The sequence below is a fragment of the Nocardiopsis sp. NPDC049922 genome (assembly GCF_040660275.1).
GTDB lineage: Bacteria > Actinomycetota > Actinomycetes > Streptosporangiales > Streptosporangiaceae > Nocardiopsis.
Genome location: NZ_JBFAME010000016.1, coordinates 1 through 56,895, shown reverse-complemented (window position 1 = coordinate 56,895; position 56,895 = coordinate 1). Strand labels below are relative to the sequence as shown.

Annotated in this window: 52 protein-coding genes and 1 riboswitch; of the genes, 16 read left to right on the top strand and 36 right to left on the bottom strand. The window is 72.8% G+C overall.

The window, feature by feature from the left end:
• Positions 1-43: 43 nt before the first annotated feature.
• Both AB0I72_RS23920 and AB0I72_RS23915 read left to right on the top strand, forming a co-directional pair.
• Positions 44-775 carry a DUF2306 domain-containing protein gene (locus tag AB0I72_RS23920; protein ID WP_358572391.1) on the top strand — a complete coding sequence of 244 codons (732 nt, stop codon included), beginning with the start codon at positions 44-46 and terminating at the stop codon, positions 773-775.
• Between the two features lie 199 nt (positions 776-974).
• Complete coding sequence (locus tag AB0I72_RS23915) at positions 975-1,835, top strand: (2Fe-2S)-binding protein (protein ID WP_358572389.1); 861 nt, start codon at positions 975-977, stop codon at positions 1,833-1,835.
• 29 nt (positions 1,836-1,864) lie between these two features.
• Here AB0I72_RS23915 and AB0I72_RS23910 read toward each other — a convergent pair whose 3' ends face one another.
• The 8 genes from AB0I72_RS23910 to AB0I72_RS23875 form a co-directional block, all read right to left on the bottom strand.
• Positions 1,865-2,707, bottom strand: a complete 843-nt coding sequence (locus AB0I72_RS23910) for a DUF4352 domain-containing protein (RefSeq protein ID WP_358572388.1) — start codon at positions 2,705-2,707, stop codon at positions 1,865-1,867.
• Between the two features lie 146 nt (positions 2,708-2,853).
• Entirely contained in the window at positions 2,854-4,155 is a 1,302-nt protein-coding gene (locus tag AB0I72_RS23905) for an MFS transporter (protein ID WP_358572386.1), read from the bottom strand.
• 50 nt (positions 4,156-4,205) lie between these two features.
• Positions 4,206-4,445, bottom strand: a complete 240-nt coding sequence (locus AB0I72_RS23900; protein ID WP_358572384.1) for a hypothetical protein — start codon at positions 4,443-4,445, stop codon at positions 4,206-4,208.
• A gap of 180 nt (positions 4,446-4,625) precedes the next feature.
• The gene (gene panD / locus AB0I72_RS23895) at positions 4,626-5,030 is read right to left on the bottom strand and encodes an aspartate 1-decarboxylase (protein ID WP_358572382.1); all 405 of its coding nucleotides are present in this window, start codon (positions 5,028-5,030) and stop codon (positions 4,626-4,628) included.
• A 31-nt stretch (positions 5,031-5,061) separates the two neighbouring features.
• Complete coding sequence (locus AB0I72_RS23890) at positions 5,062-6,111, bottom strand: carbohydrate kinase (RefSeq protein WP_358572380.1); 1,050 nt, start codon at positions 6,109-6,111, stop codon at positions 5,062-5,064.
• Entirely contained in the window at positions 6,108-6,968 is an 861-nt protein-coding gene (locus AB0I72_RS23885) for an ATP-binding cassette domain-containing protein (RefSeq protein WP_358572378.1), read from the bottom strand. The genes AB0I72_RS23890 and AB0I72_RS23885 overlap by 4 nt, the downstream gene beginning before the upstream one ends.
• Positions 6,965-8,014: an ABC transporter permease gene (locus tag AB0I72_RS23880; RefSeq protein WP_358572376.1), complete on the bottom strand. Its 1,050-nt coding sequence runs from the start codon at positions 8,012-8,014 to the stop codon at positions 6,965-6,967. Before AB0I72_RS23880 ends, AB0I72_RS23885 begins: the two co-directional genes overlap by 4 nt.
• A 39-nt stretch (positions 8,015-8,053) precedes the next feature.
• The gene (locus tag AB0I72_RS23875) at positions 8,054-9,103 is read right to left on the bottom strand and encodes a substrate-binding domain-containing protein (protein WP_358572374.1); all 1,050 of its coding nucleotides are present in this window, start codon (positions 9,101-9,103) and stop codon (positions 8,054-8,056) included.
• A gap of 426 nt (positions 9,104-9,529) precedes the next feature.
• Here AB0I72_RS23875 and AB0I72_RS23870 point away from each other — a divergent pair, with 426 nt between their 5' ends.
• Entirely contained in the window at positions 9,530-10,600 is a 1,071-nt protein-coding gene (locus AB0I72_RS23870; RefSeq protein ID WP_358572373.1) for a LacI family DNA-binding transcriptional regulator, read from the top strand.
• Positions 10,601-10,627: 27 nt separating this feature from the next.
• Here the strand turns inward: AB0I72_RS23870 and AB0I72_RS23865 are convergent, their stop codons facing one another.
• The 7 genes from AB0I72_RS23865 to AB0I72_RS23835 form a co-directional block, all read right to left on the bottom strand.
• The gene (locus AB0I72_RS23865; RefSeq protein ID WP_358572371.1) at positions 10,628-13,468 is read right to left on the bottom strand and encodes a DEAD/DEAH box helicase; all 2,841 of its coding nucleotides are present in this window, start codon (positions 13,466-13,468) and stop codon (positions 10,628-10,630) included.
• Positions 13,469-13,480: 12 nt separating this feature from the next.
• Positions 13,481-14,377, bottom strand: coding sequence for a YegS/Rv2252/BmrU family lipid kinase (locus AB0I72_RS23860; protein WP_358572369.1), 897 nt, complete (start codon positions 14,375-14,377; stop codon positions 13,481-13,483).
• Between the two features lie 85 nt (positions 14,378-14,462).
• A complete protein-coding gene (locus AB0I72_RS23855) occupies positions 14,463-14,885 on the bottom strand; it encodes a DUF397 domain-containing protein (protein ID WP_358572367.1) in 423 nt (140 codons plus the stop codon).
• A 101-nt stretch (positions 14,886-14,986) separates the two neighbouring features.
• Entirely contained in the window at positions 14,987-15,817 is an 831-nt protein-coding gene (gene tatC / locus AB0I72_RS23850; protein ID WP_358572536.1) for a twin-arginine translocase subunit TatC, read from the bottom strand.
• A 170-nt stretch (positions 15,818-15,987) separates the two neighbouring features.
• Positions 15,988-16,320 (bottom strand): Sec-independent protein translocase subunit TatA, encoded by a 333-nt coding sequence (tatA, locus tag AB0I72_RS23845; protein ID WP_358572365.1) that lies wholly within the window; start codon positions 16,318-16,320, stop codon positions 15,988-15,990.
• A gap of 66 nt (positions 16,321-16,386) precedes the next feature.
• Positions 16,387-16,569 (bottom strand): hypothetical protein, encoded by a 183-nt coding sequence (locus tag AB0I72_RS23840; RefSeq protein ID WP_358572363.1) that lies wholly within the window; start codon positions 16,567-16,569, stop codon positions 16,387-16,389.
• 84 nt (positions 16,570-16,653) lie between these two features.
• Positions 16,654-18,672 (bottom strand): WYL domain-containing protein, encoded by a 2,019-nt coding sequence (locus AB0I72_RS23835; RefSeq protein ID WP_358572361.1) that lies wholly within the window; start codon positions 18,670-18,672, stop codon positions 16,654-16,656.
• Positions 18,673-18,776: 104 nt separating this feature from the next.
• On the opposite strand from AB0I72_RS23835, the gene AB0I72_RS23830 reads away from it, so the two are divergent.
• Positions 18,777-19,865: a DUF3866 family protein gene (locus AB0I72_RS23830; protein ID WP_358572359.1), complete on the top strand. Its 1,089-nt coding sequence runs from the start codon at positions 18,777-18,779 to the stop codon at positions 19,863-19,865.
• Positions 19,866-19,871: 6 nt separating this feature from the next.
• On the opposite strand, the gene AB0I72_RS23825 is transcribed toward AB0I72_RS23830, so the two are convergent.
• The 6 genes from AB0I72_RS23825 to AB0I72_RS23800 all read right to left on the bottom strand — a co-directional run bounded on the left by AB0I72_RS23825 (position 19,872) and on the right by AB0I72_RS23800 (position 25,837).
• Positions 19,872-20,882 carry a formyltransferase family protein gene (locus AB0I72_RS23825; RefSeq protein ID WP_358572357.1) on the bottom strand — a complete coding sequence of 337 codons (1,011 nt, stop codon included), beginning with the start codon at positions 20,880-20,882 and terminating at the stop codon, positions 19,872-19,874.
• Between the two features lie 177 nt (positions 20,883-21,059).
• Positions 21,060-22,172, bottom strand: coding sequence for an FKBP-type peptidyl-prolyl cis-trans isomerase (locus AB0I72_RS23820; protein ID WP_358572355.1), 1,113 nt, complete (start codon positions 22,170-22,172; stop codon positions 21,060-21,062).
• 113 nt (positions 22,173-22,285) lie between these two features.
• On the bottom strand, positions 22,286-23,644 hold the full coding sequence (gene pafA / locus AB0I72_RS23815) for a Pup--protein ligase (RefSeq protein WP_358572353.1): 1,359 nt from the start codon (positions 23,642-23,644) through the stop codon (positions 22,286-22,288).
• Positions 23,645-23,755: 111 nt separating this feature from the next.
• Positions 23,756-24,568 (bottom strand): proteasome subunit alpha, encoded by an 813-nt coding sequence (gene prcA, locus AB0I72_RS23810; protein ID WP_358572351.1) that lies wholly within the window; start codon positions 24,566-24,568, stop codon positions 23,756-23,758.
• A gap of 54 nt (positions 24,569-24,622) precedes the next feature.
• Positions 24,623-25,465, bottom strand: coding sequence for a proteasome subunit beta (prcB, locus tag AB0I72_RS23805; RefSeq protein WP_358572349.1), 843 nt, complete (start codon positions 25,463-25,465; stop codon positions 24,623-24,625).
• 168 nt (positions 25,466-25,633) lie between these two features.
• Positions 25,634-25,837, bottom strand: coding sequence for a ubiquitin-like protein Pup (locus tag AB0I72_RS23800; protein ID WP_358572347.1), 204 nt, complete (start codon positions 25,835-25,837; stop codon positions 25,634-25,636).
• A 671-nt stretch (positions 25,838-26,508) separates the two neighbouring features.
• On the opposite strand from AB0I72_RS23800, the gene AB0I72_RS23795 reads away from it, so the two are divergent.
• Positions 26,509-27,678 (top strand): S1 family peptidase, encoded by a 1,170-nt coding sequence (locus tag AB0I72_RS23795; RefSeq protein WP_358572345.1) that lies wholly within the window; start codon positions 26,509-26,511, stop codon positions 27,676-27,678.
• A gap of 114 nt (positions 27,679-27,792) precedes the next feature.
• Here the strand turns inward: AB0I72_RS23795 and AB0I72_RS23790 are convergent, their stop codons facing one another.
• Complete coding sequence (locus AB0I72_RS23790; RefSeq protein ID WP_358572343.1) at positions 27,793-29,421, bottom strand: amidohydrolase; 1,629 nt, start codon at positions 29,419-29,421, stop codon at positions 27,793-27,795.
• Positions 29,422-29,492: 71 nt separating this feature from the next.
• Positions 29,493-30,794 (bottom strand): MFS transporter, encoded by a 1,302-nt coding sequence (locus tag AB0I72_RS23785; RefSeq protein WP_358572341.1) that lies wholly within the window; start codon positions 30,792-30,794, stop codon positions 29,493-29,495.
• A gap of 171 nt (positions 30,795-30,965) precedes the next feature.
• Between AB0I72_RS23785 and AB0I72_RS23780 the strand changes: the two genes are divergently transcribed.
• Both AB0I72_RS23780 and AB0I72_RS23775 read left to right on the top strand, forming a co-directional pair.
• Positions 30,966-32,480, top strand: coding sequence for a PucR family transcriptional regulator ligand-binding domain-containing protein (locus tag AB0I72_RS23780; protein ID WP_358572339.1), 1,515 nt, complete (start codon positions 30,966-30,968; stop codon positions 32,478-32,480).
• Positions 32,481-32,517: 37 nt separating this feature from the next.
• Positions 32,518-32,718, top strand: coding sequence for a hypothetical protein (locus tag AB0I72_RS23775; protein WP_358572337.1), 201 nt, complete (start codon positions 32,518-32,520; stop codon positions 32,716-32,718).
• Here AB0I72_RS23775 and AB0I72_RS23770 read toward each other — a convergent pair.
• Positions 32,649-33,689 (bottom strand): helix-turn-helix domain-containing protein, encoded by a 1,041-nt coding sequence (locus AB0I72_RS23770; protein ID WP_358572335.1) that lies wholly within the window; start codon positions 33,687-33,689, stop codon positions 32,649-32,651. The genes AB0I72_RS23775 and AB0I72_RS23770 overlap by 70 nt on opposite strands.
• 51 nt (positions 33,690-33,740) lie before the next feature.
• Here AB0I72_RS23770 and AB0I72_RS23765 point away from each other — a divergent pair, with 51 nt between their 5' ends.
• Positions 33,741-34,136 carry a cupin domain-containing protein gene (locus AB0I72_RS23765; RefSeq protein ID WP_358572333.1) on the top strand — a complete coding sequence of 132 codons (396 nt, stop codon included), beginning with the start codon at positions 33,741-33,743 and terminating at the stop codon, positions 34,134-34,136.
• Between the two features lie 251 nt (positions 34,137-34,387).
• On the opposite strand, the gene dop is transcribed toward AB0I72_RS23765, so the two are convergent.
• The 3 genes from dop to AB0I72_RS23750 all read right to left on the bottom strand — a co-directional run bounded on the left by dop (position 34,388) and on the right by AB0I72_RS23750 (position 39,233).
• Positions 34,388-35,908 carry a depupylase/deamidase Dop gene (gene dop / locus AB0I72_RS23760; protein ID WP_358572331.1) on the bottom strand — a complete coding sequence of 507 codons (1,521 nt, stop codon included), beginning with the start codon at positions 35,906-35,908 and terminating at the stop codon, positions 34,388-34,390.
• A gap of 253 nt (positions 35,909-36,161) precedes the next feature.
• Positions 36,162-37,931, bottom strand: coding sequence for a proteasome ATPase (gene arc / locus AB0I72_RS23755; protein ID WP_358572329.1), 1,770 nt, complete (start codon positions 37,929-37,931; stop codon positions 36,162-36,164).
• 357 nt (positions 37,932-38,288) lie between these two features.
• Positions 38,289-39,233 (bottom strand): tRNA (adenine-N1)-methyltransferase, encoded by a 945-nt coding sequence (locus AB0I72_RS23750; RefSeq protein WP_358572327.1) that lies wholly within the window; start codon positions 39,231-39,233, stop codon positions 38,289-38,291.
• A 197-nt stretch (positions 39,234-39,430) separates the two neighbouring features.
• On the opposite strand from AB0I72_RS23750, the gene ppgK reads away from it, so the two are divergent.
• Positions 39,431-40,195 (top strand): polyphosphate--glucose phosphotransferase, encoded by a 765-nt coding sequence (ppgK, locus tag AB0I72_RS23745; RefSeq protein ID WP_358572325.1) that lies wholly within the window; start codon positions 39,431-39,433, stop codon positions 40,193-40,195.
• Positions 40,196-40,272: 77 nt separating this feature from the next.
• On the opposite strand, the gene AB0I72_RS23740 is transcribed toward ppgK, so the two are convergent.
• A complete protein-coding gene (locus AB0I72_RS23740; RefSeq protein WP_358572323.1) occupies positions 40,273-40,683 on the bottom strand; it encodes a DUF2000 domain-containing protein in 411 nt (136 codons plus the stop codon).
• A 64-nt stretch (positions 40,684-40,747) separates the two neighbouring features.
• Between AB0I72_RS23740 and AB0I72_RS23735 the strand changes: the two genes are divergently transcribed.
• Positions 40,748-41,668, top strand: a complete 921-nt coding sequence (locus AB0I72_RS23735; protein ID WP_358572321.1) for an AraC family transcriptional regulator — start codon at positions 40,748-40,750, stop codon at positions 41,666-41,668.
• A 172-nt stretch (positions 41,669-41,840) separates the two neighbouring features.
• On the opposite strand, the gene AB0I72_RS23730 is transcribed toward AB0I72_RS23735, so the two are convergent.
• Positions 41,841-42,131, bottom strand: a complete 291-nt coding sequence (locus AB0I72_RS23730; protein ID WP_358572534.1) for a hypothetical protein — start codon at positions 42,129-42,131, stop codon at positions 41,841-41,843.
• A gap of 283 nt (positions 42,132-42,414) precedes the next feature.
• Between AB0I72_RS23730 and AB0I72_RS23725 the strand changes: the two genes are divergently transcribed.
• Together AB0I72_RS23725 and AB0I72_RS23720 are read left to right on the top strand one after the other, a co-directional pair.
• Positions 42,415-43,734, top strand: a complete 1,320-nt coding sequence (locus AB0I72_RS23725; protein WP_358572319.1) for a helix-turn-helix domain-containing protein — start codon at positions 42,415-42,417, stop codon at positions 43,732-43,734.
• Positions 43,735-43,766: 32 nt separating this feature from the next.
• Complete coding sequence (locus tag AB0I72_RS23720) at positions 43,767-44,240, top strand: hypothetical protein (protein WP_358572317.1); 474 nt, start codon at positions 43,767-43,769, stop codon at positions 44,238-44,240.
• On the opposite strand, the gene AB0I72_RS23715 is transcribed toward AB0I72_RS23720, so the two are convergent.
• On the bottom strand, positions 44,237-45,331 hold the full coding sequence (locus tag AB0I72_RS23715) for a site-2 protease family protein (RefSeq protein WP_358572532.1): 1,095 nt from the start codon (positions 45,329-45,331) through the stop codon (positions 44,237-44,239). The genes AB0I72_RS23720 and AB0I72_RS23715 overlap by 4 nt on opposite strands.
• A 165-nt stretch (positions 45,332-45,496) precedes the next feature.
• On the opposite strand from AB0I72_RS23715, the gene AB0I72_RS23710 reads away from it, so the two are divergent.
• The 4 genes from AB0I72_RS23710 (at position 45,497) to AB0I72_RS23695 (ending at position 49,057) form a co-directional block, all read left to right on the top strand.
• Entirely contained in the window at positions 45,497-46,300 is an 804-nt protein-coding gene (locus AB0I72_RS23710; RefSeq protein WP_358572315.1) for a RecB family exonuclease, read from the top strand.
• Between the two features lie 44 nt (positions 46,301-46,344).
• The gene (locus AB0I72_RS23705; protein WP_358572313.1) at positions 46,345-47,019 is read left to right on the top strand and encodes a response regulator transcription factor; all 675 of its coding nucleotides are present in this window, start codon (positions 46,345-46,347) and stop codon (positions 47,017-47,019) included.
• A gap of 243 nt (positions 47,020-47,262) precedes the next feature.
• On the top strand, positions 47,263-48,687 hold the full coding sequence (locus AB0I72_RS23700) for a threonine/serine exporter family protein (protein WP_358572311.1): 1,425 nt from the start codon (positions 47,263-47,265) through the stop codon (positions 48,685-48,687).
• Between the two features lie 169 nt (positions 48,688-48,856).
• Positions 48,857-49,057, top strand: a complete 201-nt coding sequence (locus AB0I72_RS23695) for a DUF5999 family protein (RefSeq protein ID WP_358572309.1) — start codon at positions 48,857-48,859, stop codon at positions 49,055-49,057.
• Between the two features lie 24 nt (positions 49,058-49,081).
• On the opposite strand, the gene AB0I72_RS23690 is transcribed toward AB0I72_RS23695, so the two are convergent.
• The 6 genes from AB0I72_RS23690 to AB0I72_RS23665 all read right to left on the bottom strand — a co-directional run bounded on the left by AB0I72_RS23690 (position 49,082) and on the right by AB0I72_RS23665 (position 56,207).
• Entirely contained in the window at positions 49,082-50,350 is a 1,269-nt protein-coding gene (locus AB0I72_RS23690) for a tetratricopeptide repeat protein (protein ID WP_358572307.1), read from the bottom strand.
• A 327-nt stretch (positions 50,351-50,677) separates the two neighbouring features.
• The gene (gene gcvP / locus AB0I72_RS23685; protein WP_358572305.1) at positions 50,678-53,587 is read right to left on the bottom strand and encodes an aminomethyl-transferring glycine dehydrogenase; all 2,910 of its coding nucleotides are present in this window, start codon (positions 53,585-53,587) and stop codon (positions 50,678-50,680) included.
• Positions 53,588-53,682: 95 nt separating this feature from the next.
• Positions 53,683-53,771: riboswitch (glycine riboswitch) on the bottom strand.
• Positions 53,772-53,918: 147 nt separating this feature from the next.
• Positions 53,919-54,050: a hypothetical protein gene (locus tag AB0I72_RS23680; RefSeq protein WP_358572303.1), complete on the bottom strand. Its 132-nt coding sequence runs from the start codon at positions 54,048-54,050 to the stop codon at positions 53,919-53,921.
• Between the two features lie 15 nt (positions 54,051-54,065).
• Entirely contained in the window at positions 54,066-54,554 is a 489-nt protein-coding gene (locus AB0I72_RS23675; protein ID WP_358572530.1) for a MerR family transcriptional regulator, read from the bottom strand.
• A 474-nt stretch (positions 54,555-55,028) separates the two neighbouring features.
• On the bottom strand, positions 55,029-55,502 hold the full coding sequence (locus AB0I72_RS23670; protein WP_075925525.1) for a bifunctional nuclease family protein: 474 nt from the start codon (positions 55,500-55,502) through the stop codon (positions 55,029-55,031).
• A gap of 159 nt (positions 55,503-55,661) precedes the next feature.
• Positions 55,662-56,207: an FHA domain-containing protein gene (locus AB0I72_RS23665; RefSeq protein WP_358572301.1), complete on the bottom strand. Its 546-nt coding sequence runs from the start codon at positions 56,205-56,207 to the stop codon at positions 55,662-55,664.
• Positions 56,208-56,895: the final 688 nt, after the last annotated feature.

The following is a 56,895-nucleotide window of genomic DNA, read 5'->3' as shown; positions in this document are numbered from 1 at the left end:
ACACGATTTGAGTCCGCAGCGCCCCCGACCTCGGAGACCAGGCATGACGCACCCCACCACCGCCCCGACCCCGGCCCCACCCGACAGACGGACCCCGCCGCCCCGGCGGTCCTGGTGGCGCCGCCCCTGGATCGCCCCGCTCGCCCTCCTCAGCGTGGCCTTCGTGGCCTTCTCCGTGCCCCCGTACACGACCCTCGACCCGGGCCAGGCCCGCCTGCCCGTCCACGACGACCTCGCCTGGCACTACCCGGTCCTAGTGACGCACATCTTCGCCGGAGCCCTGCTCACCCTGCTCGCGCCCCTCCAGGTGTGGCCGTGGCTGCGCCGCCGCCACCCGGCCGTCCACCGCTGGAGCGGAAGGGCCTACGTCCTGGTCGGCGTCCCGCTCGTCGGCGTCCCCGGGCTGCTCCTCGGCCCGCTCAGCTCCACCGGTCCCGACACCCGGATCAGCAACACCCTCTGGGCGGTCCTGTGGCTGACCTGCACCGCCCTGGGCTACCTGGCGGCCCGCCGACGCGACTTCGCCCGCCACCGGGAGTGGATGCTGCGCAGCTTCGTACTGCTCTACGGGGTCGCGCTCAACCGGATCGTCCTCGTGCTCCTGGCCCTGCTCATGCTGCCCTGGCTGCACAGCGGCTTCGGGGGAGACGTCGAGGCGATGATCCTGTCCGTGGCCGCCTCCAGCAGCTACCTGAGCTGGGTCCTGCCGCTGATCGCCGTCGAGTGGTGGCTCGCGTACCGCACCCCGCGTCGGCTCCGCACGCCCGTGCGCTGAACCCCCACGGAACCGGACGCACCCGGTCGGACCTGCGCTTTCTCCCGCTCCGGGTGCGCCGCGACACTCACCCGAACCATTGCCGTCGCGTCGCGCATTAGGGTAGCCTCACTTAATGAGGCGCATCCCGTCCCCGGAGGGAACTGCGACCGCTCCCCCGGACGTGACGGCTCCATGCGACGAAGGGCAGGTTCCAGCGGTGACTCCAGATCCGCTAGAGGCACTGCGTGACGCGTGTGCACCACTGAAGTTCGCGCCGCTGCCCGACCTCGTCACCACCGGCGTCCCCGAGCGGCTCTCCCACGGGGACACCCAGTGGCACCGCGCGGACCTCCTGGTCGCCGACGGCTGGCTCCCGGTCCTGCACGACAAGCTGCGCACCGAGCACGGCCCCGGCCACCGGCTCCCCGCCGCCACCAACTTCCTCCGCGTGACCCTGCGCGAACCGATCTTCCTCGTCTCCGCCTCCCTGTACCTGACCGGTCGGGCCCCTCTGCTCACCCCGCAGACCCTGTACCTGCCCTGGGACACGGCCCTGTCGCGCTTCGCCACCCCCGCGGTCGCGGGCGCGCGCTGGGTGGTCCTGCCCGACGACCCCGCCGCCGGCCGCCCGGACACGGTGGTCGCCCGCGACCGCGACGAACAGCTGCGCCTGGCGGCCGAGGGCGTCGTCAGCGCCTTCGGGCCGCTGCTGTCGGCCCTGCACGCCCACTCGCGCGCGGGTCTGCGCACCCTGTGGGGCTGGGTCGTCGACACCCTGCACTTCTACATGCTCAACCCGGCCCGCTACCTGGGCCGCGACGCCCGCGAGGCCTGGGAGCTGGCCACGCGGCTCTGCGACGCGGTGGTCGAGGCGGGCGCGGTCACCCGCCGACGCCCGCGCCTGTTCCCCTTCGCCCCGGAGAACCCGCGCGGCACCTGGGCGGTCCGGGGCACCTGCTGCTTCGACTACAAGGGCGACCCCGAGCACGGCTTCTGCACCACGTGCCCGCTCAAGTGCGACGCCGAACGCCGGGAGGACCTGTCCGAGTGGCTGCGCGACCCCGCGCTGGCCCCCTGACCGGCCCTGCCCGTCCCGCCCCGGTCACCTCACTCCTGGCTCACGGGCACCTCCACCGGCCCGTGGTAGAAGGGGTCGAACACGATGTGCTCCACCTGGACGTCCCCGCGCACGGTGATCGTCCCGGTCGCCGTCTCCCCCGGACTGACCTCCTGGACGTCCAGCTCGTTGTCGTCCATGGCGATGGCGACCTCGTGCTCGACGCCCTCGGTGTCCACCACGGTGAAGTAGAGCGGGTTGATGTCGATGTCGTCCTCACCGTCGTTGGTGACGGACACCTCCACACTCGTGAACTCGCCCTCGATGTAGAGCGGGCTGGGCTCGAACTCGACCACCCTCGCGGTGATCTCCTCGGTCACGGCCTCGTCCGCGGGGGTCTCCTCCGGCTCGCCCACCTCCGGCCGGTCGGGGGCGAAGCCGTCACCGCCCGCCGCGACCAGCAGGAGCGCCGTGCACCCGCCCAGGAGGAGCAGGAGCAGCAGCAGGATCCCGCAGCCGATGCCGATGATCTTGCCCCAGGGCGTGGGCTTGGGCGGCGGCGGACCGTAGCCGCCGAACTGCGGCGTCGCCCACCCCGGGCCCGGCGGCGGCGGGCCCGCCGGGAAACTGCCCGCCCCGGCCCCGGCCATGTCCGTCTCGCCGTACCCGGGCGCGTATCCCGCGTGCTCGAACCCGGCCTGCGCCCGACCGCTGGGGCCCTCCGAGGGTTCGCCGGTGACGGGTTCGGGGGGCGCTCCGGTGGGGTGCTCGCCGGGCGCGAACCCCCCGGGACCGGGCTCCTCCGGCTTCGCTCCGGAGGGCCCCTCACCGCCCTCGGCCGGGTGGGGCCCCGGCCGCCCCTTCGGCCCCTCCTCGGGCTCTCGGTCGGTCATGAGCACACCCCTCGTCCAGCCGCGTCCGCGCCCGCCGGGGCCGGCGGGCGCCTTCCGAACTGCACCGTAACCGCGAGGACCCCCGCGCACAGGGCGCTACCAGGGCGTTTCCGGTAAAGGTCCGGCCGAGTTTTCGACGTGGCCGCTCAGACCGCGGAGACGTCCCCGCCCCGGCGGGCCGCGAGCACGCGCACCGCGAGCACCACGACCGGGAGGGTGAACAGCGCGGCGAACAGGTTGAGGCCGCCGAAACCGGCCTGGGTGAGCACGACGCCCGACACCGCGCCCGCCGACGCGCCGCCCAGGTTCATCAGCAGGTCGCTCAGGCCCTGCACCCGCGGACGCGCCTCGTCGGACACCGACTCGGCCAGCAGCGTCGACCCGGCCACCAGGCCGAACGACCACCCCACGCCGAGCAGCACCAGGCCGAGCGTCACCCGCACCTCGTCGTGTCCGGCGGTCCCGGCGATCGCCACGGACGCCAGCAGCACGCCCTGTCCGGCCAGCAGCACGGGCGCCCGGCCGACGCGGTCGGTGAGCCAGCCCACGAGCGGGGAGAGCGCGTACATGCCGGCGATGTGCAGCGAGATCGTCAGTCCGACGACCGTCAGCGCGGCCCCGTGGTGGGACATGTGCACGGGCGTCATCGTCATGACCGCGACCATGACGGTGTGGCTGGCCACGATCCCGACGATCGCCAGCACGGCCCGGGGGCTGCGTCGGACCTCGGCCAACCCCGCCAGCGGGGACCGCCGGACCGGGGCCGCGTCGGGGACGCCGGCGTCGGCGTCGTCCCGCCCCGCGGCGCCGACCAGCAGCGGGTCGGGGCGCAGCAGCAGGAAGGTCAGGGCCGCGCCGAGGACGAAACCGGCGGTGGTGAACAGCACCGGGCCGAGCAGTTCGGGCAGACCGACCACGGCGGCCACGCGCCCGCCGACGCCGACGAGGTTCGGGCCCAGCACGGCGCCGACGGTCGTCGCCCACACCACGATCGACAGGTCGCGGCCCCGGTTGTCCTCACCGGCCAGGTCGGCGGCGGCGTGCCTGGCCTGGAGGTTGGTGGCGGTCCCCGCGCCGATGAGCACCATGCCGACCAGGAACGGGACGAACCACTCCAGGACGGTGGCCGCGATGACCACGGAGCTGCCCACACCGCCCAGGGCCCACCCGAACGCCAGCCCGGGACGGCGTCCGCGCCGCGCGGCGATCGAGGCCAGCGGCAGCGCGAACACGGCCGCGCCCAGCGTGATCATCGTGGTGGCGATGCCCGACCAGGCGTCCGAACCCGTCAGGTCCCGGGCGATGAGGGCGCCCACGGCCAGCATGGCGCCCATGCCGACGCCGCCGACGACCTGCGTGAGCATGAGGGTCAGGACGGTGCGGCGCTGCAGGCGGGCGCGCTGGTCCTCCGTGAGCCCCCGACCACTCCGCGTGGATTGCACGACCACGAGGCCCACCCTTCGATTCGTCCCGACAACGGATGAATCGTAGACCTTCGTCACCTGCGGCCGTAGCGCCACCTGAGGTAACCGTGCTCACGTTCCACCGAGCGCATCTGCGCGTACAGCGTGTGAGGGTCGCGCGCGCTGATCACCACGCCCTCCTCGGGCACGACCGGCCAGCAGGCGTAGGCCCAGAAGCAACGGGTGTAGCGGCCCCACACGACCACCCACGCGCCCTGCTTCTGCCACTCGACGTGCTCGGCGACCCGGCGCCGCTCCTCGTCCGCGCTGTCCATGCCGGTAGGGGACATACCCGCGCTCGGGGGCGGGCGAGCAGGCCGGATCCGGCCAACGCACGACCGCCGCCCACCGCCCGCCCCGAACGGCGCCTCGGGCGCGGCACCGCCTCGTGCGGACGCCGCCGCCGTGCGCGTGCGCGTCCGGCGGCGGCGGTTCGGTCCTGGGGACCGGGAGGGTCAGCGCCCGGAGACGAGTTCGCTCCCGGGGACCGGCTCGGCCGGGTCGTCGCCCAGCGCCACGATCCGGTTGTCGCGGTCCACGTGCACGATGTGCTGGACGTGCTCGGCCCGCTCCGCCTCGCTGAGCTGGGCGTAGGAGATGATGATGACCAGGTCGCCGGGGCTGACCAGGCGCGCCGCCGCCCCGTTGATCCCGATCACGCCGGTGCCGCGCTCACCGGTGATCGCGTAGGTGACGAGCCGGTTGCCGTTGTCGATGTCGACGATGTGGACCTGCTCGCCGTCGACGATGTCGGCGGCGTCCATCAGGTCGGCGTCGATCGTGACCGAACCGACGTAGTGCAGGTCGGCCTGGGTGACGGTGGCGCGGTGGATCTTGCCGTTGATGAGGGTGCGCAGCACTGCTCAATCCTCGCTTCAGGTGTCTTGCGGACTACAGGCCCTGATCGGGTCCCGTGCTCCCCCCATCATGGCCGCTCGCGATCGGCGCCCCGACCACCGGGGTCCCACTAGGACACGCGACGCTCACCGCGCCCCGCGTGTTCCGTAGCAACCGCTCCACCCGGTCGCGGTCGGGGGGATCGGCGCCCTCGGCCGTGCACGCCAGCGCGGCGGCCGCGGCCGCGAACTCCAGCGCCTCCCGCGCCGCCCCCGGGCCCAGGGTGGCGAGCTCGCCCGGCCCGCCCAGGTAGCCCAGCTCCGACAGGCGGGCCAGGACGGCCGCCCCGAAGGTGTCGCCAGCGCCCACGGTGTCCCGCACCGGCACCCGCACGCCCGGGACCCGCACGCGGTCGCCCCAGTGGGCCGACAGCGCCACCGCCCCGTCGCCGCCCCGGGTGAGCAGCAGCAGGTCGAGTCCGTGCCGGACCATCCACCGCTCGGCGGCCGCGACCGGGTCGCGGCCCGGCTCCAGCCAGGCCAGGTCCTCCTCGCTCACCTTCACGACGTGGGCCGCGTCCATCCACCGCGCCGCCCAGGCGGCCACGGCGGCCCGGTCCAGCCCCACGGCCGGGCGGGCGTTGACGTCGTAGGCGACCACCACGCGTTCCCGGTGCGCCCGCGCCCACGCCAACAGGTGCCCGGCCCCCGGCTCCAGCACCGCCGCCAGGGACCCGGCGTGGATGGCCCGGGTCCCCTCGGGCGGTTCCGGCAGCTCCCGCGGGCTCCATCCCCGGTCGGCGGTCCCGTCGAGGTAGAAGGAGTACTCCGCCGCGCCGTGCTCGTCCAACCCGACCACGGCGACCGTGGAGGGCTCCTCAGCGGCCACGGCCATGCCCAGGTCCACGCCGCGTTCGGTCAGGTGGGCGCGGATCCGGCGGCCGAACGCGTCCCCCGACAGGCGGCAGAGGAGGGCCGCCCGTCCCCCCAGCCGGGCCAGGGCGACGGCCGTGTTGGCCGGGCCGCCGCCCGGCACCGCCCGCCACAGGTCCCCGCCCGGCTGGGGCACGAGGTCGACGAGGGCCTCACCGCACACCAGGATCATCGGCGGGCCCCCGGCGCCAGCGCGCCCTCGGGCAGCTCGCCGGGGTCCAGCGCACCGGTCATCACGGCGACCGCGTCGGACATCGAGCACCCGGACGGGTCGAGGGTGACGATCCGGCGGCCGAGCCGCTGGACGTGCACCCGGTCGGCGATCTCGAACACGTGCGGCATGTTGTGGCTGATGAGGATGACCGGCAGCCCGTTGTCGCGCACGCGCAGGATCAGGTCCAGCACCGCCCGGGACTCGCGCACGCCCAGCGCGGCGGTCGGTTCGTCCATGATGACGACCTTGTTCCCGAACGCCGCCGCCCGGGCCACCGCGACCGCCTGGCGCTGGCCGCCCGAGAGCGTCTCCACCGCCTGGTTGGGGTTCTGGATGGTCATGATGCCCAGGTCGGCGAGGTGGCGCGCGGCCTCGGCCCGCATGCGCGGCCGGTCGAGCATCCGCAGCACCGATCCGAGCGGTCCCGGCTTACGGAGCTCGCGGCCCAGGAACAGGTTGGTGGCGATGTCCAGGGACGGCGAGACGGCCAGGCTCTGGTGCACGGTCTCGATGCCCGCCTCCCGGGCGGCGATCGGGGTCGGCAGCCGCACGGGCGCGCCGTCGACCAGGATCTCTCCCTCGTCGGGGACGATCGCCCCGGACAGCGCCTTGATCAGGCTGGACTTGCCCGCCCCGTTGTCGCCGATCACGGCGAGGATCTCGCCGGGGTACAGCTCCAGGTCGGCCCCGGCCAGGGCGGTCACCCTGCCGTACCGTTTGACCAGGCCGCGCGCCTGGAGCACCGGCTGTGTCTGGGCGTCCGCCCTCTCCTGTGGGGGTGCGGCGGCGTCGGTCCGCGAGGTCGGCCGGCTCATCGGCGGGCCCTCCTGATCCACTGGTCGAGCGAGACGGCGAGGATCACCAGGACGCCCACCGCGAAGTTCTGCCACAGCACGTCCACACCGGCCAGGGACAGGCCGTTGCGGCACACGCCCACGATGAGCGCGCCCATGACGGTGCCGACGATCATGCCCCGGCCGCCGAAGAGGCTGGTGCCGCCGAGGACGACCGCGGTGATGCTGTCGAGGTTGTCCATGACGCCCGCCTGCGGGCTGGCCGAGGCGATCCGGCCGATGAGGATCCACGCGCCCACCGCGTAGACCAGGCCCGCGACGGCGTAGACGCTCAGCAGCACCCGGTCGACGCGGATGCCCGCCAGGCGTGCGGCCTCCCGGTCGTCGCCGGTGGCGTACACGTGCCGTCCCCACCGCGTGCGGTGCAGGGCGTAGGCCAGCACCGCGACGATGACGAGCATGAGGATGGAGCCGTAGGTGATCCGGGTGTCCCCGATGGTCACCACGCGGCCGGTCCACAGCAGCAGCGCGGACATGTCGGTGCCGCGGATCGTCTCGCTGCTGGAGATCCACAGGTTCAGCGCGAAGAAGATGTTGAGCGAGCCCAGGGTGACGATGAACGGGGGCAGCTTGACCCTGGTGACGAGGAACCCGTTGAACAGGCCGCAGGCCATGCCGCTGGCCAGGCCCACCAGCAGGACGAGCGGACCGGGCACGCCCAGGTCGGCCGAGAGGCGTCCCATGATGATGGAGCACAGCACCATGATCGATCCCACCGACAGGTCGATGCCCGCGGTGAGGATGATCAGGGTCTGCCCCAGCGCGAGGGTGCCCACGACCGCGGTCTGTTGGAGCACCAGTGACAGGTTGGCGGGCTGGAGGAAGTTCGGGCTGATCACGGCGAACGCGCAGACCGTGACCAGCAGGACGGCGGCGGGACCGAGGGTGGCCTGGGCGTGCAGGAGGCGTTGGAGCCGGTCGACCAGGCCCTGGGGGCGCACGTCGAGCTCGGCCGGGGGCGGTTCGGGGTTCGTGGAGGACACCGGGCGGGTGTTCGAGGTGGTCACGGCGGTGTGCGTCTTCCTTCGCGTCGCGGACGGTGTGGGTCAGCCCCAGCAGTTCTCCTGGCCCCAGGCGCTGTCCCGGGACTCCAGGCCCTCGAACGCCTGGTCGGTGATGAGCTCCACTCCGGTGTCGACGAAGTCCGCTCCCTCGGAAGGCTCGGGCAGCTCGCCGGTCTCGCTGTACTCGACCACCGCCTCCACCCCCATGGCCGCCATGTCCAGCGGGAACTGCATGGCGGTGGCGCCGATGACGCCGCCGGCGACGTTGTCCACGCCCGGGCAGCCGCCGTCGACCGACACGATGGTCACGTCCTCGGCACGGCCGGCGGCCACCAGCGCCTCGTACGCCCCGGCGGCGGCCGGTTCGTTGATCGTGTAGACGAGGTTGAGGTCGGGGTCGCGCTGGAGGAGGTTCTCCATCGCGGTGCGACCGCCCTCCTCGGCGCCCTCGGTGACGTCGTGGCCGACGATCCGGGGGTCGTCCTCGTCGCCGATCTCGCCCGGGTCGGCGATGTCGACCCCCAGCCCCTGGAGGAAGCCCTGGTCGCGGGCGACGTCCACGGCGACCTGGTTGGGGTTGAGGTCGAGCATGGCCACGCGCGGCTCCTCGCCCTCGGCCGCGAAGCGCTGGGCCGCCCACCGGCCGATGAGCTCCCCGGCGCGGAAGTTGTCGGTGGCGAAGGTGGAGTCGACCGCGTCGGCGGGTTCGGTGGGCGTGTCGAGCGCGATCACCATGATCCCGGCGGCGCGGGCGCGGTCCAGGACCGGAACGATCGCCGCGGAGTCGTTGGGGGTGATGAGGATGCCGTCGGCTCCGGCCGCGATGAGGTTCTCCACCGCCTGGACCTGGGTCTCGTTGTCGCCGTCGTACTCCCCGGAGAAGGTCTGGAGGCTGACGCCGCTCTCCTCGGCGGCCGCCTCCGCGCCCTCCTGCATCCTGACGAAGAACGGGTTGGTCTCGGTCTTGGTGATCAGCCCCACCAGGACCGTGTCGTCGTCTCCGCCGCCGCCGGAACAGGCGGTCAGCGAGGCCGCCAGGCCCAGTCCCGCGGTGGCGGCCAGGGCCCGGCGCGTCCACGGTGCGTTCGTCATGGGAGTTCTCCTTCGGATCGCCCCGCTGGGCGCGAGGCAGGTGTCGGGGGACGCCGTCCCGTGACCCACGCCACTGAGACAACGATGTCCCGAAAGTTTCAGCGAGACGTCCGCATCGTGTCAACCCCCGTAGTCACAGCAGTTCACCAGGCACAAGAAGTTCGTTTGGCCCTGTTGACAACGTTGACTTCGATGATGCAGGGTGAGCCACGTCACCGACTCCCGCACCCGCCCGGAAGCCCCGGCACGTTCGGCCGCCACCGCCGCCGACCGGGCGCCCCGAACCGGACGGGTGCGGCAGAATGGGACCGTTCCCCACCTGCCGGATCGCGGCGACGAGCGGTCGTGGGCGGCGTCGCACGGCGCGGCCCCGTCCGCGCACGGGGGGCGAGGATCGAGGCGACGCGGAGAGAAGCCGGGGTTCGAGTGTCGGTGCACCACGATGGCATGGAGCGACGGTCCGCGTCCGAGGAACCGGTCCGCCGGGCCACGATGAAGGACGTCGCCGCGCTGTCGGGGGTGAGCATCAAGACGGTCTCCCGCGTCATCAACGGCGTCCCGACGGTCTCCGACGAACTGCGCGACCGCGTCACCCGCGCCATCGTCCAGCTCGACTTCCAGCCCAACCTCGCCGCCTCCAGCCTGCGCCGCACCGACGGCGCCACCCGGCAGATCGCCCTGCTCCTGGAGGACGTGGCCAACCCCTTCTCCGCCACGTTGAGCCGCGCGGTGGAGAACGCCGCCCGCGACCACGACACCCTCGTCTTCACGGGCAGCCTGGACGAGGACCCCCAGCGCGAACTGGAGCTGGTCCGCGCCGCCACGCTGCACCGGGTGGACGGCATCATCATCGCGCCCGCGGCGCCCGACCACGGCTACCTGCACCGGGAGATCCGCACGGGCACCCCCGCGGTGTTCGTCGACCGTCCGCCGCGCGGACTGGCCGCCGACGCGGTCCTGGCCACCAACACCGAGGGCGCGCGCGAGGCCGTCCTGCACCTGGCCGACCACGGGCACACCGAGATCGCCTTCCTCGGCGACGCGCGGACCATCAGCACGGTCGGCGAACGCGTGGCGGGCTACCGGGCGGCCCTGGCCGAACGGGGGCTGCCCGAACGGCCCGGCCGCGTCGTCCAGGACCTGCCCGACACCGCCAGCGCCGCGCGCGCCGTCGCCGCGCTGCTCGACTCCGCGCACCCGCCCACGGCCCTGTTCACCGCGCAGAACCTGGTGACCATCGGCGCCATCCAGGCACTCCAGGAACGCGGTCTGCACGAGCGCGTGGCCGTGGTCGGCTTCGACGACTTCCCCATGGCCGACCTGCTCGTTCCCCGGGTGACCGTGGTCGCCCAGGACGTGATGCGGATCGGGGCCCTGGCGGTGCGGCGGCTGTTCGAACGCATCGGAGGCGACCACGCCCCGCCCCGCGAGGACCGCGTGCCCACCACGCTGGTGGCACGCGGCTCCGGGGAGATCGCGCCGCCGCCGACCGCGTGAGCCCCGGGCGGCGGTGGGCGAACGCCGTCAGCTGAACGACGAGTAGGCCACCACTCCGCGCAGGACCAGGTCGGTGGCCTTGCGCGCGGTGGAGCGCACCTCCGGGTCGCCGGTGGCGCCGGCGATCTGGCTGAGCATGTCCCCGAGCATCTTGGCCGTGCGCACGAAGTCACCGGCGGGCATGTCGGCTTGGCGCAGGATCGCGTCGAGGCGGTCGCCGCGCGCCCACCGGTGCGCGGTCCACACGAACCCGAAGTCCGGCTGGCGCAGGAACGACACCCGGTGCCGGGACTCGACGTCGTTGAGGTCGCCCCACAGCCGCAGCATCTCCTGGAGGGTCTCCTCGATCCGCCCCGGCGGGATCCGGGGGAAGGGATCGTCGTTGCGGCGCGGCTCGTAGACCAGGGCGGCCGCGCAGGCGGCCAGGTCCACCGGGGTCAGGTCCTTCCACAGCCCCCGGCGCAGGCACTCGGCGACCAGCAGGTCCAGCTCCGAGTAGACCTTCGCCAGCTGGGCCCCGTCCGCGGAGACGGTGTCGTCGGTCAGGTAGCCCAGGTCCTCCAGGACCCCGCACACCCGGTCGAAGGTGCGCGCGATGACGTGCGAGCGCCCCTCCACCCGGCGGCGCAGGCCCTCGGTCTCCTTGCGCAGGTGGAAGTGGCGCTCGGCCCAGCGGGCGTGGTCCTCGCGCTCGTCGCACCCGTGGCACGGGTGCGCGCGCAGCTCGGACCGCAGCCGCAGCACCTCGGCGTCCTCACCGGCGTCGCGCGGGGCACGCCCGGCCCTGGGGGTGTCGCCCTGCTCCCTGAGCTTGTTGCGCAGGGTCGAGGCCAGGTCCTGGCGCGAGCGCGGCGACCGCGCCGAGAACGACTTGGGGATGCGCATCCGCCCCGACGGGTGCACCGGGATCGTGAAGTCGCTGGCGTTGATCCGCTTCACCTGCTTGTCCGCGGTGAGGACCAGCGGCGCCGGGAGGTCGAGCTTGAGTCCGGGGTCCAGGACGACGGCGTGGCCGGAGAAGCGGCCCGAGGGGATCCGGATGATGTCGCCCGGACGCAGCTTCTCCAGGCTCTCCAGGGCGTCGTCGCGGCGCCGGGCCGAACGGGACCTGGCCAGCATGGACTCGCGGTCGCTCAGCGCCCGGCGCAGCGACGCGTACTCCATGAAGTCGCCCATGTGGCACTCGGCGGAGGCCGCGTACCCCTCCAGGGCCTCCTCGTGCTTGCGCAGCTGCTTGACCAGGCCGACCACGGCGCGGTCGGCCTGGAACTGGGCGAAGGACTCCTCCAGCATGGAGCGGCTGCGACGGCGGCCGACCTGGCCGACGAGGTTGACGGCCATGTTGTAGGAGGGCTGGAAGCTGGAGTTGAGCGGGTAGGTGCGGGTGCCCGCCAGGCTGGCGACCGACTCGGGGTCGGTCCCGGCCTGCCAGACCACCACCGCGTGGCCCTCGACGTCGATCCCCCGCCGCCCCGCGCGCCCGGTCAGCTGGGTGTACTCACCCGGGGTGAGCTGGGCGTGGGTCTCGCCGTTCCACTTGTCCAGCTTCTCCATGACCACCGTGCGGGCGGGCATGTTGATGCCGAGCGCCAGCGTCTCGGTGGCGAAGACGGCGCGGATCAGCCCCCGGCAGAACAGGTCCTCGACGATCTCCTTGAACGTGGGCAGCATGCCCGCGTGGTGGGCCGAGATGCCCGACTCCAGGGCGCGCAGCCACCCCTCGAAGCCCAGGACGGCGAGGTCGGCCGAGGGGATGTCGGCGCACCGGGTCTCCGCGTACTCGCGGATCTGGGCGGCCTCCTCCGGGGTGGTGAGCACCAGTCCGGCGGCCACGCACTGGCGCACGGCGTCGTCGCACCCGGCGCGGCTGAAGATGAACGTGATGGCGGGCAGCAGGCCCTCGTCGTCGAGCTTCTCGATGATCGTGGGCCGCGACGGCGGCGCGTACCGGGTCCGGGGCCGCATGGTGCCGCGTGCGCGCGCCTGCGGGGCGCGCCGCCGGTGCGCCAGCTGGGTGGTCCGGGCGTCCTCCTCGGCGATCCGGCTCAGCCGCGGGTTGATCGCCAGCCGCTGTCCGCCGACGACGATCTCGCGCGGCCGCCACGACTGGTCGCGGCGGCGGTCGCGTTTGCGCTTGCGGCCGCCCTCGCGCCGCCCCTCCTCCTGGTCGGAGGCGTTCTCCTCCACCGGTTCGGCGAACAGGTCGTGGATCCGGCCGCCCACCATGACGTGCTGCCACAGCGGTACCGGCCGTTTCTCGTCGACGATGACGGTGGTGTCGCCGCGCACCTGCTGGAGCCACTCGCCGAACTCCTCGGCGTTGCTGACCGTCGCGGACAGGGCGACCATGTGCACCGACTCGGGCAGGTGGATGATCACCTCCTCCCAGACGGCGCCCCGGAACCGGTCGGCGAGGTAGTGGACCTCGTCCATGACCACGTACGCCAGCCCGCCGAGGGTGGCCGACCCCTCGTAGAGCATGTTGCGCAGCACCTCGGTGGTCATGACGACCACGGGCGCCTCGCCGTTGACGCTGTTGTCGCCGGTCAGCAGGCCGACCTTCTCGGTGCCGTAGCGGCTGACCAGGTCGTTGTACTTCTGGTTCGACAGCGCCTTGATGGGGGTGGTGTAGAAGCACTTGGTCCCCTGGCTCAGCGCCAGGTGCACGGCGAACTCGCCGACGACCGTCTTGCCGGAGCCGGTGGGCGCCGCGACCAGCACCCCGTGGCCGTACTCCAACGCCTTGCAGGCACGGATCTGGAAGGGGTCGAACTCGAACCCGTAGAGGCCCTGGAAGGCCTCGATCGCGGCGCTGGAGGCGCTCTTGCGCCGACGGAAGGCGGCGTACCGCTCAGCGTGAGTACTCATATGGCTTTCAGACTATGAGGTCAGCTCCAGCATCTCGACCGCGCCGGGCACGACGTCGCAGACCAGCGGCGGGTGGCCGATCCGTTCGCCGTCGGCGTAGGCGGCCCCGACGTCGGCGCGGACCGTGACCCTGCGGCCGCGCTCGACCACGACCTGGTCCAGGCCGGTGTGGCCACCGGTGAAGACCAGCGGGAAGAGCCGCACGAACCGGCTGGTCGGCGCGGCGCGCAGGAAGACCACGTCGAGCAGGCCGTCGTCGGGGACCGCGTCGGGGCAGATGCGCATGCCGCCGCCGTAGGCGCTGGTGTTGCCGACCGCGACGAGCATGCCGGGCTCCTCGATCCGGCGCCCGTCCACCTCGACGGTGAAGTCGGCGGGGGTGAAGGAGCGCAGTTCGGCCAGCAGGCCCAGCACGTATCCGGCCCGGCCCACGCCGAACCGGAAGCCGTTCACCCGCTCGTTGACGCGCGCGTCGAAGCCACAGGCCAGGACGCTGAGGAAGTGGCGCTCGGCGCCGTCCTCCAGGCGCATGCGCACCGCGTCGAGCGAACGCGTCCGCCCGGCCAGGATCGCGGCGGCGGTGTCCCTGGCGGAGCGGCCGGGACGGCCGACGGCCCGGGCGATGTCGTTGCCGGTCCCGGCGGGCACGACCCCCAGGGGCACCCCGGTGCCCACGACCGCCTGCACGGCCTGGTGGACCAGTCCGTCCCCGCCCACGGCCACCAGGGCGTCGGGCCGGTCGGCGGCGGACAGGCGGGCCAGGCGGCGGCTGTCGGCGGCCGAACGGCCGGCCAGGACGCGCACGTCGGCGCCCGCCTCGCGCAGGCGCTCCTTGAGCCGGACGGCGGTGACGGCGGCGCGGCCCCGCCCGGAGCGGGGGTTGACCAGGAGGTCGATCTCGGGGGTCATGATGTGGCCCTTCAACTGCCCGGGGGTGCGGAGGGTGCGCGGAGGCCGGGCCGCGCACACCCTCGCGCCCGGGTGTGCCCGACCGTCAGGACCCGCCGGTGCGGGCCTGCTCGGCCTCCTCACGCTGGCGGCGATGGTACTCCTCCATCGCCTCGGGGGTGTTGAGCGGGGAGGGCACCCACGCGACCTCGACGTCGACCTCGCGGTTCTGGATGCGCCGCTCCTCCTCGGTCAGGTACTCCTCGGGGATGTCGAACTCGCCGTCGCGGGCGCCCAGGACGAAGGCCTCCCACTCGGCGGGGGTGAAGAACAGCGTGCCCTTCTCCGGCGACTTGCCGTCGCGGACGGCGCGGAAGCCGTCGTCGAACGTGGCGACCTCGACGATGGCCTCGGACTCCTCCTTGGACAGGGAGGAGCGCATCCACACCGCGTTCGTGGTGTCGTGCCACTTCTCGTTGCCCATGGCCTCGGGAGGAAGCTCACGCTTGGCTTCGGACTGATCACTCATCGCACTGGCCCTTCACAACATCGGTCGTCCCCGGGAGCGGCCCGGGGCGCCGGGACCGTACCGTCCGGCCCCCGCCAGACCCTAGCGTGTCGCGGACGCGCTCACCGGCGCTTGGAGGACTTCTCCTCCACGTCCGGGTCGTCCAGGTCCGAGGGCGCGTCGTCGAGCTCGGAGATCTCGTCGTCCCCGAGGGCGGCGAAGGGGTCGTCGCGGCGCTTGCGGCGGTCGTTGAGGAAGGCGAACAGTTCGGCCGCCTCGAACAGGATCACCAGCGGAACGGCCAGGGCGATCATGGAGATCGGCTCGGCCGGGGTGATGACCGCCGAGACCGCGAACGAGCCGAAGATGATCGCCCGGCGCCACTTGGCCAGGGCGGCGTGCGGCAGGATCCCGGCCAGGTTGAGCAGCGCGACCAGCAGGGGCATCACGAAGCCCAGCCCGAACATGACCATCATGATGATCATGTAGTCGAGGTACTGGTCGACGGTCAGCATCGGGTCGGCGTCCTCGGGCAGGAAGCCGAACAGCACGGTCAGCGCCAGGGACGTGATCCGGTAGGCCAGCGCGGCGCCGCCGACGAACAGCACCGCGGCGAGCGGCACGAAGATGTAGACGTACTTCTTCTCCCGGCTGTGCAGGGCCGGGGCGACGAACGCCCACAGCTGGTACAGCCAGACCGGCGCGGAGACCAGGGCGCCGACGAAGATCCACACCTTCATCGCGACGAAGAACGCGTCGAAGGGGCCGGTGACGATGAGCGAGCAGCCCTCGGAGTCGAACGCGGACGACTCCGGCAGCGAGCAGTACGGGGCGGTGAGGAAGTCCCACACCTGCTGGTAGAAGACGTAGCCCACGACGGCGCCCAGGGCGAGGCCGATCAGCGCCTTGGTCAGGCGTCCGCGCAGCTCGCGCAGGTGGTCCATGAGCGGCATCCGGGCCTCCGGATTGGCCGCCCGACCTCGTGCCCTCATCGCGTGGTCACTCTCTCTCGTCCGGTTCCGCTCCGTCGGAACCCGCTGACACCGTCACGCGCGGCACCCGGCCGCGCTCGCACACACGCCCGGACCGGCGCCCCACGGGGCCGGTCCAGGAAGAGCGCGGATCAGTTGCCGTAGCTCCGGGGCTGGGTCTCACCGGACTCGTTGACGATGCGCTGGCCGGGCGGCAGCTGCGGGTACCCCTGCTGTTGCGCCTGCTGCGCCTGCTGCGCCTGCTGCGGCTGCGACTGCTGCTGCGCCTCCGCGTCCTGCTGCTGGGGGCGCTTGCCGTCGTCGCCGGTGTCGTTGTCCTCGTCCATCAGGCCCTTGCTCTCGGCCTTGAGGATGCGTGCACTGCGGCCCACCGAGCGGGCGAGGTCGGGCAGCTTCTTGGCTCCGAACAGCAACACGGCCAGGACCACCAGAATGGCGATGGTGGGTCCGTTGATGGCTCCCATGGTTCTACCTCTCTGTGGGGCGCAACCGAGCGCCTTCGATGGTACGCGTACTCGACTTCCGTGACGTCACGTTCCCGTTCCGCCCCGGTTGACGCGTTCTAGGTCGGCTCCGCTCGCCTGGTACCCGCCCGCGGCCCTGGTCACCGTCGCCGAGAGCACGCGCGCCCGCCGAAGCGTCCTCACGGCGAGGACTCCGACGGCCGCAGCCCCGGCGAGAACCGTGCTGAACAGGACAGCGAGGGCGATCATGCCCACCACCATATCCGCTCCGCCGTGACCTGCACCCCACCCCCCGGTGAACAGGCGGGCCGTGCGCCGGGGCGCGGTCACCCGCTACCGGACCGCGCCCGCGCCGTAGTGGGCGAGCGCCCGCGCGGCCTCGGCGCGCACCTCCTCGGCGACCTCGGCCGGGGCCGCCACCCGGCAGGCGGGCCCCAGCCCCAGCACCAGCCGCACCACCCACGCGGGAGCGGGCGTGCGCAGCGTCGCGCGGACCCCGCCCCCGGGGAGTTCGGCCACCGACTCGCACACGTAGTCCTCGGTGACCCACCGGGCGGACGGGTCCAGGTCCAGGGTGACCACCGTGTCGCGCTCGGAGCGCTGGAGCACCCCCGCCGACAGGTCGCGGCGGCCCACCCCCTCGGGGACCCGCGCCGCCTCGGGCAGGACGGTCAGCTCCAGCACCCGGTCCAGCCGGAACAGGCGCACGTCGCCGCGCAGGTGGCAGTACCCCTCCAGGAACGGGTACCCGTCCTGCACGACCAGGCCCATCGGGTCGACGTGGCGCTCGGTCACCTGGTCGAGGTAGCCCGACAGGTACCTCAGGTGCAGGCGCCGCCCCGCGTCCAGGGCGTCCGCGCAGCGGCGCTGGGTGTCGGCGACCTGCTCGTCCACCTCCACCCGCACCTGAACGGCGTCGGCCAGGGAGGCGACCGCGGCCCCCGCCGCGGCGCGCAGCTTCTCGCCCACCCGCTTGAGGGCGCCGCCCTCCAGTCCCTCCGCCTCGGGCAGGGCCTCCAGCAGCGCCAGGCCCACGACCAGGCTGGCCGCCTCGTCGGCGGTGAGCCGCAGGGGCTGGGCCAGGGTGTCGGCGTTGCCGATGATGATCTCGCCGGTCTCCCTGGCGGCGTCCAGGTCGACCTCGATCAGGTCACCGGGCGTGTACCCGGGCAGACCGCACATCCACAGCAGGCTCAGGTCGGCGACCACCTGCCTCTCGCTGAGCCCGAAGTGCTCGGCCACCTCGGGCACGCGCACGTCGCGGCCCAGGGCGTAGGGAACGAGCATGAGCAGACGGCGCAGCTGGTCGGCGGAACGGGGGCCGCGCGCGGGGGCGCCGGAGCCCCCGTCCGCCGCCGGGCCGTCGGAGCCCCCAGCCGAGGCCGCGGGCTCGGCGGTGGCCGCCAGGTGGGCGGCGATCGCCTCACGGGCGCCCGCGGGTTCGACGACGACCGCCCGCGCGCCGAACGAGGCCACCCGGCGTACGAGGCCGGGGGTGTCGTAGTAGGGCAGGGTGAGGGTGTCCCAGCCGCCGCCGGAGGTGTCGCGCTCGCCCGGCACCACGCGCAGGGCGCCGCGCCGCAGGTCGTGGGCGGCGTCGGTGCGCACGCGCAGGACGGCGGAGCGCTCGGGTTCGGTGTGCTGCCCGGCCACCACCGACCGCAGGTCCACGCCCTCGGGGGCGACGACGTCGGGGCCGCCGCGCAGCACGGTCACCTCGCCGCGCACGCGGCCGAGCCGGAAGACGCGGCGGGCGCCGCGCATCCGGTCGTGGCCCACCACGTACCAGTGGCCGCGCAGGTTGACGATGCCCCACGGCTCGACCTCGCGCCGCTCGGCCCTCTCCTGGCCCGGCTTGCGGTAGTCGAAGGCGATCGGCCGACGGTCGCGCACGGCCTGCCAGACCGGGCCGAAGGACGGTTCGTCGGTGCGCATGGCGGGGGTCAGGCCGGGTGCGGCCTCGGTGTCCACCGGCACCCCGGCCGCCCGGAGCTTGAACAGGGCGTTGGCCGCGGCCTCGCCCAGGGAGGCGTGCCGCCAGGCGCGCGCGGCCAGGCCCAGGACCAGGGCCTCGTCGGGCAGCAGCTCGATCTCGGGGAGCTCGTAGTCGGTGCGCGAGATGCGGTAGCCCTCCTCGCCGCTGACCGCGTCACCGGTCCCCACCTGGATGGGGATGCCGCTGTCGCGCAGCTCGCGCTTGTCACGCTCGAACATGCGCTTGAACGCGGACTCGCTCTCGGCCTCGGCGTACCCCAGCACCGTCTTGCGGATCTCCTGGGCGGTGAGATGGCGGCGCGTGGACAGCAGACAGATGACCAGGTTCAGCTGCCGTTCCGTCTTCCTGCGCGACATCGCCAGCACCCTTCTCGACGTGTGTGGTGGATCGACCGACGGGGGCCGCGCCTCGCGCGCGTCGCTCCGCCGCCGGTTTCAGCAACGACGGTACCGTGCCGAACATGATCCGGTGGCGTCGTGGTGTGGTCCGTCAGCTCCTGCCGTCCTGGCCCGGCGTGCGGCCGTGCACGGTCGACCTGACCGCCGAGGACGGCCGGGAGCCCGCCAGGTGCCGGGCGCTGGCCTACACCGACCTGGTGGGGCACCCCCGGGTGGGCGACCGGGTCCTGCTCAACACCGGCGCCCTGGACCTGGGCCTGGGCACCGGCGGGTACGCGATGGTCATCGCCGTGCCCGACCGGCTGCCGCCCGACACCCGCGGCCCCGGCCACCTGGTCAAGGCGCGCTACACCCCCTTCCAGGCGACCGTCCTGGGCGCCGACGAGCAGGGGTCCCCGCACCACGCGACGCTGTGCGCCGCCCGCGGCGTCGACGGCATGCCCGTGGTGGTCGCCGACCTGCACTCGGCGCTGCCCGCCGTCGTCGCCGGGGTGCGCGCCGAACGCCCGGGGGCGCGGATCGCGTACGTGATGCTCGACGGCGGCGCGCTGCCCGCCGCCTTCTCCCAGGTCGTGGCGGTGCTACGGGAGGAGGGGCTGATCACCGGGTGCGTGACCACCGGGCAGGCCTTCGGCGGCGACCTGGAGGCGGTCACCGTGCACTCGGGCCTGCTCACCGCCCGGCACGTGCTGGGGGCGGACGTCGCCGTCGCGTGCCAGGGGCCGGGGAACCTGGGGACCGGCACGCCCTGGGGGTTCTCCGGGGTGGCCTGCGGTGAGGCGGTCAACGCCGTGGCGGCGCTCGACGGGCGCGCGGTGGCGGCGCTGCGGATCAGCGAGGCCGACCCCAGGCGGCGGCACCGGGGGGTGTCGCACCACAGTCTGACCGCCTACGGCCGGGTGGCCCTGGCCGAGGCGGACGTGGTCGTGCCCGGACTTCCCGGGGCGTTCGGGGAGCGGGTGCGGACCCAGGCCGCCGGGCTGGCGGCCCGGCACACCCTCGTCGACGTGGACGTCACGGGGTTGGAGGAGGAGCTGCGGGCGCTGCCCGTCAAGGTGTCCACGATGGGCCGGGGACTGGAGGAGGACCGGGCCGCGTTCCTGGGCGCGGCCGCCGCCGGGCGGCACGCGGCCGCGCTGCTGGACGCCTGAACCCGGTCAGGCGCGCAGCAGGGAGTCGCCGTGCGGGGACGGATCCGGAACATGGCCGGGACGCGCGGACGTGAGCATGTGCGGTGACGGGACGTCGAAGAACGCGCCCGGCCGGAACATGGCCAACGACGTGGGCTCGGCGCGCACGCCCTCGTCCACGCGGACCGCGTCCGGGACGAACACCGTGCCGTCGCCGCAGGTGACGCCCCACTCGCGCCGGGGTCCGGCGGAGACGATCTGTCCGGGAGCGCCACCGGCGATCTCCCGGTGCGGCGCGCCCCCGCACAGGGTGATGTGGGCGCCGCCGAACCGCGCGAAGGCGCCCGGGTAGGGGTCGGCGAGCGCGCGCACCATGCGGTCCACGTCCGCTCCGGAGGCGGTGAAGTCCAGGTGGCCGTCGCAGGGGCGGCGCCGGGGCCACACCGACACGTGGCCGGCCTGCGGGCGGCGCGGAGCGGTGCCGTCGAGGAGGCCGTCCAGGTGGCGGATGAGGAGTTCGGCCTGGAGCCAGCTGACGCGCTCGTAGAGGGCGGTGGCGGTGACGTCGGGGGCGACGTCGAACCACAGCTGGTCGACGATGTCGCCGGAGTCGGGCCCGTGGTCGAGGTGGAAGAGGGTGACCGCGCTGGAGCGCATGTCGCGCAGGATGGTCCAGGGGATGGGGGCCCGGCCGCGCCCGACGGGCAGCGGAGACGGGTGCAGGCCGACGCCGCCGAGGGGCAGGGCGGACAGGAGCTGTTCGTGGGCGACCTGCGACCAGCCCGCGACGACCATGAGGTCGATGCTGTGCGTGGCGAGGGCGTCGCGCACCTCGTCGGAGCTGAGGTCGGCGGCGCGCAGGTGGGTCAGCCCGTGGCGCCGGGTCAGCGGTTCGTAGTCGAAGTAGCCGCAGCGGTGCGCGAGTTCGGCGGGGTAGGACACGACGAGGCTGGGCGGTCGCCCCTGGGCGCAGAGTTCCTCCACGGCCGGAACGCCCAGGCGCAGCCCGGAGACGTAGCAGTAGCGTCGGTCTGACATGGCTCCCCCTCGCCCGTGGACCGAGGGGACCGACTCTACGCGTCCCCCCGGGTCAGACCGTGGATGACCGGATAGGAGGCGTGTCCGAGCCGGGGGCGACCGCCGCCGTCCCACCCACACGTGAGCCGGGAGAACGCACGGACGCCCCCGCATGCGCGGGGGCGTCCGGTTCGACGGCTACTCCTCGCCGTCGGAGTCCTCCTCGGGGGAAGCCTCCTCCTCGGAGCCCTCCTCGCCCTCGGCGGACTCCCCGTCCTCGGGCTCCTCGACCGGCGGCGGGTTGTCGTAGGCGCCCAGCAGGTCCACGACGAAGACCAGGGGACCGGCCGGGCCGCCCCCGGCCTCCTCGGCGGTCTCCCCGTAGGCCATGTCGCCGGGGATCACCAGCAGCAGACGGCTGCCGACCCGCTGGCCGACGATGCCCTCGACCCAGCCCTCGATGACGCTGCCCTCGGCGATGGTCGTGTCGAAGGGCTCACCGGCACGGCTCCAGGTGGAGTCGAAGACCGGGTGGCCGCCGTCCTCCTCGGCCTCCCAGCGCATGCCGGTGTACTGGACGATGATCTGCTGCCCCTCCTCGACCTCGGGGCCCGTCCCCTCGATCAGGGGCTCCACCGTCAGGTCCTCGGGGGCGTCGGTGTCCGGGATCTCGATCACCGGCTCGCTCACGTCGTCCTGCGTGACGGTCGGCAGGTCGCCGCCGCCGTCGCTGGTCTGCTCGCCCGGGACGACCGAACCGTTGCCGAAGCGCTCCATCACGTCGAGCACCAGCACGCTGGCGCCCTCGGGCACCTCCTGGCCGGCCGCCTCGGCCTGCGCCGCCTCCTCCTCGGACAGCGGCGGGAACACGTACACGACGCGGCTGCCGACGGCCTGGTTGACCAGCACGTCGGTGATGTACTCCGGCATCTGGTTCATGCGGATGAGGTCGGGAGCGCCGGTCTCGTAGCTGGACTGGCCCTCCACCGCCTCACCCTCGCCCGGCCCGGTCCACTGGTAGGAGACCACGTTGGCGACGAGGAGGTCGTCGGCGCGCACCAGCTCGTCCTCGCCCGAGCCCGGGTTCACGACCCCGGAGATCTCCTCGTCCGGGAGCTCCTCGTCGGGGAAGGTGATCTCGGGCTCCTCGCCGACCGGCCCGGAGACCTCCGGGAGTCGGGGGTCGAGCTGCTCCTCACCCATCCTGAGGAAGGCGGGCGTGCGCCACTCCTCGGGGATGGATCCGCAGCTCGAGACCGCCAGGGTGAGGGCGGTCAGTGGCACCGCGAGGGCGGCGGCACGTCGGTGCATCAGTCACAACCTCTGGTATCGGGCTCAGGACAGGGTCACACTACCGAATGGTCGGCGCGTGGCCATCCCCGACAACCGATCCAGACGCCGCGGTCCCCTGACCGCCCCCGACCTCACATCCCGGCGATGAGCTTCTCCACCCGCTCGTCGACCGACTTGAACGGGTCCTTGCACAGCACGGTGCGCTGGGCCTGGTCGTTGAGCTTCAGGTGCACCCAGTCGACGGTGAAGTCCCGCCGCTGCTCCTGGGCCCGCCGGATGAACTCCCCGCGCAGCCGGGCCCGCGTGGTCTGCGGCGGCACCGACTTGGCCTCGAAGATCTTGAGGTCGCCCACCACCCGGTCCATCTGACCGCGGTTCTGCATCAGGTAGAACAGCCCCCGGTCGCGGTGGATGTCGTGGTAGGTCAGATCCAGCTGCGCCACGCGCGGCGAGGACAGCGACAGGTCGTGCTTGTCGCGGTAGCGCTCCAGCAGCAGGTACTTGGCGACCCAGTCGATCTCCCGGGACACCAGCCCCAGGTTCTGCGTCTCGACCGCCTCCAGGGTGCGCTGCCACAGCTCCAGCACGCGCTTTCCGACCGCGTCCGTGCCGTGCCGGTCGACGTACCCCTGCACCTTCTCCAGGTACTCGCGCTGGATCTCCAACGCGCTGGCCTCGCGCCCGTTGGCCAGCCGCACCTTGCGCCGACCGGTCATGTCGTGGCTGACCTCGCGGATCGCCCGGATCGGGTTCTCCAGGGTGTAGTCGCGCATGACCACGCCGGCCTCGATCATCCGCAGCACCAGGTCGGTCGAGCCCAGCTTGAGCAGCGTCGTGGTCTCGCTCATGTTGGAGTCGCCGACGATGACGTGCAGCCTGCGGAACCGCTCGGCGTCGGCGTGCGGTTCGTCGCGGGTGTTGATGATGGGGCGCGAGCGCGTGGTCGCCGAGGAGACGCCCTCCCAGATGTGTTCGGCGCGCTGGCTGACGCAGAACAGCGCGCCCCGCGGGGTCTGGAGCACCTTGCCCGCACCGCAGATGATCTGACGGGTGACCAGGAAGGGGATCAGCACGTCGGCCAGGCGGCCGAACTCGCCGTGTCGGCCGACCAGGTAGTTCTCGTGGCAGCCGTAGGAGTTGCCCGCCGAGTCGGTGTTGTTCTTGAACAGGTAGATGTCCCCGGCGATGCCCTCCTCGTGCAGACGCTGTTCGGCGTCCACCTGGAGCCCCTCCAGGATGCGCTCGCCCGCCTTGTCGTGGGCCACCAGGTCGGCGAGGCCGTCGCACTCGGGCGTCGCGTACTCGGGGTGGCTGCCCACGTCCAGGTACAGCCGGGCGCCGTTGCGCAGGAAGACGTTGCTGCTGCGTCCCCAGGAGACCACTCTCCGGAAGAGGTAGCGGGCGACCTCGTCGGGCGACAGGCGGCGCTGCCCCCGGAAGGTGCACGTGACTCCGTACTCGTTCTCCAGACCGAAGATCCGTCGTTCCACGCGGCCTCACCAACTTCCCGTCACCGGGGTGCGGGCGACGGGGCCTCGCCGTCCGCACCCGCCCGGCCGGTGCGGCGCGTCGGGCGCGCCGCACCGCGTTCGTCCATCAGGTCATTCGTCGGTCTGGTCCTCGTCGGTGCCGTCCTTGTCGGTGGAGGCGCCCTCGGAGGGGCCCTTGGCGGCGGTTCCGCCGCCGCCCCCGGCCCCGCCGGAGCCGCCGCGGGCGCCCGCCCTGCCCTCCTCCAGGAGGGTGGTCAGGCGTCGGCCGTGGATCCGGCGGAACTTGCGGTGCTCACGGGACCGCTCCAGGACCGCGACCTCCAGGTTGCCCGCCTCCAGCTCCCGCTCGGAGCCGTCCTCCCGGGCCAGGGCGTGGGTGGCCGTGTTCAGCGCGGCGCCGAGCGTGGCGTCGGCGACGAACCGCTCCTTGAGCACCGTGGCGACGCTCTCGGAGGAGCCGCCGACCGCGACGAAGCCGCGCTCGTCGACGATCGAGCCGTCGAAGGTGATGCGGTAGATCTCGTCGTCGGCCGCGGTGTCGCCCACCTCGGCCACGACGATCTCCACCTCCCACGGCTTGAGGCTCTCGCTGAAGACCGTACCCAGGGTCTGGGCGTAGATGTTGGCGAGCTGGCGCCCGCTGACGTCGCGGCGGTCGTACTGGTACCCGCGCACGTCCGCGAACCGCACGCCCATCAGGCGCAGGTTCTCGAACTCGGGGTAGCGCCCGACCGCCGCGAAACCGATGCGGTCGTAGAGTTCGCTGATCTTGTGCAGTGTGCGGGACATGTTGTCCGCGACCATGAGGATCCCGCCCTCGTACTGCAGGACGACGGCGCTGCGGCCGCGCGCGATGCCCTTGCGCGCGTAGTCCGCCTTGTCCTTCATCTGCTGTTCGGGGGCGACGTAGAACGGCATCGACACCGCGGATCGTTCCTTACCTAGTCAAGAGAAGTCTGCGTGGGGCCTCGGGCTGGATCAGCTCAACGTCGCGGTCGGGCCGTCGGGGTGCGCGGCCCGGCCCTCGACCACCTCCGTCGCCAGGCGGGCGACGTCGTCGGTCGGGACGCGGCGGTGTCCGTCCTCGGTGATGACGTCGACGAGGGGGAAGATCTTGCGGTGCAGGTCGGGGCCGCCGGTGGCGGAGTCGTCGTCGGCGGCGTCGTACAGGGACTCCAGCGCCACCCTGACGGCGCCGGTCTCGTCCAGGTCGTCCTGGTAGAGCTTCTTGATGGAACCCCGGGCGTAGACCGATCCCGAGCCGATGGAGTGGTAGCGGTGCTCCTCGTAGCGCCCGCCCACGGCGTCGTAGCTGAACACGCGGCCGGTGCCGGTGCTGTCGTCGTAGCCGACCAGCAGGGGGACGACGACGAAGCCCTGCATGGCCATGCCCAGGTTGCCCCGGACCATCTGGGCCAGCTTGTTCGCCTTACCCTCCAGGGAGAGCACCCGGCCCTCCATCTTCTCGTAGTGCTCCAGTTCCACCTGGTAGAGGCGGGCCAGTTCGATGCCGATCCCCGCGGAGCCGGCGATCGCGACCGCGGAGAACTCGTCCGTGCGGAAGAGTTTCTCCATGTCCCGGTTGGCGATCACGTTGCCCTGGGTGGCCCGCCGGTCCCCGGCCATGACCACGCCCCCGGGGAAGGTCAGGGCGACGATGGTCGTCGCGTCGGGCGTGAGGTGCTCGGTCCCCCCACCTGAGGGCAGGTGGTGTCCGGGCAACAGCTCGGGGCTGACCGATCGGACGAACTCGGTGAAGGACGAGGTTCCCGCACTCATGAACGCGGCGGGCAACCGTCCGCCCTCGAACCCTTCGAACACGCGACTCCCTCCACTCGCGTCCCACCCCGTCGTGGGGGCGGATGGGACGCCTGTCATCTCGTTGTCGACGGCCGGACGCTGTTCCCGACCGATGGAATCGACCCTAGCCGTGTGCGCGGCGGTGCCGACGGCGCGGGAGTGCGCTGTCAGCGAACCACCGCCGGGCGGCTACTGACCGCCCTTCTGCACGAACTGCCGGACGAAGTCCTCGGCGTTGCTCTCCAGCACGTCGTCGATCTCGTCGAGGATGTCGTCGACCTCCTCGTCCAACCTGTCCTTCGCCTCCTGGGCGTCCGTGGTGGCCTCGGTCTCCTCGACCTCGGTCTCTCGGCGCGACGCGTGCTTCTGGCCGCCGGTGTCCTTCGTCGCCATGGCTGGCTACCTCCCGTTCGGGGCTCTCGCCCTTATCTTGGCCCAACGACGGGCGGCTCAACCCCCTTCCCGATGCCCGATACTCGCTAGTTACCTCGGATCGTCCCCTGTGCCCGGGCATGGACCGGCGCGCGGGGAGCCCGGGCCGGAACCGCCCGATCCGCCCCACGGCGGCGGTGGAGGCGCCTCCCCGACCCTTGACCCGGGCGTCAACCCCCTACCACAAGGCCCGTAAAGACCCGAAAACCCCACCGCTGACACCCGACCCAGGACACCTTCGTGACCTCGTGTGTTACGGACGAGTGACAGGGAAATGACGGATGGGACGGCGGGGGATTGGCCGGATCCGGCCACACAACCCCCCTTGCGGAAGCAGAACCGTCACCCTGCGCCACCGCGCCGACGCGTAAAGCCAAGGTCGCACGAGTGACGACTACGCGTAGCCACGGCCGATCGAGCCGGTCATCGGGTGATCCCGCACGGTCCTGAATAGTTTCATCAGAAGAGGGTCTTTCCCTCTCCAAAATGCCCACTTATGGTGTGGAATCGTTTACCGGATGTCTCGGTGAACACCGGTGGGCGAAGACACCTTCCCCGCCGGGCAGGGGCGGTTCTCCCCCAAGGAATCCGCCCCGTTCCCCCGTCAATCCCCCCAGGAGAGTTAGGGATCAATGCGACCCTCCCCCGTTATCTCCGCCATCGGAACCGGCGCGCTCGCCTTCGGTCTGGTCATCACCATGGCCCCGGGCGTGAACGCCGGAACCGCTCCCACCCTTCCGTCCCCCCGGACCCCCGTCGCCGATGACGAGGCGTCCACCATGCTCGAAGCCCTCCAGAGGGATCTCGACCTCACCCCGTTCGAGGCCGAGGAGCTCCTGGAGGCCCAGGACGAAGCCCTCGACCTCGACGAGGAGGCCACCGAGGCGGCCGGTGCGGCCTACGGCGGTTCGGTGTTCGACACCGACACCCTCGAACTCACCGTCCTGGTGACCGACGCCGACGCGGCCGAGGCCGTGGAGGCCACCGGCGCCGCCGCCGAGGTCGTCTCGTACGGCGTCGACGGCCTGGCCGACGTCGTCGAGGACCTCAACGCCGCCGACGCCGACAGCGACGTGGTGGGCTGGTACCCCGACGTGGCCAGCGACACCGTGGTCGTCGAGGTGGTCGAGGGCTCCGACGCCGACGTCGACGCCCTCGTCGAGGCCGCGGGCGTCGACCCGTCGGCCATCGAGGTCCAGGAGGTCTCCGAGCAGCCCGAGACCTACGCCAACATCATCGGCGGCCTGGCCTACTACATGGGCTCGGGCGGTCGCTGCTCGGTCGGCTTCCCCGCCACCAACAGCTCCGGTCAGCCGGGCTTCGTCACGGCGGGCCACTGCGGCCGCGTCGGCACCAGCGTCACCATCGGCAACGGTCGGGGCACCTTCGAGCGCTCCGTCTTCCCCGGCAACGACGCCGCCTTCGTCCGCGGTACGTCCAACTTCACCCTGTACAACCTCGTGTCCCGCTACCGGAGCGGCGGCTACCAGTCCGTGACGGGCAGCAACGCGGCCCCGATCGGCTCGTCCATCTGCCGTTCCGGCTCCACCACCGGCTGGCACTGCGGCACCATCCAGGCCCGCAACCAGACGGTCCGGTACCCGCAGGGCACCGTCTACTACATGACCCGCACCAGCGTGTGCGCCGAGCCCGGCGACTCCGGCGGGTCGTTCATCTCCGGCACCCAGGCGCAGGGCGTCACCTCCGGTGGCTCCGGCAACTGCCGCAGCGGTGGCACCACCTTCTACCAGGAGGTGGACCCGATCGAGCGGGCCTGGGGCGTGCGCCTGCGCACCAGCTAGGACCACTCTCCCCACCCCCTCCCCCAGGTGTCCCCGTCCGCGCGTCGCGCGGGCGGGGACACCCCCGTTCCGACCGGGGCCGGGGAACGGGGACGCGCGTGGGACCGGGGCGGTTCAGGCGGCCGCGGGCCCCTCGGCCCGGTGGGCGATCCGGCCGTCCAGGACGGTCAGCCACGCGCCCACCTCGCGCAACCGCTCCGCCGGCAGCGCCTCGACGTCCCGGTCGAGCACCACCAGGTCGGCCAGGTAGCCGGGGCGCAGCGCGCCCAGCCGGTCCTCCATCCCCACCGCGTGCGCGGCGTCCAGGGTGTGCGCCCGCAGCGCCTCGTGCAGGGTCACGGCCTGCTCCGCGCCGATCGGGTCGCCCTCCCGGGTGGTCCGGCACACCGCGTTGGCCACGGTGTCCATCGGGCGCAGGCTGGAGACGAAGGAGTCGCTGGACAGCACCGGCCGCAGCCCCAGGTCGATCTCCTCGCGCATCGGCTGGAGGCGGTGCGCCCGCTCCCCCAGGCGGCGGATGAAGTCGCGACCGCTGTCGTGCAGGAAGTTGGGCTGGTTGACCGGGATGACGCCGTGGTCGGTGAACCGCTTGGCCTGCTCGGGCGTGGGGTACCCGCAGTGCTCCACGCGCGGCCTCGGGTCGGGGCCCGACACCCGCGCGGCCGAGGCGACGGCGGCCAGCGTGTGCTCCATGGCCGCGTCGCCCTGGGTGTGGACGGCGACCTGCCATCCCTCCCGCGCGGCGCGCGTCACCAGGTCCACCAGCTGGTCGGGGTGGTGGTAGAGGCTGCCCGCGAACTCGCCGCGCTCGCCGTAGGGCACGGTGAACGCGGCGGTGCCGCCCAGCAGGGTGCCGTCGGAGTAGAACTTCATGCCGGTCAGCCGCAGCCAGTCGTCACCGAAGGGGCTCGCCAGCCCGGCCCGGGTGAGGGCGTCCAGCTGGTGGGAGAGCGGCATGCCGAACGTGCGCAACGGCAGCGTCCCGGCCGCGCGCGCCGCACGGTACACGCGCAGCTCGCGGGCGGACACCTGCGGGTCGCACACGGTGGTCACGCCCGCCGACAGGTAGGGCCCGGCCGCGTCGGCCAGCCAGCCCAGCAGGTGCTCGGAGGGCAGGTCGGTGTGGAAGTTGGGCCCGTGGCAGCCGATGTCGACCGCCAGCGGCAGCAGCAGCTCCATCGCCGAGTCCAGCACCATGCCGGTCAGACGGCCGCCCTCGTCGCGCACGAAGGAGCCGCCCGCGGGGTCCGGGACGTCCTCCCCGATCCCGCTCCACGCCAGCGCGGCCGAGTTGACCACGGCCTGGTGGCCGGAGACGTGGTAGACGATCACCGGGTGCTCGGTGGTGGCCTCGTCCAGGTGGCGGCGGGTGGGGCGGCCCCCCGGATACTTGGCGTCGTCCATGGAGAAGGCGCGGATCCACTGCCCGGCGGGGGTGCGCGCGGCCTCCTCGGCGATGACCGCGACCAGGTCGGCGGCGCTGCCCACCCGCGGGTAGCGCGCGTCCACCGCGGCCAGCGACTCGGCCGTGGACAGCAGGTGGTTGTGGGGGTCGATGAACCCGGGGACGACGGTGCGACCGCCCGCGTCCACGACCTCCGCTCCCGGACCGGCCGCCGCGCGGGCCCGCTCCTCGGTCCCCGCGAGCACGACGCGACCGTCGCGCACGGCCACCGCGCTCGCGCGGGGGTTGGCGTCGTCCATGGTCAGGACGGCGGCGTTGTGGATGATCAGACCGGACACGGGCGCTGTTCTCCTCGTCATGGCGGGGCCGCCGGACCGGGCGGCCCGGCGGGTTCGGGAAAGGGTCGGGATCAGACGGACAGCGTCTCGGCGTCCCGGTGGCGGGGCGCCCGCGCCAGGCAGGCGATGCTCACCAGGGCCATGGCCACCAGCAGCGCGACGACGGGCACGATGCTGCCGGTCAGGGCGAACAGCGCGGTGCAGGCCAGCGGGGACAGGCCGCCGAACAGGGCGCCGGCCACCTGGTAGGACACGGAGATGCCGGTGTAGCGCACGTGCGGCGGGAACATCTGCGACAGCACACGGGCGATCGGGCCGTAGACCGCGGCCATCGCCACGCGCATCAGGCACAGCATCAGCAGGATCAACGCGGTGCTGCCGGTGTCCAGGACGAGGAACTGCGGCAGGGCCAGCACGGCCACGGCCGCCAGACCGACCGTGACGATCCGGGCCGTGCCGAGGCGGTCGCCCAGCCACGCCATGCCCACGGTCGCGACGAGCTCCACGAACGCGGCCAGGGTCAGGCCGTTGAGGATGACCTGCTCACTGATCCCGACCTCGGTGACGCCGTAGGCCTGGAGGAACGTGGTCACGACGTAGTACCCGCCGACGGCGACCGGCAGGACGCCGATGCCCAGCAGGACGGCGCGCCAGGAGGTGCGCACGGCCTCGCGCAGCGGCGGCCCCTGGGGCTCGGCGGGCCGGCTCTCCAGCACGGCCCTGAACACCGGCGACTCCTCGACCTTGAGGCGGACCACCAGGCCGACCAGGACCAGCAGGAAGGAGGCCAGGAACGGCAGGCGCCAGCCCCACGTGTACAGCAGGTCGGCGTCCCAGGCGGTGATCAGGCTGAACGACCCGGTCGCCAGGAGCGCGCCCGCCGGGTTGCCGAGCTGGGCGAAGGAGCCGTAGAAGGTCTTGCGCTCCTCGGGGGCGGACTCGACCGCCATGAGGACCGCGCCGCCCCACTCGCCGCCGACCGCGATGCCCTGCACGAAGCGCAGGACCACCAGCAGCAGCGGGGCGAGGAGGCCCACCTGTTCGTAGGTCGGCAGCAGACCCACGCAGAAGGTGGCCACACCCATCATGAGCAGGGTGGTCACCAGGGCCGACTTGCGGCCGACCCGGTCGCCGAAGTGCCCGAAGACCACGCCGCCGAGCGGGCGGGCGAAGAACCCCACGGCGAAGGTCGCGAAGGACGCCATCAGGCCGACCATCGGGTCGATGTCGCTGGGGAAGAACAGGGACGCGAAGACCAGGCCCGCCGCCGTCGCGTAGACGTAGAAGTCGAACCACTCGATCGTGGTCCCGACGAACGCGGCGACGGCCGCGCGCGCCGGATGCGCGGCCGTGGGGGATGTCCGGTCTGTCATGGTGCCTCCGTTGTGCGTTCCCGGCGTCCGGACGGCCCCGCGTGGGTTCCGCCACCGGCCGGAGCGGGTGTGTCAAGGAGACGGTAGACACTCTCCCCCCGGCCCGCCGGGTCGCGACGCACATGGCACCCTGTGACAAATGTGCGCGGCGCACACCCCAGGGAGGCATCCATGACGATCACCGTCCGCGACATCGCTGCCAACCCCGCCCTGGAGGTGCGAGCGGTGGCCGGCCACCGGGGGCTGGACCGACCCGTCCGGTGGGCCCACGTCACCGAACTCCACGACCCCGTGCACTGGCTGCGCGGCGGCGAACTCGTGCTCACCGCCGGAATGGGCTTCGGCGGCACCGCCACCGAACGCCGCGCCTACGTGCACCGGCTCCACGACGCCGGATGCGTCGGCCTGGGCGTGGCCGTCGACGCGTGGACCGGCGGCGTTCCCGCCGAGATCCTCGCCGAGGCCGAACGCCTGGGGCTGCCCGTGCTCCAGGTGGAGGGCGAGACCCCGTTCATCGCCGTCGTCGAGACCGTGGCCGAACACCACGCGGCCGAGCGCACCCGCGAGCAGTCCCGAGTCCTCGCGGCCCAGGACGCGATGGCGCGCGCCGCGCTGCGCACCGGACCTCCCGGGGTGATGTCCGAACTCGCCTCGGCCACCCACGGCCAGACCCTCCTGCTCGACCGCGACGGGATGACCAGCGTGGCCGTGCCGCGCGCCGAACCGCCCTGGCACGCCCTCGTCCGCGCGTCCGTGCTCGACCGGGCGCGGCGTCCCAGGGGCATGACCGTCCTGGAGGACGGGGAGGCGGCCATCCTCCTCCAGACCCTGGGCTCCTCCGGCCGCGTCCTGGGCTGGCTCGCCCTGCGCAGCCCCTCACCCGTGTCCGCACACACCAGGATGCTCGCCAACGACGCGGCCTCCCTTCTGGCGGTGGACCTGCTGCACTCACGCCAGGCCAGACGGACCCCCTACCGCGAACGCGCGCCGATCCTGCGCGCCGCCGCCCTGGGCACACCCCTCCCAGCCTCGCTGCTCACGCTGCCCGAACCGCCGTGGGAGGTCGTGTGCCTGCCCTGCGCCGACCCCCACGCCCTCCTGGACGAGGCGGCGGACGCCCTCGTCGACGTGCTGGGGGACACCGACGCCGCGCGCCGGGTCGGGTTGTGCGTGGTCGACGACGCCCTCGTCGCGGTGCTGCCCGACCACCGGCCCCGCCACGGCGAACGCCTCCGGACGGCGCTGTCCGGGCTCGCGCCCGGCGCGGGCGCCTGCGGGGCGCGCGGACCCGCCGACCTGCCCTCGGCGGTCGACCGCGCGCGGCACGCCGCCGACGACGGGTATCGGCACGTCGACGACGCCGGGGCCTGGGAGCTGCTGCGCTCCTCGGTCCCGCCGGAGGGGATGCGCGCGTTCGAGCGGGCCGTCCTGGGCGCACTGCGCGAACACGACGCGCGGCACGGCACGGAACTCGTCCACACGCTGCGCCACTACCTCGACCAGGGCGCCCAGGTGGAGGCGACCGCCCGGGAGCTGGGGGTGCACCGCAACACGCTGCGGTCCCGGCTGCGCGTGGCCGAACGCGTCATGGGTCGCCCCCTGGCGGACGCGCGGGCCCGGCTGGAACTGTGGACGGCGCTGCACCTGGAGCCGATGCCCTGCCACGACGGAACCTGGCACACCTGAGCTGGCCGGCGTCCCGCGCCTGGGCTACGGTTCCTGCATGGCGACGCGCGAGAAGACGACGATCGGGCCGTCCGGCATCTGCCGACGGGGCCACCACGAATGGCAGCACGTGCCGCCCGACGGGAAGCGCCTGGTGTGCGCGCGGTGCCAGTCGATGTCGATGACCAACTACGGCGCCGCGTGCCGCGCCGACTGCACCGAGTGCCGCCCGCGCGAGCTCGGCGCCGCCGACGGCTGACCGTCCCCCCGACGGGGGCCGAAGCGCTCCCGGTACACGGCCGGGCTCACCCCCGTCCGCGCGCGCACACCGCTGCGCAGGTTGCTCGTCGTGCCCAGACCGCTCGCCCGCGCGATCGCCTCGAAACCCATGCCGCCCAGCTCGATGAGGCGGCAGGCCAGCAGGACGCGCTCGGACCGCAGCCACGCCAGCGGAGTCGTGCCGAGTTCGGCGCGGAACCTCCGGTGCAGGGTCGCCGGGCTCACCGCCGCCCGGGCCGCCAGGTCGGCGACGGACAGCGGCCGGTCCAGGCGTTCGCGGGCCCAGTCCAGGACCGGGGCCAACGACGTGTCCGCGACGACGGGGATCGGCTGGGGCACGAACTGGCGTTGGCCGCCCTCCCGATGGGCCGTGAAGACCAGGCGCCTGCTCACGGTGTTCGCCGTCTCCGCCCCGTGGTCGCGCCGGATCACGTGCAGGCCCAGATCCAGTGCGGCGGCGCTGCCCGCCGCCGTGAGCACGTCCCCGTCGTCCACGAACAGGACGTCCCGCTCCAACCGGACGCGGGGGTGCAGACGCGCGAACAGCTCCTCGTGCCGCCAGTGCGTCGCCGCGCGGCGCCCGTCCAGCAGACCCGTCGCCGCCAGGGTGAAGGAACCCGTGCAGAAACTGACCAGGCGGGCGCCACGGCCGCCCGCGTCGCGGACGGCGTCGACCACGTCCCCTCGCGGCGGCACCCACGGGTCGGGCCGGTTGGGCACGATCACGGTGTCGGCCTCGGCGACCGCCTCCAGCCCGGCCATGTCCGACATGCTGAACATGCCCCGGTGCACACCGACCCTCGGCGTCGGCGAGCACACGGTGAGCCGGTACCAGGGGCGGTCGATCTCGGGTCGGCGCAGTCCGAACAGCTCGGTGGCCACGCCCAGCTCGAAGGGGTTGGAGCCCTCATCGACGATGAGGACGACATGGTGCGAGGATCCTTGCGACATGTGCGATTCCTAGCACTTCCCCCCGCCGCGAGCCGACGCCAGGATGCGGGTATGAAGCAATCCGTCAACCTGCACAGCGCCCTGGCCTCGTTCGACCAGCTGTGGAGCCCGCGCGTTCTCGCCCACGTCAACGACTACGACGTGCGCGTGGCCAAGGTCCGGGGCGAGTACGTGTGGCACGCCCACGACGACACCGACGAGTTCTTCCTGGTCATCGACGGTCGGCTGCGCATCCGGCTGCGGGACGGCGCCGACGAGCGCGTGGTCGACCTCGAGCGGGGCGAGGTGTTCGTGGTGCCCCGTGGCACGGAGCACCGACCGGAGTCGGCCGAGGGGGCGTCGATCCTGATGTTCGAGCGCACCGGGACGCTCTCCGTCGGCGACCGCCACGAGGACGTCCCCGACCACATCGACGCCACCACCGGCCACCCGCTGGACAGGGTCTGACGCGTGGTCGTGTCCCCGCCGTGCAGGGCGGACCGGGGTTGGCGGGCCGCCGCGCGGGGTGCTGGGGGACCATCCCCGCGCGTGCGGGGCTCACATGGACTTGCAGGACCAGATCAACCTGACCACGGGACCATCCCCGCGCTTGCGGGGCTCACAAGCCGGAGAAGGCGCGCTCGATGTCCATGGGGGAACCATCCCCGCGCATGCGGGGCTCACCTTCGTGACCTGGGACGCAACCGGCCAGGCCCCTGCTACGACCGCTGTCCGGTGAGGATCGCCACCAGGTCGGCCGCCGTCGGCGAGTTGTCCAGCAACCGCCCCACGTGCTCCTTCGTCCCCCGCCGGGGCTCCAGCGTGGGCACCCGCTGGAGCGAGTCATAGCCCGGCAGATCGAAGATCACCGAGTCCCACGACGCCGCCGCCACCTCGTCCGCGTACTTGGCCAGGCACCGGCCCCGGAAGTACGCCCGGGTGTCGTCCGGCGGCTCCGTGATCGCCCGCGTCACCTCCGGCTCCTCCAGCAACCGCTGCACCCGCCCACGCGCCGCGAGCCGGTTGTAGATCCCCTTGTCGGCGCGCACGTCCGAGTACTGCAGGTCCACCAGCTGGAGCCGCGGGTGCGACCAGTCCAGGCCGTCGCGCGACCGGTACCCCTCCAGGACCTTGAGCTTGGCCACCCAGTCCAACTCCGTGGCCAGATCCATCGGGTCGTTGCCCAGCCGCGTCAGCACCGACTCCCAGCGGTCCAGGATGTCCGCCGTGTCCGGGTCGACGTCGGTGCCGAACCGGTCCTCCACGTACTTGCGCGCCTGGTCCAGGTACTCGCCCTGCAACTCCAGCGCGGTCATCCGCCGACCGTCGCGCAGCCGCACCCGGTGCGTCAGCCCCGGGTCGTGCGAGATCGCCCGCAGATCCGCCACCGGCGTCTCCAGCGACAGGTCCACGCTGATGAACCCGTCCTCGATCATCGCCAGCACCAGCGCCGTGGTGCCCAACTTGAGGTACGTGGAGATCTCGCTCATGTTGGCGTCGCCGAGGATCACGTGCAGCCGCCGGTAGCGGTCGGGGTCGGCGTGCGGCTCGTCCCGTGTGTTGATGATCGGACGCTTGAGCGTCGTCTCCAGCCCCACCTCGACCTCGAAGAAGTCCGCGCGCTGGGAGAGCTGGAACCCGCTGCCCTGACCGTCGGCGCCGATGCCGACCTTGCCCGCGCCGCACACCACCTGCCGCGACACGAAGAACGGGATCAGGTGCCGCACGATGTCCCCGAACGGCGTCGACCGGTCCATCAGGTAGTTCTCGTGGCACCCGTACGAGGCGCCCTTGTTGTCGGTGTTGTTCTTGTACAGCTGGATCGGGTCGATCCCCGGCGTCGCCCCCGCCCGCGCGGCCGCGTCCGCCATCACCCGCTCGCCCGCCTTGTCCCACAGCACGGCGTCGCGCGGGTTGGTGACCTCGGGCGCCGAGTACTCGGGGTGGGCGTGGTCGACGTACAGCCGGGCGCCGTTGGTGAGGATGACGTTGGCCAGCCCCAGGTCCTCGTCGGTGAGCTGCGTCGGGTCGGCCACCTCCCGCGCCAGGTCGAACCCGCGCGCGTCGCGCAGCGGGTTCTCCTCCTCGAAGTCCCACCGGGCGCGCCGCGCCCGTGCCGCCGAGGCGGCCAGGTAGGCGTTGACCACCTGGGTGGAGGTCACCATCGCGTTGGCCCCGGGGTTGCCTGGCACGGAGATCCCGTACTCGGTCTCGATACCCATAATCCGCCGCACACTCATGATGAGAGGTTATCCGCCACGGCCGGGTCTTGAACGCTTCCGCGCCAATCGTGGCCCAAGTGCCGTCTCCTCGGGCGTTTCACACCGACGGGCGGCTCCGGCGTCCGCGCACGTCGGGCTGGCTCCCGCGGCGTGCGGACCGGCGGTCGGGCACACCTCCGGAATCTCGCGCTCCGCGACGCGTGGGGGGAGCGAACCATCGACACGAAGACGGGGCCGACCGGAATGTCCGGTCGGCCCCGAATGCCGCGTTCTACAGGTACTGACCCGTGTTCGGCACCGTGTCGATGCTCCGCCCGGAGTCGGCGCCCTTCTTGCCGGTCACCAGGGTCCGGATGTAGACGATGCGCTCACCCTTCTTACCGGAGATCCGCGCCCAGTCGTCCGGGTTGGTGGTGTTCGGCAGGTCCTCGTTCTCGCTGAACTCGTCGACGCAGGCCTGCATCAGGTGCGAGACCCGGATGCCCTTGGACTCGTTGTCGATGAAGTCCTTGATGGCCATCTTCTTGGCCCGCGAGACGATGTTCTCGATCATCGCGCCGGAGTTGAAGTCCTTGAAGTACAGGACCTCCTTGTCCCCGTTGGCGTAGGTGACCTCCAGGAACCGGTTCTCCTCGCCCTCGGTGTACATCCGCTCCACGACCCGCTGGATCATGGCCTCCACCGTGGCCTTGGCCGACCCGCCGTGCTCGGCCATGTCCTCGTCGTGCAGCGGCAGGTCCGGGGTGATGTACTTGCCGAAGATGTCGCGGGCCGCCTCGGCGTCGGGCCGCTCGATCTTGATCTTGACGTCCAGCCGCCCCGGCCGCAGGATCGCCGGGTCGATCATGTCCTCCCGGTTGGAGGCGCCGATGACGATGACGTTCTCCAGGCCCTCGACACCGTCGATCTCGCTCAGCAGCTGCGGCACGATCGTGTTCTCCACGTCGGAGGACACACCCGAACCACGCGTGCGGAAGATCGAGTCCATCTCGTCGAAGAACACGATGACCGGCGTGCCCTCGGAGGCCTTCTCCCGGGCCCGCTGGAAGACCAGGCGGATGTGCCGCTCGGTCTCGCCCACGTACTTGTTGAGCAGCTCCGGGCCCTTGATGTTGAGGAAGAAACTCTTGCCGACGTCGCGGCCGGTCCGCTCGGCCACCTGTTTGGCCAGTGAGTTGGCCACCGCCTTGGCGATGAGCGTCTTTCCGCACCCGGGCGGCCCGTACAGCAGCACGCCCTTGGGCGGCCGCAGCTGGTGCTCGTAGAACAGATCCTTGTGCAGGTAGGGCAGCTCGACCGCGTCGCGGATCATCTCGATCTGCCCCGACAGCCCTCCGATGTCGGAGTAGGCGATGTCCGGGACCTCCTCGAGGATGAGCTCCTCGACCTCGGACTTGGGAATCCGCTCGTACACGTACCCCGACCGCGACTCCAGCAGCAGCGAGTCCCCCGGCCGCACCGGCTCGTCGCGCAGCGGGTCGGCCAGCCGGACGATCCGCTCCTCGTCGTGGTGCGAGATCACCAGCGCCCGCTCGCCGTCCTCCAGCAGCTCCTTGAGCATGACGACCTCGCCGACGGTCTCGAAGGACTCGACCTCGACGACGTTGAACGCCTCGTTGAGCATGACCTCCTGGCCCGGGCGCAGCCCGTCCAGGTCCACCGAGGGGCTGACGTTGACCCTCATCTTGCGGCCGTTGGTGAAGATCTCGACCGTCTCGTCCTCACGGGACCCCAGATAGACGCCGAAGCCGGACGGCGGCTGCGCCAACCGGTCGACCTCCTCCTTCAGGGCGACGATCTGCTCTCGGGCTTCCTTGAGCGTGGAGACGAGTCGTTCGTTCTGGCCGTTGGCCGCCGCGAGGTTGGCCTGAGCCTCCCTCAGCCGCTCCTCCAGCAGGCGTACATGTCGGGGCGAATCAGCGAGCTTACGCCGAACCACGCTGAGTTCCTTTTCCATGTAGGAGACCTGAGCCGTGAGTTCAGCGACTTCACGGTCCTGGTCGCTCTGACGCTCGTCGTCGCGCTCGGCCACGTCCGCCACCTCCCTTTGAGAAGGACGACTACTCGGGAGCCTACCTACCCCTGCCCATTTCCTAACCTCCCACGTTCGGGGAGTGTCGAAGGCCTCATTTATCGACCTTGCGTATCACCAGGTCACAGTGGTAGCGGATGGTCGGACGTAATGAGAAAGTAACCTCCGGGTCGGCCCCCGGGCAAGAACTCACCAGCCCTGACCGGGGTCGTCGCCGCACGTCGCGGGCGACGCGGGCGGCCACGGCCGGAGTCCTGACCGGGGTCGTGACCGCACCCCTCGCACACACGAACGGGCCCGCCCGCCCCCGTGTTCCGGGTGGCGCGGACGGACCCGTGAGGTCATGGCACCGGCCTGGACGCGACCTCAGTCCTGGGCCGACTCCCCCTCGGTCCGCTCCCGGGCGCCGGACCCGGCCCCGGCCGACCCCTTCTCCGCCGCCCGCGCGGCCTCGAAGTCCTTGCCGTAGGCGCCCTTGGCCGGACGGCGGCGCCGCTCGGGCGCCCGGGCGCCGTCGGCCAGCCGCCGCGCGGTCACCAGGAACCCGGTGTGCCCGATCATCCGGTGGTCCGGGCGCACCGCCAGCCCCTCCACGTGCCAGGTCCGCAGCATCGTCTCCCACGAACGCGGCTCGTAGAACCGGTCGTCCTCACGCAGCTCCTCGACCACCCGCGACAGCTGCGTCGTGGTGGCCACGTAGCAGCACACCAGCCCACCCGGGATCAGGGCGCGCGCGACCGCGTCCAGGCACTCCCACGGCGCGAGCATGTCGAGGAAGACCCGGTCCACGTCGGTCTCGTCCAGGCACTCGACCAGGTCCCCGACGGTCAGCCGCCACGCCGGGTGCGGTCCGCCGTGGAACCGCTCGACGTTCTTGCGCGCGATCTCGGCGAAGTCGGCGCGGCGCTCGTAGGAGTGCACCACCCCCTGCTCACCGACCGCGCGCAGCAGCCAGTTGGACATGGCGCCCGACCCGGCCCCGGCCTCCACGACCCGCGCGCCCGGGAAGATGTCCGCCTCCACCAGCACCTGGGCGGCGTCCTTGGGGTAGACGATCGTCGCCCCGCGCTTCATCGACAGCGTGTAGTCGATCAGCAGCGGACGCAGCGCCACGTACGAGGTACCGGTGTTGGAGGTCACCACACTGCCCTCGGGCCGCCCGATGAGGTCGTCGTGGTCGACCTTGCCCTTGTGCGAGTGGAAGGCGCCGCCCTCGCTCAGCGTGATGGTGTGCATACGACCCTTGGGGTCGGTCAGCTGCACGGTGTCGCCGTCGGTGAAGGGGCCGCGGCGGCCATGGATACCGGTCAACGTCGCTCTCGTCTTCCCACGTCGCGTTTGGTCGGGCAATCGCCCAGAGTATCGGCCCGCCGGTACCGCCCCGACCAGGCCGACGCACGCCCCGCGCCCGAGGACTTCCGGTCCGTCGGCGCCACAGGGCAGTATCGGCGTGAGCGGCCCCGCACGGGCCCCGCCCACGACCACGGCACCAGGGGAGACCACGACCCATGTCACAGCCGACCACCGGCTTGGGAATCGACATCGGCGGCAGCGGTATCAAGGGAGCGCCCGTCGACCTGACGAGCGGCGAGTTCACCGCCGAACGGCTGAAGATCCCCACCCCCGAACTCTCCGCGCCCCACGAGGTCGCCGACATCGTGGGCCGGATCGTCGCCCACTTCCCCGAGGCCGCCGACGGCCCCCTCGGCGTCACCTTCCCCGGCATCGTCCAGAACGGCGTCGTCCGCACGGCCGCCAACCTCGACAGCGGCTGGATCGACACCGACGCCCGCGCCCTGTTCACCGAGGCCGCCGGACGCCCGGTCCGGGTCCTCAACGACGCCGACGCCGCCGCCGTCGCCGAGGTCCGCTTCGGCGCCGCCCGGGGCGTGTCCGGCGTGGTCCTGCTGACCACCCTGGGCACCGGGATCGGCTCCGCCCTGCTCGTCGACGGCCACCTGGTGCCCAACACCGAGTTCGGCCACCTGGAGATCCACGGCCACGACGCCGAGACCCGCGCCTCCTCGGCCGCGCGCAAACGCGACGGGCTCACCTACGAGGAGTGGGCGCACCACCGGCTCCAGCACTACTACCGGGTGGTCGAGGACCTGCTGTGGCCGGACCTGATCGTCGTCGGCGGCGGGGTGAGCCGCAAGTCCGACCGCTTCCTCCCGCTGCTGGACATCCGCACCCCGATCGTCCCGGCCGCGCTGCTCAACACGGCCGGGATCGTCGGCGCGGCCCTGGCCGCCGCCGACCACCCGCCGTCCTGACCACCCGCCGTCCTGACCATCGGCCGTCCTGACGGTCGCCCGTACGACGGCCCGCCGCGCCGGGGCGGGCTCCCGACTCACGGGTGCAGGCTGAGCCCCCTGACCGTCTTGTCGACCTGACCGCGCGGCCCGTACACAGCCACGCCCACCAACGACAGCTCCTCGGCGGGCACGGCGCGCACGGCGGCGCGGTTGTCGTCGTCGTTGTCGGTCTTGAACAGCTCCTCGGTGTACACCGCCGTGGCCAGCCCCCGTGAGCGGGCCCGGTCCAGGGTGCGGGCCAGGGTCCGCGCGTCGGCGGCGAAGACGAGGACGGGCTCGCGGAACATCGGCAGGTAGGTGTTCCCGGACCCGTCCTCGTACGGCTCCCCCACCGCCCCGGGGTTCCCGCCCGCGACGCCGCTGCTGAGGAAGGCGGTCACGTTGAGCTTCTGCCACACGGCCAGGTCCTCCCGGACGGCCACGGCGATCTTGGTGTCGAAACGCATGCGTCGACGATCGCGCACACCGCCGCCCCCGGTCTTGAACGCTCGTGCGCGCGACAATGGAACCATGACGCAGGACTGGGCCAGGTACTGGCGCTCCCCCGACCGACCGCTGGAGGCGATGCACGCCCACTTCCAACGCCACGCCTACCACCGGCACAGCCACGACGCCTACTCGTTCGGCGTGACGGAGTCGGGGCTCCAGGCCTTCCACTGCCGGGGCGGCGCGCACACGAGCACACCCGGCACGGTCCTCGCCTTCAACCCCGACGACCCCCACGACGGCCACGCCGAAGCCGAACCGGGCTTCACCTACCGGATCGTGCACATCGGCCCCGACCTGGTGCGCGCGGTGCTGGCCGACACCGCCGACGGCCGCGGCGCCCTCCCCCTCTTCCCCGATCCGCTGGTCCACGCCCCCGACCTGGCCGCCGCCCTGCGCCGCCTGCACACCGCCCTCCTGGACGGATCCCCCCGCCTGGCCACCGACGAACTCCTGCACGGCGCGGTCCTGTCGGTGGTCCGGCACGGGGCCACCGTCCCGCCCCCGACCGCCGCGATCTCCGACGCCGACGCCGTCCGGGTCGCGGGGCGCGTGCGCGAGACCCTCCACGAGCACCTCGCCGAGGACGTCGGCGCGCAGGACCTCGCCCGCGCCGCCGGGCGCAGCCGGTTCGCCGTCTACCGCGCCTTCCGCGCCGTGGAGGGCATGGCTCCCAGCGACTACCAGCGCCAGCTGCGGCTCCGACGGGCCCGCGCCCTCATCGCGACCGGTGTGCCCCTGGCCGAGGCCGCCGCCCTCGCGGCCTTCGCCGACCAGAGCCACCTCACCCGGTGGTTCACGCGCTACTACGGCGTGTCCCCCGGCGTCTACCGCGCGGCGGCGGGGCACGCCGTCCGCGTCGGCCCGCCGCCGACGGCCAGCCGGTGCCCGGTCGCCGACCGGGCACCGGAGCCGGGAGGCTCCGCTCACCGAAGGGGGCGGTGAGCAGGGGAGCGTCTCGGCCGTCCCGGGCCGTGCGGGGTGAGCGGGCGGGGCAGGGCAGGGCCCCGTGCAGAGGGAGACTGGGTTTCGGGGAAGCCCAGACCCCACCCGCTCACCGGGCGTGGACATGGCACACGCCCGCAGGTGCGCGAGGTTCGGGGGACCTCGCGCGTGTTCAGGGTTCGCCCACCGACGCGGACAGGGCGCCCGCGATGCGCCGGGCCGCGTCCGAGGTCCGAGCGACCGGGGAGAGCGGGACCCCCGCCAGGGCCGAGGTCACCCCCTCCTGGAGCGGCCACCGCATCCACCACCACAGGCCGCCCCGGTGCGGGCGCAGCAACGCCCGCTGCGGACGCGAGACGGGACCGGCGTCGACGGAGCCGGACACCCCGTCCTCGCGCACCTCCACCCCGTGCGACCTCAGCTCCACGGCCAACCCCCGCAGGGCACGGCCGACCGCGTCCACCGGACCGCCCGCCTCGGCCGTCGGGGCGGCGCCGACCGAAGCGACGTCCTCGGACCGACCCTCACCCCCACGCCCGTACGCGGCCAGACTCGGGTTACCCGCTGACGGGGTCTCAACGGTCACGGGGCCTCCCTCCCAGGTGCTCCAGATCCACCGGCGACCTACGACCTCTGTCACTCTGCCGTATCCGGAGAGTGATGAACCGCTCCTATGCGTATCGCGCATGCCCCCTTCTTTCTCGTACATAGCCCCTGAGCACCACGCAAGTCCCTAACCTAGGCTCATGTCCCAACCCGACGTCGTACTCCCGCCCGACCTGTGGACCCGGCCGCGCATCGCGGCCGCACTGGCCACCTGCGACATGGCGACGGTCATCGAGGGCGTCCGCGAGGCTCGCGGATGGTCCCAGGGCGACCTCGCCCGCGCGGTCGACTACTCCCAGAGCTGGGTCTCCCGCGTCGTCAACGGCCAACAGTCCCTCACCGTCAGCCAGGTCCAGGACCTCGCCCGACGCCTGGCGATCCCCCTGCACCTGATCCGCTTCGCCGACGACCCGCACCGGGGCGGCCTCGACCAGAAGGGAGTGGACGACACGAGACGACGCGACTTCGGACGAGTGGTCGCCGCCGGCGCCCTGGTCACCACCGTGTCCCCGTCCCACCCCCCGGCGCGGGACGGCGCACCGCACCCGGTCAACGAGACCACCGCCCCCGCGCTGCGCTCGATCACCGGCGGACAGCGGCGCATGGACGCCACGTCCTCCGCCCGCCACCTCCTGCCCAGCGCGGTGGCGCACGTGCATCTGTCCGAGCAAATGCTCGCGCACTCGCGCGGGACACCCTTCTTCACCGAACTCAGCGCCGCCGCCAGCGAGGCCTCCGGGTTCGCCGCCTGGCTCCACGCCGACCAGGGCGACATGGGCTCGGCCCGCATGCACTACCGCACCGCCGTCGTCCGCGCCCGCCAGGCCGGGATGCGCCTCCTCGACGTGTACATGCTCGGCTCCCTGGCCGCCTTCGAGATCGACACCGCCGAGGACCCCGAACTCGGGCTGGGCCTGGTCCGCGAGGCCGAACACGTCCTCGGCCCCGCCGCCCACCCCACCGCCCGCGCCTGGCTCAACTGCGTGGCCGCCCTCGCCCACGCCGGGACCGGGGACCACTCCGCCGCCGCCCAGGCGCTCAGCCGGGCCGACCGCGAAGTCACCCGCCCCGGCAACGCCGACCCGCCCTGGCCCTGGGTCTTCGCCTTCGACGAGGCCAAGGTCGCCGGATACCGAGCGCTCGTCGGCGTCCGCCTGAGCCAACCCCACGACGCCCGCGCCGCCTTCGACGAGGCCTTCGGCGCCGCCTCGCCCAGCGTCAAGCAGTCCGCCGTCCTCCAGGTCGAGTTGGCCCGCGCCCACGCCGAGGCCGGAGACGTCGACGAGGCCTTCCGCCTGGCCCAGGAGGCACTGACCACCGGCATCCTCTTCGGCTCCGAGCGCGTCATCGGACGCGTCCGCACCTTCCGCCGCCGCTACCGGGGCCCGCGCGCCCGGTGCGTCGACGCCCTCGACGACCGGCTCACCTCACTCATGACCGGCCTGCCCGCAGTTGGGTAGGTAGGCGGCGAAACGACCAGTAGGGAGGTTTCGTGATCCGCATCGGCATCACCGGACACCGCGCACTGCCCCCCGACGTCAGCGCACACGTCGCCGAACTGATCGCCGCCCACCTAGAACCGTACGGGTGCGAGTTGGTCGGACTGTCCTGTCTGGCCGACGGAGCCGACACCGTCTTCGCCGAGGCGGTCGTCGCCGCGGGCGCGCCACTGGAGGTGATCGTCCCGGCCCTCGGCTACCGCGACGCGCTGCCCGCCGAACACCACCGCGTCTACGACCGCCTCCTGGGACAGGCCGTCCTCGTGCACACGCTCCAGAACGCCGCGTCCACCCCCGAGGCCCACATGGCCGCCGGACGGACGCTGGTGGACCGCTGCGACCAGCTCGTCGCCGTCTGGGACGGCCTGCCCGCACGCGGACCGGGAGGCACCGCCGACGTCGTCGCCTACGCGCGCGAGCACTTCCGCCCGGTCACCGTCCTCTGGCCCCAGGGCGCACGCCGCTAGTCAGACACCGGCCCCGGCCCCTGCCCCCGGCCCGTCATCGCCGCGTTGACGTCCACGGACCGCAGCACCCCGAACACGCGCCCGTCCTCCTCCACCACCAGGTACTCCGGCAGCGGACGACTGGTCAACGCCTCCACCAGCGCCTCACCCTCCAGATCCACCGGCACCACCGCGCCCCGGGTCACCGCCCGCGACACACTCGACACCGGAACCCACGCCCGACGCCCCTCGGTGATCGCCGCGGCCGCCGCCTCGTGCACGATGGACACCGCCGTGCCCGCCGCGTCCACCACCACGATCGCCTCGGCGCCGCTCTCCCCCGCCCGGCGCCACGCCTCCGCCAACGGCGTGTCACCCGGCACGGTCACCGCGGGCCGCGCCAACGCCCGCGCCCGCAACCCCGGCACCCGGGCGCGCACCCGCGCGTTGGCCAACGCCTCCGTCGAGCCCATCCACATGAACCCGCCCAGGACCAGCCCCCACACGATCGCCCACGGACTCGGCCGACCGCCCGCCGACCACGCGAACACGAACGGCAGCGCGATCACCACCACCGCCAGCAGCCGACCGCCCCAGGCCGCCACCACACTGCCCACGAACGGCCGACCCGTCATCTTCCACACCCCGGCGCGCAGCAACCGCCCGCCGTCGAGCGGCAACCCCGGCAACAGGTTGAACACACCCACCAACAGGTTGGCCACCCACAGCTGGAACAGCAGCTCACCCGTCACACTGAACGGATCCGCCACCGACGCCAGCACGTACGCCCCGGCCGCCAGCCCCAACGACAACAGCGGACCCGCGAACGCGATCCAGAACTCCCGCCCCGGCGTGGGCGCCTCCCGCTCGATCTCCGAGACCCCGCCCAGCACGTACAGCACGATGCGCCGCACGGGTAGCCCGAACCCGCGCGCCACCACCGAGTGCGCCAACTCGTGCACCAGCACCGACGCGTACAACAGGATCGCGAACACGAACGCCAACACGTACGCCGACGGCCCCAGCGCCAGCCGGTTCTGCACGATCCCGCCGTAGACCAGCGTGATCAGCACCGCCACGATCAACCACGAGGACGTCACGTACACGGGGATGCCGAAGGGGCGCCCGAGCAGGAGCCCCGGCTTCGAGGAGCGCTCACCGGACACGGGCCTGGAATCGTCGTTGGTCACGCTCACAGACTAGGCCGTGTGCCCCCAGGATCCGCCGCCCGGCCCAACCGGCCTCCGTCGGTCGCGACCCTCTCGTAGGCTCGTCGCATGACCACCGCGTTGCTCCCGTCCGCCCTCTCCCCCTCCCGCGCCTCCGACTTCCTCCAGTGCCCGTTGCTGTTCCGGTTCCGCGCCATCGACAAACTCCCCGAACCGCCCAGCTCCGCCGCCCTGCGCGGCACCCTCGTCCACGCCTGCCTGGAGCGGCTGTACGAACTCCCCGCCGAGACCCGCACCGCCCGCACCGCCGTCGGCCTGGTCGAGCCCCAGTGGGAGACACTGCGCGCCAAGCGCCCCGAGGTCGACGACCTGTTCGCCGACGACGCCGCGCGCGACGCCTGGTTGGAGTCCGCCCGCGCACTGGTCACCCGCTACTTCGACCTGGAGAACCCCACCGCCCTGGAGCCCCGCGACCGCGAGCTGCGCCTGGACGTGGCCCTGCCCTCCGGACTGCGCCTGCGCGGCTACGTGGACCGCCTCGACGTCGCCCCCTCCGGCCAGATCCGCATCGTCGACTACAAGACCGGCAAGTCCCCCCACCCCCGCTTCGAGGACAAGGCCAGGTTCCAGATCTTCTTCTACGCCGTCATGATCTGGCGCGACCTCGGCGTCGTCCCCACCCGCCTCCAACTCGTCTACCTCGGCGGCGACGGCGCCGTCCGCTGGTACGACCCCACCGAGGACGAACTGCGCGCCGCCGAGGCGGAGATCGGTCACATCTGGGACCGGATCGAGGAGGCCGGCCGCACGGGCGTCTGGGAACCCCGGCGCAGCAAGCTCTGCGGCTGGTGCGACCACCAGGCCCTGTGCCCCGAGTTCGGCGGCACCCCGCCCCCGTTGCCCACCCGCTGAGTCGCACGTCCGACCCCCTCGCGGAGTGCGGCAGAATCGACGCCGTGCCCGTCTCAGTTCTGCTCGTCGACGACCAACCGCTCGTCCGCGCGGGCTTCCGCATGATCCTGGAGGCCACCGGCCACCTGTCCGTGGTGGGTGAGGCCGCCGACGGCCGCGAGGCCGTCGACGCCGCCCGCCGCCTCCTGCCCGACGTCGTCCTCATGGACGTGCGCATGCCCGGAATGGACGGCGTCGAGGCCACCGGACGGATCACCCGGTGGGCCGCGCGGCTGGGACACGACATCCGCGTCCTCGCGCTGACCACCTTCGACCTCGACGAGTACGTCACCGGCGTCCTGCGCGCGGGCGCGGTCGGCTTCCTGCTCAAGGACGCCCCGCCCGCCGAACTCGTCGCCGCCGTCGAGGTCGTCGCCGACGGCGGCGCGGTCATCACCCCGGCCGTGCTCGAACGACTCCTGCGCCGCTGGGCCCCGCACCTGCCCGCCGACCCCGCCCGCGAGCCCGTGCCCGACGACCCGCTCACCGCCCGCGAACGCGAGGTGCTGCGGCTGGTCGCCCGCGGCTGGACCAACGCCGAGATCGCCGCGCACCTGGTCCTCGGCGAGACCACCGTCAAGTCCCACGTCGGCCGCGTCCTCACCAAGCTCGGGCTCCGCGACCGCGTCCAGGCCGTCGTCCACGCCTACGAGACCGGCCTGGTGCGCCCCGGCGACTAAGCGCCTCCTGGGGCCTCCGCTTCGCTTCGGCCCGTGTTCGGGCGCCAACCCCTGACCAGCCCCGGCACCCGGCGCGTCGCTGTCAGCCGCCCGGCCCCCCTGGAAGGATGAACCGGTGACCGACCTCACCGGCGCCCGTCCCCCGACCAGGCCAACTCCACCCCGCCCGGCGGCGTCTCCTGTGCGGTGGAAGGCGACGCTCCGGCCACGACGGAACCGGACGGGAAGCGAAGGGAGGACGACATGCCCAACAAGCGCGAGCGGCCCGTGGCGCCCAGTGAGGACCGCCTGCTGAGCAGGATGCGCGACTGGCGGGCCGAGCACGAACGGGAACTGACCCCGGACGAGCTGGACGAGGAGGGGCAGCTCCCCGACGCGCGGGCGATCGACACGGTGCTGCGCGTCGGCGAACTCATGCTCGCCAGCGGCGAGGGCACCGAGGCGGTCAGCGAGGCCATGCTCAGCCTCTCGGTCGCCTTCGAACTGCCCCGCGCGGAGGTGTCGGTCACCTTCACCACCATCACGCTGTCCACCCACCCCGGCGGCGACCTGCCCCCGATCACCGGCGAGCGCGTGGTCCGCCGCCGTACCCTCGACTACTTCCGCGTCGGCGAGCTGCACACCCTCGTGCAGGAGGCCGCGCTGGGCCTGCTCGACCTGGAGGAGGCCGCCACCCGCCTCAACCGGATCCGCCGCGCCCGCATGCCCTACCCCAACTGGATGATCGCGGTGGGCTTCGGGCTGATCGCCTCCAGCGCGAGTGTGATGATGGGCGGCGGCTTCATCGTGGCCGCCGTCGCCTTCCTCGCCACGGTCCTGGGCGACCGCACCGCCGTCTTCCTCGCCCGACGCGGCGTCGCCGAGTTCTACCAGATGGCGGCCGCCGCCGTGGTGGCCGCCTCGATCGGCCTCGGCCTGCTGTGGGTCAGCTCCGAACTGGAGCTCGGGCTGCGGGCCAGCGCGATCATCACCGGCAACATCATGGCGCTCCTGCCCGGACGCCCCCTGGTCTCCAGCCTCCAGGACGGCATCAGCGGCTACTACGTCTCCGCCGCCGCCCGCCTCCTGGAGACCTTCCTCATCCTGGGCGCGATCGTCTCCGGCGTGGCCGCGGTCGCCTACACCGCCATCCGCCTGGGCGTGAGCATCGACCTCGACTCCCTGCCCTCGGCGGGCACGTCACTGGAGATCCCGGTGCTGGTCGGCGCCGCGGGCATCGCGATGGCCTTCGCGATCTCGCTCGCCGTGCCCCTGCGGCTCCTGCCCGCCATCGGGGTGCTGGGCGTGATGATCTGGGTGATCTACGCGGGCCTGCGCGCCGCCCTGCAGGTCCCGCCCGTGGTGGGCACCGTGGCCGGCGCGGTCGCGGTCGGCGTCGTCGGCCACTGGCTCGCCCGGCGCACCCGCAGGCCGGTCCTGACCTACCTCATCCCGTCCATCGCGCCGCTGCTGCCCGGAAGCATCCTGTACCGCGGCCTCATCCAGATCACCCAGGGCACGGTGGTCTCGGGCCTGCTCAGCCTGGTCGAGGCGGTCATGGTCGGGCTCGCCCTGGGCGCCGGGGTCAACCTCGGCGGCGAGCTCGTCCGCGCCTTCCAGCACGGCGGTCTGGCCGGGGCGGGCATGCGCGGCCGACCGGCGGCGCGCAGGACACGCGGAGGATACTGAGCACCGATTCTGTCCACAGGTGGCCAGAACCAATGCGGCATCAGCGGGTATCCCATGGATGAGAGCGGCCGGGGCGATGCGAACCGCCCCAAACCGCAACGGCATGTGATGTCAGCCACTACGCTGGACGTCAGCTCAACGCCGAGCGTTCTGGACCGAAAGGCCTTCCATGTTCACGTGCAGCCACGAACCCGCCTGTCCGTCCTACGAGGACACCGACCGCGAGGCCGCGCGGGTGATCGCCAGCCACCCGGAGCAGGGATGGAGCCTGCTCTGCAACGGTGTCGTCCTGTTCGACGACACCGGTGAGCTGCTGCCCGACGGCGCGGTCGTCGCCCCGCACCGACCCCACGTCCACGCGGCGGCCTGACCCCCCGCACCCCCGCCAGCCTGCTCAGCGACCTCCCGGTGGCCCGTGCTCCGGCCACCCCTCCGGCAGCGGGTCCTCCCCCATCGCCTCGTGCAGCCGACGTCGGAAGTCGGCGTGCACGTCGACGCCCCACACCGTGTCGCTCGGGACGCGCAGGGCCTGTTCCATGACGGCCCGCAGGGCGGAGGGGCGTGCCTCGCCCTCCACCACGGGGACGGCGAGCAGCGCGTGCATCCGGGTCACGACCGCGAACAGCTCCCCGGCGAGCACGGAGGTGCTGGAGGTGGCCGCGGCCTCCTCCAGGTAGGGCTCCCACCACGGCGGCGCCGCGTCCTCCTCGGGGGCGGACGCGAACCCGCGGCGCAGACGGCGGCGCACCTCCTCGGCGGTGTCCCGGTCGCCCAGACCGGACCGCCAGACCCGCTCGGCCGCCTCCGGCTCCCCCCGCAGGGCGAGCAGCCCCGCCAGGAGCTCGACGGCCGCGCCCGAGGTCGCGGGCTCGGGCCGCTCCCCGTCCTCCGGCTCGGCGTGGGGTCCCGGGGTCCCGGTCGAGGCGGGGACGATCGCGTCCAGGTCGCCGATGGCGTGCTCCAGGTGGGCGGCGGCGCGCAGCAGCCGCAGTCCCGGGTCGTCGGCGACCGCCAGCCCGCGTTCGACGGCGGCCAGGGCGGCGTCGGGCCGTCCCCGCTCCAGCAGGCGTCCGGCCAGGTCCCGGGCGGCCTCGGCGACGGTGGTCGCGTGCAGGCGGCTGAACTCCGCCCGGTCGGTCGGCAGCTCCAGCGCGGCCTCCCAGTGCTCCTCGGCGGCCTCGCGGTCCCCCCGCGCCTCGGCGTCGCGGGCCAGACCGTAGTGGGCGACCGCCGCGTGGGCCGGGCCGCCCAGGTCGAGCAGGCGCCGCCAGACTCGGGCGGCCTCCTCCCCCGCGCCCTCCTGTTCCAGGGAGAGGGCCAGGTGGTGGGCGGCGCGCGGGGCGTGGCGGGTGTCCCCGGTGGCCAGGGCCCGGTACGCGGCCTCGCGGGCGGCGGGCGGGTCGCCGCGCTGGTCCTCGACCACGGCCAGGCCGAGCAGCGCGCGGGCCTGGACCGCGGGCGGCGGGTTGGCGGCCACGGCGCGCTGGTACAGGGCGGCCGCGCGCTTGAGGTGGCCGTTCTGGGCGAGGTCCTGGGCCTGGTCGCACAGGTCCGCGGCGTCGTGGGCGGGGGGAGCGTCCGTCTCCCCGGCGTCGGCCGGATCGGTGGCCTGGGGCGGGTCGTCGGGAGCGGAGCGTGCGGGCGGCCCGGACGTGGTGGTCATGCGTGGCGCTTTCCATGGGGGTGTGGGTGGTCGCTCGGTGAGGCGGGCGTCGCCGCCACTGTAACCCGCGCGCGAGCGGTCCACCTTCCGTCGCGGGCGCGTGCCGCGTACCGCTCCGGCCCGACGGGGGGAAGGCACCGGCGCCAGCCTCCAGACGGGGCGTCTGGCGCGGGTGCGTCGCCCCTGTCGCCGTCCCGAGGAGCCAGGGCCGCCGGGCCGGTTCCCGGGTGCGTGACGCACCGAAGCGTCACCTTTACGTCGTAGATTTCCGACATGTCCGAATAGGGGCGCCGACGCGGCGTCGGCGCCCCCTCGGTCCGTCGACCGTCAGAGCTCGAAGGCCTCCGGCGGCGGGCAGGAGCAGACCAGGTTGCGGTCACCGTAGGCCTGGTCGATCCGGCCCACCGGCGGCCAGTACTTGTCCTGGCGCAGCGACGGCAGCGGGTAGACCGCCTCCGCGCGACCGTAGCCGTGCTCCCACACGTCCGCGGTCACCGCCTCGGCGGTGTGCGGCGCGTTGCGCAGCGGGTTGTCGTCGGCGTCCCACTCCCCCGCGGCCACCCGGTCGATCTCCCCGCGGATCGCGATCATCGCCTCGACGAACCGCTCCAGCTCGGCGAGGTTCTCGCTCTCCGTCGGCTCGACCATCAGGGTGCCCGCCACCGGGAACGACATCGTCGGCGCGTGGAAGCCGTAGTCCATGAGGCGCTTGGCGACGTCCTCGTTGCTGATCCCGCTCGCCTTCTGGAGCGGCCGGATGTCGATGACGCATTCGTGCGCCACCAGACCGTCGGCTCCGGTGTACAGGACCGGGAAGTACGGCTCCAGGCGCTTGGCGAGGTAGTTGGCGGACAGCACGGCCGTCTCGGTGGCGGCGCGCAGCCCGTCCTCGCCCATCATCCGGACGTAGGCCCAGGAGATCGGCAGGATGCCCGCCGAGCCGAACGGAGCCGCCGAGACCGCGCCGACACCGGTGTGCGGACCCGCCTCGGGCTGGCCCGGGTGGTTGGGCAGGAACCCGGCCAGGTGCGAGCGCACCGCCACCGGTCCGACGCCGGGACCGCCGCCGCCGTGCGGGATGCAGAAGGTCTTGTGCAGGTTCAGGTGGCTGACGTCGGCCCCGAACTCGCCGGGCTTGGCCCAGCCCAGCAGCGCGTTGAGGTTGGCGCCGTCCACGTACACCTGGCCGCCCGCCTCGTGGACCAGGCGGCACACGTCGGTGATGGTGTCCTCGTACACGCCGTGCGTGGAGGGGTAGGTGACCATGATGGCCGCCAGGTCCCCGGCGTGCTTCTCGGTCTTGGCGCGCAGGTCCGCCAGGTCGACGTTGCCGTGGTCGTCACAGGCCACGACGGCCACGCGCATCCCGGCCATGACGGCGCTGGCGGCGTTGGTGCCGTGCGCGGAGCTGGGGATGAGGCAGACGTCGCGGTGGGCCTCGCCGCGGGAGCGGTGGTAGCCCCGGATCGCCAGCAGACCGGCGAGCTCGCCCTGGGACCCGGCGTTGGGCTGGAGCGAGACGGCGTCGTAGCCGGTGACCTCGGCCAGCCACGCCTCCAGGTCGCGGATGAGGGCCACGCTCCCGGCCGCCTGGTCCAGCGGGGCGAACGGGTGCAGCCCCGCGAACTCGGGCCAGGTGACGGCCTCCATCTCGGCGGTCGCGTTGAGCTTCATGGTGCACGAGCCCAGCGGGATCATCGTGCGGTCCAAGGCCAGGTCCCGGTCGGACAGGCGGCGCATGTAGCGCAGCAGCGAGGTCTCGCTGCGGTGGGTGTTGAACACCTGGTGGGTGAGGTAGTCCACGCCGCGCCGCAGGTCGGAGGGCACGCGGTCGGCGGACTCGTCGACGGTCAGGCCCGCGCGGGAGGAACCGCGCTCGAACTCGCCGAAGGCGCCCAGGACCGCCTCCAGGTCGGCCGGGGAGGTGGTCTCGTCGACGCTGACGCCGACCGTGGTCTGGTCCACGGCCAGCAGGTTGTACCCGGCCTCCAGCGCGCGCTCGACCACGGCGGCGGAGCTGGGCACGCGCACGCGCAGGGTGTCGAAGAAGGCGCCGTGCACGACCTCGAAGCCGCGCTCGGTCAGGCCGTCGGCCAGCGCGGCGGCGCGGGTGTGCACCTGGCGGGCGATGGCGCGCAGGCCGTCGGGCCCGTGGTAGACGGCGTACATTCCGGCCATGACGGCGAGCAGCACTTGGGCGGTGCAGATGTTGCTCGTCGCCTTCTCACGCCGGATGTGCTGCTCGCGGGTCTGCAGGGCGAGGCGGTAGGCGGGACGGCCCGCCTCGTCGACCGACACGCCGACCAGGCGACCGGGCAGCTGGCGGCGCAGCTTCTCGCCGACGGCCATGTACCCGGCGTGCGGGCCGCCGAAGCCGAGCGGGACGCCGAAGCGCTGGGTGGAGCCCACCGCGATGTCGGCGCCCAGGTCGCCGGGGCTGCGCAGCAGGGTCAGGGCGAGGATGTCGGCGGCCACGACGGCCAGCGCGCCGCGCTCGTGGGCGGCGGCGACGACGTCGCTCGGGTCGCGCACGACACCGCTGGAGGCCGGGTACTGCACCAGGACACCGAAGGCGTCGCCCTCGGGCAGGCCCTGGGACAGGTCGGCGACCACGATCTCGATGCCGAGCGGCTCCGCGCGGGTGCGCAGCACGTCCAGGGTCTGGGGGAAGACGTCGGCGTCGACGACGAAGACGTCCGCCTTGCTCTTGGACGCGCGCCGGGCCAGCGTCATGGCCTCGGCGGCGGCCGTGGCCTCGTCCAGCAGGGAGGCGCCGGAGACGGGCAGGCCGGTCAGGTCGCAGACCATCGTCTGGAAGTTGAGCAGGGCCTCCAGGCGGCCCTGGGAGATCTCGGGCTGGTAGGGCGTGTAGGCCGTGTACCAGGCCGGGTTCTCCATGATGTTGCGCAGGATGACGGGCGGGGTGACGGTGTCGTAGTACCCCAGTCCGATCATCGAGGCGCGCACCTGGTTGCGGTCGGCCAGGCGGCGCAGCTCGGCGAGGGCCTCGGCCTCACCGAGCGCCTCGGGCAGGTCGAGCGGGGCGCTGCGGCCGGGGCCGGTGAGGATGGACTCGGGGACGGCGGCGGCCATGAGCTCGGCGGTGGAGCCGTAGCCGACGGTCTTGAGCATCTCCGCGGTCTCGGCGGGGGTGGGCCCGATGTGGCGGTCGGCGAAGACCCGTGCGGGGGCGCCGGGCGTGTGCGGCGTCGGGTCTGGCGTGGACTGGTCAGGCACGGAGACCTCCTGGTGACAGGGCCGAGCGGGTCGGCGCTTTCCTCACGGTCTCCCCCTCTGTCACCGGGCACGGCGGTGCCAGGCTTCAGAGCGGCCTCCTCCACGCGGTCCGTGGTGCCTGAGAGGTTACTGGGGAGTATTGCCCCGTCGGCGCCCCTGTCGGGGTCTCTCCCGCGTGGTATTGACGGCCTGTTGACACTGTGTATGGATGTACGAACAGGGCGAATGTCAGTTTTCGTCCCCGTTGTGACCAAACGGTACTCGATCACCGCGCCGGAGGCCGAGCCCGGGTCTCGCGTGTTCCGTCCCCACGCCCCGCCGCTCCGGGGTCTCAGCCGTGCGCCCGCCCGAGCGCCGCGCGGATCCGCGCCACGGCGTCGTCGCGGGCGTGCTCGTTGGCGGCGTTCCACACCGCGGCGTACCGGGTCGCGGCGACCAGGTAGTCCCGGTGACCGCCCGCCACGCCCGGGGGCCGTGCTCAGCCCGTGCGGCGCTCGCGTCGGCGGCGCGCCAGCTCGTCCACCGGCTGCGGCGGAGCGGCGGGCAGGTCGGTGCGGTCCTCGGCCGGGACCACGCCCAGGGCCTCCTCCAGTTCGCGCCACACGTTGCCCAGCGCCAGCCCGAACATGCCCTGGCCGCGCTGCATGAGGTCGACGACCTCGTCGGGGGACGTGCACTCGTAGACACTGACGCCGTCGCTCATCAGCGTGATGCGGGCCAGCTCGGGGGCGGGCCTACCGCGCAGATGATCGACGGCGTTGCGGATCTGCTGCAACGAGATGCCGGTGTCCAGGAGGCGTTTGGCCACCTTCAGCAGCAGGATGTCGGGGAGGCTGTAGAGGGGCGCGTTATGGGCTCCGGCGCGCACACTCGGCTCGACCAGACCGGTTCTGGCCCAGTAGTCGAGCTGACGGTAGGTGATCCCGGCGGCGGTACACGCCGCTGGGCCCCTATACCCGACGTCCATAGGCAGCGCCACCACGTCCTCTTCGCACAGTAGGCCCTGCTGCCCCGCTAGCCGCAGCGCGGACCGCCTGTCATGGGTCTCCCGCTTGCCGCCCGCTACCGCCACGCCGACCTCCGGCTCCTCGTCCCACGGCGGCGTCGACAGGGGATGTCCACTCAGGGATGGGGTGCGCCGCGGGTTCCACTGCACCGACCGTAGGACGACCGACCGGCAGCGTCAACGACGGCGCGCGGCGCGTCGCCAAGTGCACGCGCCGTCCGTCTCCCGACTCCGAGTCGGGCCCCGTCCACGGTCGTCCGGAGGTTCCGGCCGTGACCAACGCGTCCCCCTCCCTCGACCCCGTTACCCAATGTATCAGTGGCGATCACGGCGAACCCGCAGGTCACAGCCGTGTCGCCGCGTTCCCGCGCACCCCTGTCCACGCCGCGGGCGCGGCGGGACCGACCCCCTGCCCGAGGGCGGCCCCGAGGGGCGCTACTCGGCGCGCCGGCCGAAGTCCTCGGGCGAGATGTTGTCCAGGAACTCCCGGAACGCCTCGACCTGGTCCTCCTGCTCGTCGGGGATCGGCATCCCGGCCTCGGCGATCACGTCCTCGTGGGCGTAGATCGGCGTGCCGGTCCGCAGCGCGAGCGCGATCGAGTCGGAGGGGCGCGCGCTGACCTCCACCCCGTTGCTGAACACCAGCTCGGCGTAGAAGATCCCGTCGCTCAGACCGGTGATGTTCACCGTCTTCAGCCCGGTGTCGAGCGCCTCCAGCACGTCCCGGAACAGGTCGTGGGTCAGCGGCCGGGCGGGTGCCACCCCCTGCTGTGCGAGTGCGATCGCCGTCGCCTCCACCCCGCCGATCCAGATCGGGAGGTAGCGGTCTCCGTCGGATTCCTTGAGCAGGACAATCGGCTGGTTCGAGGGCATCTCAACTCGGACGCCGACGACCTCCATGTGCTTCACAGCGGCTCCGTCCCACGAGTCGTCATGCCGGATGGGCGCTCGTCCCTGCTCCCACGTTGGATCAGGACCCGAGGGCGAAATCGGCACCCTTCGTTACAAAGCTCTCCGGAGGCGGGGGCCCGCAAACCTTGTCGGCGCGGCGACCCCCGCCCGGCCTGGTCAGCGACGCGGCTTGGTCAGCAGGACCATGCGGAACTTGCCGATCTGGATCTCGTCCCCGCCGCCGAGCGCGGCCTCGTCGACCGGCTCACGGTTCACGTAGGTGCCGTTGAGGCTGCCCACGTCCCGGACGCCGAATCCGTCGCCACGGCGGAAGAACTCGACGTGCCGACGCGAGACGGTCACGTCGTCGAGGAAGATGTCACTGTTGGGGTGGCGCCCCGCGGTCGTCACGTCGCTGTCCAACAGGAACCGGCTTCCGGCGTTGGGACCGCGCCTCACCACGAGCAGCGCCGTGCCCGGAGGAAGGGCGTCGGCGTTGGCCGGGTCGTCGGCCGCCAGCTCGTCCCCGGTCGACTCCTCCTCCTCGAGGGCCTGGATCCCGGAGATCGAGATGGTGGACGTGACGTCGCCGGCGGAGTCCCCACCCGTACCAGGTCGTGGGGTCTGCTGCTGGGGCCTGCGGACGGGGGTCCCACAGTAGGAGCAGAAACGGGCATCATCCGCAACGGCGTGACCGCACTGCGTGCAGTAAACGCTCGACATAGGTCGGCTCGGCCTCCTACCGCACGGGGCGGTGCTTGATTCGGCTGATCGGTGACACGTCCCGGGCACTGGGCGGGCTCCTCACCCGCACACCGCCCGAAGCGCGGCGAGACAGCCCGCTGTCGGGCAGCGGTACGCCTCACACGGTCGGTCGCTAGGTCTCATCCCCCATGTCGTCCTCCTTGTCACCCCCGGCCCGGACTCCGCCGTCATCGGGGTGCCCGCCCGGTGGTGACGCGGTGCGTCAGGGAACACTCGACTGTAAACCATATCCCTGTCCAGGAAGGGTTTTGCTCCACCTCGGCCTGCCGTGGACGCCCGGACTCGCCCGCGGCTGAGGGGACGGCGGACCCGGCACCCGGGGCACCGTCTCCGCCGATGTCCGCCCCCGTCGAGATGGACACCTGCTCTGGTGCTGATGCCTCGTGGGGCGGATTGGTTCGCAGCTGCGCCAAAGGGATTCGCGCGATCTTTCCACCACCGCGATGACCTGCCGTAATGTCCAGTTTAGCGGGCGGATCCGCGGTGGGGTCGGGCGGTTTCCACCGCCCTGGACACGCCGCGCGGGTGCGGGCGGAGCACCGCCCGCACCCCCGCCGCCCCCGCCACAGCCCCGCCCCCTGCAACCAAGCGCCCCACCCCGGCAAGGAGGGGGTTGACGTGAGGGGGGTGGGGGACCAGCCCCCAA

Excerpts from the sequence above, each read along its gene's own strand:
- AB0I72_RS23920 (WP_358572391.1), top strand. The coding sequence starts at position 44 with ATGACGCACCCCACCACCGCCCCGACCCCGGCCCCACCCGACAGACGG.
- AB0I72_RS23910 (WP_358572388.1), bottom strand. The coding sequence starts at position 2,707 with ATGACCGACCGAGAGCCCGAGGAGGGGCCGAAGGGGCGGCCGGGGCCC.
- AB0I72_RS23900 (WP_358572384.1), bottom strand. The coding sequence starts at position 4,445 with ATGGACAGCGCGGACGAGGAGCGGCGCCGGGTCGCCGAGCACGTCGAG.
- AB0I72_RS23890 (WP_358572380.1), bottom strand. The coding sequence starts at position 6,111 with ATGATCCTGGTGTGCGGTGAGGCCCTCGTCGACCTCGTGCCCCAGCCG.
- AB0I72_RS23885 (WP_358572378.1), bottom strand. The coding sequence starts at position 6,968 with ATGAGCCGGCCGACCTCGCGGACCGACGCCGCCGCACCCCCACAGGAG.
- AB0I72_RS23875 (WP_358572374.1), bottom strand. The coding sequence starts at position 9,103 with ATGACGAACGCACCGTGGACGCGCCGGGCCCTGGCCGCCACCGCGGGA.
- AB0I72_RS23865 (WP_358572371.1), bottom strand. The coding sequence starts at position 13,468 with ATGAGTACTCACGCTGAGCGGTACGCCGCCTTCCGTCGGCGCAAGAGC.
- AB0I72_RS23860 (WP_358572369.1), bottom strand. The coding sequence starts at position 14,377 with ATGACCCCCGAGATCGACCTCCTGGTCAACCCCCGCTCCGGGCGGGGC.
- AB0I72_RS23855 (WP_358572367.1), bottom strand. The coding sequence starts at position 14,885 with ATGAGTGATCAGTCCGAAGCCAAGCGTGAGCTTCCTCCCGAGGCCATG.
- tatC (WP_358572536.1), bottom strand. The coding sequence starts at position 15,817 with ATGCCGCTCATGGACCACCTGCGCGAGCTGCGCGGACGCCTGACCAAG.
- tatA (WP_358572365.1), bottom strand. The coding sequence starts at position 16,320 with ATGGGAGCCATCAACGGACCCACCATCGCCATTCTGGTGGTCCTGGCC.
- AB0I72_RS23840 (WP_358572363.1), bottom strand. The coding sequence starts at position 16,569 with ATGATCGCCCTCGCTGTCCTGTTCAGCACGGTTCTCGCCGGGGCTGCG.
- AB0I72_RS23835 (WP_358572361.1), bottom strand. The coding sequence starts at position 18,672 with ATGTCGCGCAGGAAGACGGAACGGCAGCTGAACCTGGTCATCTGTCTG.
- AB0I72_RS23830 (WP_358572359.1), top strand. The coding sequence starts at position 18,777 with ATGATCCGGTGGCGTCGTGGTGTGGTCCGTCAGCTCCTGCCGTCCTGG.
- AB0I72_RS23825 (WP_358572357.1), bottom strand. The coding sequence starts at position 20,882 with ATGTCAGACCGACGCTACTGCTACGTCTCCGGGCTGCGCCTGGGCGTT.
- AB0I72_RS23820 (WP_358572355.1), bottom strand. The coding sequence starts at position 22,172 with ATGCACCGACGTGCCGCCGCCCTCGCGGTGCCACTGACCGCCCTCACC.
- AB0I72_RS23800 (WP_358572347.1), bottom strand. The coding sequence starts at position 25,837 with ATGGCGACGAAGGACACCGGCGGCCAGAAGCACGCGTCGCGCCGAGAG.
- AB0I72_RS23795 (WP_358572345.1), top strand. The coding sequence starts at position 26,509 with ATGCGACCCTCCCCCGTTATCTCCGCCATCGGAACCGGCGCGCTCGCC.
- AB0I72_RS23785 (WP_358572341.1), bottom strand. The coding sequence starts at position 30,794 with ATGACAGACCGGACATCCCCCACGGCCGCGCATCCGGCGCGCGCGGCC.
- AB0I72_RS23780 (WP_358572339.1), top strand. The coding sequence starts at position 30,966 with ATGACGATCACCGTCCGCGACATCGCTGCCAACCCCGCCCTGGAGGTG.
- AB0I72_RS23775 (WP_358572337.1), top strand. The coding sequence starts at position 32,518 with ATGGCGACGCGCGAGAAGACGACGATCGGGCCGTCCGGCATCTGCCGA.
- AB0I72_RS23770 (WP_358572335.1), bottom strand. The coding sequence starts at position 33,689 with ATGTCGCAAGGATCCTCGCACCATGTCGTCCTCATCGTCGATGAGGGC.
- AB0I72_RS23765 (WP_358572333.1), top strand. The coding sequence starts at position 33,741 with ATGAAGCAATCCGTCAACCTGCACAGCGCCCTGGCCTCGTTCGACCAG.
- dop (WP_358572331.1), bottom strand. The coding sequence starts at position 35,908 with ATGAGTGTGCGGCGGATTATGGGTATCGAGACCGAGTACGGGATCTCC.
- ppgK (WP_358572325.1), top strand. The coding sequence starts at position 39,431 with ATGTCACAGCCGACCACCGGCTTGGGAATCGACATCGGCGGCAGCGGT.
- AB0I72_RS23740 (WP_358572323.1), bottom strand. The coding sequence starts at position 40,683 with ATGCGTTTCGACACCAAGATCGCCGTGGCCGTCCGGGAGGACCTGGCC.
- AB0I72_RS23735 (WP_358572321.1), top strand. The coding sequence starts at position 40,748 with ATGACGCAGGACTGGGCCAGGTACTGGCGCTCCCCCGACCGACCGCTG.
- AB0I72_RS23725 (WP_358572319.1), top strand. The coding sequence starts at position 42,415 with ATGTCCCAACCCGACGTCGTACTCCCGCCCGACCTGTGGACCCGGCCG.
- AB0I72_RS23710 (WP_358572315.1), top strand. The coding sequence starts at position 45,497 with ATGACCACCGCGTTGCTCCCGTCCGCCCTCTCCCCCTCCCGCGCCTCC.
- AB0I72_RS23700 (WP_358572311.1), top strand. The coding sequence starts at position 47,263 with ATGCCCAACAAGCGCGAGCGGCCCGTGGCGCCCAGTGAGGACCGCCTG.
- AB0I72_RS23695 (WP_358572309.1), top strand. The coding sequence starts at position 48,857 with ATGTTCACGTGCAGCCACGAACCCGCCTGTCCGTCCTACGAGGACACC.
- AB0I72_RS23690 (WP_358572307.1), bottom strand. The coding sequence starts at position 50,350 with ATGACCACCACGTCCGGGCCGCCCGCACGCTCCGCTCCCGACGACCCG.
- AB0I72_RS23675 (WP_358572530.1), bottom strand. The coding sequence starts at position 54,554 with ATGGACGTCGGGTATAGGGGCCCAGCGGCGTGTACCGCCGCCGGGATC.
- AB0I72_RS23665 (WP_358572301.1), bottom strand. The coding sequence starts at position 56,207 with ATGTCGAGCGTTTACTGCACGCAGTGCGGTCACGCCGTTGCGGATGAT.